Below are 56,696 nucleotides of genomic sequence, written 5' to 3'. Positions count from 1 at the left end.
CCTCGGTGACGGCCAGCACCGCCACCTCTCCCCCGTTGAGCACGTAGTCGCCGAGCGAGACGACGTCGACCCGCAGCCCGAGGTCCTGCGCGGCGTGCTCGTACACACGCTCGTCGATGCCCTCGTACCGGCCGCAGGCGAAGGCCAGCCACGGCTCCTGCGCCAGCTCGCGAGCCATCGCCTGCGTGAACGGCGTCCCTCCCGGACCGGGCACGACGAGCCGGGGCCGGGCGCCGTCGGCCCGGCCGGCACCGGACCGCACCACGGCGTCGAGGGCCTCGGCCCACGGCTGCGGCTTCATGACCATGCCGGCACCACCGCCGTACGGGGTGTCGTCGACGGTGCGGTGCCGGTCGTGGGCGAACTCGCGCAGGTCGTGCACGCGCACGTCGAGCAGGCCGTCACGGCGGGCCTTGCCGATCAGCGACAGGTCGAGCGGGGCGAGGTACTCGGGGAAGATCGAGACGACGTCGATGCGCATGCGGTCGCGCCGATCAGCGGTTGAGCTCGAGCAGGCCCGGCGGCGGGTCGAGGACGACGCGGCCGCCCTCGACGTCGACCTCGGGCACGATCGCCTCGACGAAGGGCACGAGCGCCTCCCCGCCACCGGCGAGCTCGATGACCAGCAGGTCCTGCGCGGTGCCGGTCTCCAGGCCGCTCACGCGCCCGATCGTGGCGCCGTCGGTGCCGACCGCCTCGAGCCCGACGAGGTCCTCCTCGTACCAGGCGTCCTCCTCGTCCTCGGGCTCCTGCTCCTCGACGAGGTCCTGCGCCGCGAGGAACAGGCGGGTGCCGCGCAGCGACTCCGCGCCGGTGCGGTCCGGGATCTCCTCGAAGCCGAGCAGCCAGATGTCGCGGTGGAGGCGGGAGCTGCGCAGCGTGAGCTGGCGCGGCACGCCGCAGCCGGGCGCCGCCTCGGTGAGGAACGTCGTGCCCGGCACGAACCGGCGCCCGGGGTCGTCGGTGTGCACCTGCACGGTGGACTCACCGCGCAGGCCGTGGGGCTTGCCAATGCGGGCGACGAGCAGGGCGTCGGACGGGACGGGCATGTCGGGATCCTCTCAGGGCGCAGGGGCCGGGGACGCGGCGAAGGACGTCGGGGACGCGGCGAGGGCCGCCGGGAGCGAGCTCCCGACGGCCCTCGCCGTGGTGGTGCGGCCGGTCAGCGCACGCGGTCGGTGTCGACGATGTCGACCCGGACGCCGCGGCCACCCGCAAGGGCGCCCACGACGGTGCGCAGCGCGCTGGCGGTGCGGCCGGACCGGCCGATGACGCGACCGAGGTCGTCGGGGTGCACGCGCACCTCGAGGATCTCGCCACGACGCAGCTCCTTGCGCCGGACGACGACGTCGTCCTTGTGGTCGACGATCCCCTTGACGAGGTGCTCGAGCGCCTCCTCCAGCACGGTCAGGCCTTGTCCGCGTCGGCGTCGGTGCTCTCCGCGGCAGCGGCACCGGAGTCGGTGTCGGCAGCCGGGGCAGCCTCCTCGGCCTTGGCCTCGTCAGCCTGCGGCTCGTCGGCCTTCTTGGCAGCGCGCTTCTTCGGGGTGGTGGCGCCGGACGCGTCGTCCGAGGTCTTGCCCGCAGCGGCGATGGCGGCCTCGTACAGCTCCTTCTTGGAGGGCTTGGCCGGCTTGGTCCTGACGTTGCCCTCCTTGGAGAGCTTGAGCAGGGCGGCGACGGCCTCGGTGGGCTGGGCGCCCTGGCCCAGCCAGTAGTCGGCCCGCTCCATGTCGATCTCGATGACCGAGGGCTCCTCGGTCGGGTGGTACTTGCCGATCTCCTCGATCGCACGACCGTCGCGCTTGGTGCGCGAGTCCATGACGACGACACGGTAGAACGGGGCGCGGATCTTGCCCATCCGCTTGAGACGAATCTTGACGGCCACGAGTGTGGACCTCTCACTTTCTTCGTTGTGAGCACGGCGAGACCGGGTGGGGAACACGCGGGGGGCCGAGGCTCGGGGTAGGCGCGCGGTCGGGGTAGAGGGCCCGCACCGCACGGGTACAGCCGCCCATTCTGCCAGAACTCCGGGGGTGCTCCGGACCACGCGGCCCGGAGCGGGCCCGATCGGCCCCCGGCCGGAGCGGGCCGGGCCGGGGCGATCCGGGCGGCCGGCTGCGCGGTCAGCCGGCGGCGAGCTCGGCCACCCGCCGCAACGTCCGTGGCCGCGGGAGGTAGGACCGCAGCGAGAGGTCGATGTCGGCAGACGCGAGACCGCGCGCCTCGTCGCCCGTGCGTGGGTCGAGGGCCCGCTCGGCCTGTCGCACCAGGAAGTTCAGCTCGGTGCACAGGACCAGGGCCAGATCCTCCTCGCCCCTGACCCGCCCGGGGCCGCCGGCGCTGCGGTATGCCGCGACCGTCGTCCGCACCGCGTCCTCGTCCACGCGGTCGCCGTCGACGTGCCACTGCACGAGCACCTTCGCGAGCTCCCGCCCGGGGTCGACCGCGCCAGCCTCCTCCCAGTCGAGCGCGCGCAGCGACCCGTCGGGTGCCACCAGGACGTTGTCGGGGTGCAGGTCGCGGTGGCCCACCAGCCACGGGCCGGCACCGCGCCCGGCGCGGGCGACCAGCGCGGCGAACACCGCCAGGTCCGGCAGGCGGGCGGCGAGCTCCGGCCCCCAGGGCCGGTCCGAGGCGCGCGAGGCGAGGTCGGAGAACACCTCCGGGGCGGACACCGTGGTCCACCAGCTGCCCGGCGGCCTCGCGGCCGGCGGCGCCGCGCGGTGCAGGGCAGCCAGCAGCGCGCCCACGGCGGCCGGTGCCCGCGGCGCCGAGGCGGCCCGCACCCCCTCGACCCAGCGGGTGACCCGGACGGCACCGCCGCCGAGCGCTGCCGGCAGCTGCCCGGCATACGCACCCGTCGTGGTCCGCAGATGGACCGGCACCTCGACGCCCGCCGCGGCGAGGTGGTCGAGCAGGGCGGCCTCCGCACGCACCTCGGCCTCGTCCACCGCCTCGTCCGGCTGCTTGAGGGCGTATGCCGCGTCGCCGACCGAGAGCCGCGACACCAGCCCGCGGGCCCCGCGGGCGACGGCCTCGCGGCGCAGCGGCCCGGCACCGAGTGCGAACGCCTCGCGCACCCACTCCCCCAGCCGGTCCACCGATGGCTCGCTCACCAGGGGCTGGGCTCGTAGTCCTTGACGAAGCAGCCGTAGACGTCCTCGCCGGCCTCACCGCGCACGATCGGGTCGTAGACGCGGGCGGCGCCGTCGACGAGGTCGAGCGGGGCGTGCCAGCCCTCGGCCGCGATCCGCAGCTTCTCGTGGTGCGGCCGCTCGTCGGTGATCCAGCCGGTGTCGACGGCGGTCATGAGGATGCGGTCCTTCTCGAACATCTCCCCCGCGCTCGTGCGCGTGAGCATGTTGAGGGCCGCCTTGGCCATGTTGGTGTGCGGGTGGCCGGCGCCCTTGTAGCGGCGCGAGAACTGCCCCTCCATGGCGGACACGTTGACCACGTAGGCCCGTCGCGCCCCCGCCTGGACCGCGGCACGCATCGCGGGTCGCAGCCGCGAGACGAGGATGAACGGCGCCGTGGCGTTGCACAGCTGCACCTCGAGCAGCTCGAGCGGGTCGACCTCGTCGACCGTGTGCGTCCACGAGTTGGTGCGCTGGGTGTCGGGCAGCAGGCCGCCGGCGTCCACCGCGGTGCCGGCGAGGTGGGCGTCCAGGCTCGCGTGCCCGGCGGTGAGCGCCATCGAGGTCATCTGCGCCGCGGTGCGGGCGGCGAGCTCCTGCGCGGCGTGCTCGGTCGACTCGCCCTCGTGGTGGGCGACCTGGTGGTGGCCGAGGGTCCGGACGAGGTTGGCAGGGTGCGCCTCGCTGACCCGGTCGAACGTGACGATCTCGGGAAGCCGGGTGCCACGAGGCAGTGGCACCTCCTCGTTCTCGACGAGGTTCGAGTACGAGCCGGGGCTGCGGCGCACCGTCTGGGCGGCGTTGTTGACGAGGATGTCCAGCGGCCCGTCGGAGGCCACCTCGTCGGCGAGCGCGACGACCTGGGTCGGGTCCCGCAGGTCGATGCCGACGACCTTGAGCCGGTCGATCCAGTCGGCCGAGTCCTCCTGGGCCGCGAACCGCCGCGCGGCGTCCTTGGGGAAGCGGGTCGTGATGGTGAGGCGGGCGCCGTCGCGCAGCAGCATGAGCGCGATGTACATGCCGATCTTGGCGCGTCCGCCGGTGAGCAGGGCGCGCTTGCCGGTGAGGTCGGCGCGCTGGTTGCGCTTGGCGTGGCTCGTCGCGGCGCAGGGCGGGCAGAGCCAGTGGTAGAACGCGTCGACCGTCGTGTAGTCGGCCTTGCAGATGTAGCAGCCGCGCGGCTTCATCAGCTCGCCGACGGTGGTGCCCACGGGCGGGACGGTGAGCAGGATGCCCTTGGTCTCGTCGTCGATGCGCATGGGCGAACCGGTCGCGGTGCGCGCGAGCAGCGCCTCGTCGTGGTCGACCTGCGGCTGGCGGGCCTCGCGGCGCCGGGCCTTGCGGATCTGCTTGTACATGCGGCCCGTCGCGCGCTTGACCGTCTGGATGTCGGGGTGGTCGGCGTCGAGCGTGGGCAGCTGCGCCAGGACCCGCAGGGCGGTCGCGAGGTCGTCGGGGTCGATCCCGGCCGGGGCCGAGCCGACGGCCGCGTCGCCCCCGGTCGGCGCCGGGACGTCGTGCGTCGAGGTGCTCACCGGCTCACCCACGCCTGCGGGTCCGAGGCCAGCGCCTGCACGTGCTCGGGCAGCCGCCCCGAGAGCACGTCCGCGAGGGAGGTCTCGTCGAGCACCGTGCGCAGGCTGGCGCGCACCGCCACCCACACCGTGGGCAGGTGCTCGGCGACGCCGTCGTATGCCGTCTCGTGCGGCCGCAGCCCGCGCACCTCCGCGAGCGGCCCGTCGACGGCGCGGAACACGTCACCGAGACAGATGTCGCGCGGCTCGCGGGTGAGCGAGTAGCCGCCGCGGGCTCCCCGGGTGCTGCGGACCAGCCCCGCCGCCCGCAGGTCGGCAACGATCGCCTCGAGGAACTTGCGCGGGAGCGTCTGGCGGTAGGCCAGCGTCTCGACGCTCACGGGCCCGGCCGCGGTCGTCGCGGCCTCGGCGAGGATGAGCATCGCGCGCACCGCGTACTCCGTGCGCGCCGAGATGTCCACGGGCGCCATTGTGGCGCACGTGGGACCCTCCGCCCGACACGGCCCGGCGGCCGGTGGCCTCAGATGGCCAGGGCCGGGTCGGTCTCGAGGGAGTCGGGAGCGGCGGTCGCGCGGGCGTACACGGTCTCGCCAGCGCGCAGGAAGAGGTCGTCGGCCTGGGCACGCGTCACCTGTGCGGCGAACCGCTCCCCCGTGTCGGCGCGCAGCTCCACCCGGACCTCGAAGCCGAGCCGCACCACCCGCTCGACCACGGCCGGCACCACGCCCGGTGACCCGGGCACCCGGGAGTCCGCGGCCACGGCGGCGGCGCGGTCGTGGGACAGCTCGATGTCGTGCGGTCGCACGAGCCGGCCGCCGAGCCGGGCCACCGACCCGAGGAAGCCCATGACGAAGTCGTTCGCGGGACGCTCGTAGAGCTCGACGGGGTTGCCGACCTGCTCCAGGGCGCCGTGGTTGAGCACGGCGATGCGGTCGGCGACGTCGAGCGCCTCCTCCTGGTCGTGCGTGACCAGGACGGTCGTCACGTGGACCTCGTCGTGGAGGCGTCGCAGCCACCGGCGCAGGTCGGCCCGCACCTTCGCGTCGAGCGCGCCGAACGGCTCGTCGAGCAGCAGCACCTCGGGGTCGACGGCGAGCGCGCGGGCCAGGGCCATCCTCTGGCGCTGGCCGCCCGACAGCTGGCTGGGGTAGCGGTGCTGGAACCCGTCGAGGCCGACGATCTCCAACAGGTCGTCGACCTTGCGCGCGACCTCGGCCTTGGGCCGCTTGCGGATCGTGAGGCCGAACGCGACGTTGTCGCGCACCGTCATGTGCTTGAAGGCTGCGTAGTGCTGGAAGACGAAACCGATCCCCCTCTTCTGCGGCGGGAGGCCGGTCACGTCGCGCCCGGCGATCGCCACGGTGCCCGAGTCCAGGCCCTCGAGACCGGCGATGGCCCGCAGCAGGGTCGACTTGCCGGACCCGCTGGGACCCAGCAGGGCCGTGAGCGTCCCGGCCGGGATGTCGAGGTCCACGCCGTCCAGGGCGGTGAAGGAGCCGTAGGTCTTGCGGGCGCCGCTGACGGTGATCATCGGGTGCTCCTCTTGCGGTCGAGCAGGGTCATGAGCAGCAGCGTCAGCACGGCCAGCCCCATGAGGAGGGTGGCGGCGGCATACGCGCCGTAGGTGTTGTGGTCGTCGATGTAGCGGGAGTGCACGAGCAGGGTGAGCGTCTGTGACACGCCCGGGAAGCCGGAGCTGACCATGATCACGGCCCCGAACTCCCCCAGGGCGCGGGCGACCGTCAGCACCACGCCGTAGGTCAGACCCCACCGGATCGCCGGGAGGGTGATCCGCCAGAAGGTCGTCCAGGACCCGGCCCCGAGGGTGGCCGCGGCCTGCTCCTGCTCGGTGCCGACCTCGTGCAGGACGGGCTCCACCTCGCGGACGACGAACGGCAGCGTCACGAAGAGCGTGGCCAGCACCATCCCCGGGAGGCCGAAGATGACCTTGAGGCCGAGGTGCTCGACGAACCCGAACCAGCCGCCCACTCCCCACAACAGGATGAGCGCGACCCCGACCACGACGGGCGACACCGCGAAGGGCAGGTCGACGACCGCCTGCAGCAGCCCACGCCCGCGGAACCGGCCGCGCACCAGTGCCAGCGCCGTGCCGACACCGAAGACGACGTTGAGCGGGACCACGATCGCGACGATCAGCAGGGACAGGTTCAGGGCGGAGATCGCAGCCGGGGTGCGCACGGACGCGAGGAACTCCCCGAGCCCCGGTGCGAACGAGCGCCACAGGATCAGGACCACGGGCACGACCACGAGCAGGCCGACGTAGCCGAGGGCGAGCGCGCGCAGCCCGAGCCGGGCGCCCCTGGAGGTCGTCACGACTCGCCCGCCTCCCGGGCCCGGCCGCGACCGGCCAGGGCGCGCAGGACGAACAGCGTGACGAAGGCGATGAGCAGCAGCACCACCGAGACCGCGGCGGCGTTCACCGGCTGGTCGGTCTCGACCTGCTGCTGGATGTACTGCGAGGCCACCTGGGTCTTCTTGGGGATGTTGCCGCCGATGAGGACCACCGAGCCGTATTCGCCGATGGCCCTGGCGAAGGCGAGCCCCGCCCCGCTCACGATCGCCGGCGCGAGGGTGGGCAGGACGACCCGGCGGAAGGTCGTGAGGTTCGAGGCTCCCAGCGACGCCGCGGCCTCCTCGACCTCGCGGTCCGCCTCGATCAGGACGGGCTGCACGGACCGGACGACGAAGGGCAGCGTGACGAAGGCCAGCGCCACGAGCAGCCCGGGCTGGGTGGCGTTGAGGTGGATGCCGACGGGGCTGTTGGGGCCGTACAGCGAGAGCAGGACGATGCTCGCGACGATGGTCGGCAGCGCGAACGGCAGGTCGATGAGGGCGTCGACCACGCGCTTGCCGGGGAAGTCGTCGCGCACGAGCACCCAGGCCACGACCGTGCCCATCGCCGCGTTGACGACGGCGACCACCGCGGACACCCAGACCGTGACCCAGAGGGCGGCACGGGCACCCGGCTCGGATACGGCCGCGGCGAACCCGGCGAGGCCGCCCTGCACCGAGGTCACCGCCAGGGCGGCGAGGGGCAGCAGGACGATGACGCTGAGCCACAGCCCGACGACGCCGACGCCGAGGGGCCGGATGGACCGGGGGCGCCTGGCCGGCTCGGGGCGCGCCGGCCGGGACGACACCTCGGTGTCGTCCCGGCGCGGGGTGAGTGTCGCGGTCATCGCCTACTTCGTCGCCTTGTCGTAGATCACGGCGATGGCTCCGGTGCCCTTGGTGAAGAGGGAGCCGTCGACCGCCTTCCAGCCGCCGAGGTCGTCGATGGTCCAGAGCTTCTGCGGCTGCGGGAAGTCCTTCGTGTACTTCGCGGCCACGGTCGGGTCGACCGGTCGGAAGCCTGCCTGCGCCCAGAGGTCCTGCGCCTGCGGCGTGAAGAGGAAGTCGTCGAACGCCTGCGCGACCTTGAGGTTCCTGCTCCCCTTGAGCACCGCGACGGGGTTCTCGATCTTGAACGTCTGCGGCGGCGTGACGTGCTCGACCGGGTCCCCGCTGCGCTCGGCGAAGATCGCCTCGTTCTCGTAGCTGAGCAGCGCGTCGCCGGTCCCCTGCAGGAAGGTCTCGGTCGCCTCGCGACCCGACTTCGGCTGCACCTTCACGTGGTCGGTGACGAGCGCGTCGAGGTATGCCAGCCCGGCCTTCTCGTCCTTGCCGCCCTGGCTCTTGGCGGCATACGGGGCGAGCAGGTTCCACTTCGCGGACCCCGAGCTGAACGGGTTGGGGGTGACGACCTCGACACCGGGCTTGAGCAGGTCGTCCCAGTCCTCGATGTGCTTGGGGTTGCCCTTGCGCACGACGATCGTGACGACCGACCCGAACGGGATGCCCTTGTCCTTGCCGGCGTTCCAGCTCGGGTCGACGAGCCCGGCCTTGACCAGGCGCGTGATGTCCGGCTCGACCGAGAAGCTCACGACGTCCGCTGCGGCGCCGGCGGCGACCTTGCGGGACTGGTCACCGGACGCGCCGTAGGACTGCTGGAACTGCACTCCCTTGCCGGCGGCGGTCTTCTGGAACGCAGGGATCAGCTTGTCGTAGCCCACCTTGGGGACGGCGTACCCGTACAGGCTGAGCGTGGTGGTCGTCGCGCCGGCAGGCTGCGCGTCGCCGGCAGCACCCACGGCGTCGCTCGCACCGCCGCCCGCACACGCGCACATCACCAGCGCACCTGCGGTCGCGGTGGCGGCCAGGGCGAGGCGGGGACGGGAACGCATTGGGGACTCCTCGGGGGACGGACGCGCGGTGCGCATCTCCTACGTGACAGGAAGGAGTTTTCGATAGCACTAGGTTATCGGTCAAATAACGCGTGATTATGTCTCGCGATGTGGTCCGCCACCCGACCCCTGGAGGCGGCGCTCGACGGTCGGTCAGACGGTGACGCCGCGCAGGACGATGTGCTCGGGCGCGGCCAGCGCGCGGATCTCCTGCCGGGGGTCGGTGGCGTAGACCACGAGGTCGGCGTCGGCGCCTTCCTCCAGCCCGGGCCGCCCGAGCCACTGGCGGGCACCCCACGACGCCGCCCAGAGCGCCTCCTCCGGGCTGAAGCCGGCATGGGTGAGCTCGGCGGCCTCCTCGGCCACGAGCCCGTGGCGCAGCGACCCGCCCGCGTCGGTGCCGACGTAGACGGGGATGCCGGCGTCGCGCGCGGCGCCGATCGTGGCGTACCGCCGGTCGTGCAGGGCCAGCATCCGCCGGTGGTACTCGGGGAACTTCTCCCGTGCCGGCTCGGCGATCTGCGGGAAGGTCGCGATGTTGACCAGGGTCGGAACGATCGCGATCCCCTGCGCGGCGAACTGCGCGATCGTCTCGTCCTCGAGCCCGGTGGCGTGCTCGATGCAGTCGGTCCCCGCGGCGGCGAAGTCGTAGAGGGACGCCTCGCCGAAGCAGTGGGCCGTGACCCGGGCGCCCTCGTCGTGGGCGGCCGCGATGGCGTCGGTGAGGACGTCCACCGGCCAGCACGGGGTGAGGTCGCCTGCGTCACGGTCGATCCAGTCGCCCACGAGCTTGACCCAGCCGTCGCCCGCCTTGGCCTCGAGCCGGACGCGGTCGACCAGCTCGTCGGGCTCGACCTCCCAGGCGTAGTTGCGGATGTACCGCCGGGTGCGGGCGATGTGCCGCCCCGCGCGGATGACCTTGGGCAGGTCCGGGCGGTCGTCGATCCAGCGCGTGTCGGCCGGTGAGCCGGCGTCGCGGATGAGCAGGGTGCCGGCATCCCGGTCCGCGAGGGCCTGCGCCTCGGAGGTCTCGTCGTCCACCGCACCGTGGGCGTCGAGCCCCACGTGACAGTGGGCGTCGACCAGGCCGGGCAGCACCCAGCCGCGGAGGGTCTCGACGTCGGCCCCGGCCGCGGTCGGCCGGTCGAAGGTCAGACGCCCCCCGACCACCCACGCCTCGGGTCGCACCTCCTGCGGCCCGACCAGGATCTCCCCCTGCAGGTGCAGCACCGGTGCGCTCATGCGCCGACCCTAGCGAGCGGCGCCCGCCCCCTCCCCTCGGGCCGCCCGTGCTTCCTGACCGAGCAGCCGGTCGAGCTCGGTGGTGAACGCGTCGACGAGGACGTCGCGGTCGGGGACGTGGTCGGGATCGGTGACCACACCGAGCACCAGTCGGCCGCCGGCCGAGAGGAGGCCGAAGCTCACCGTGACGTTGCCCGGGTTGACTGCCATCGGCACGATCCTCCGGACGGGGGTCCCCGCGATGGCGAGCTGCCGCACCGGGCCCCGGACGTTGGTCTCGAAGGTGTGGACGAGTCGTTGGCGGTTGACGAACCACTGCACGGCCCCGACCGCGGCCAGGAGCCGGAAGGCCGGCCCCAACAGCGCGGACGACGACCCCCGGCGCCCTTCCGCCAGACGCCTCCTGGCGGCGCGGATCGCCGCCAGCCGCACCTGCGCGTCCGCCACCGCGGGAATCCGCACCGGCAGCACACCGACGGCGTTGCCCAGCTCTCGTCCCGCCTCCCGTGCGCTGACGGGGACCGACGCGACCAGCGTGCGCACGGGTTCGTGGCGATGCTCCAGCAGGCGGGTCAGGGCGCCACTGACGGCCACGAGCACCACGTCGTTCACCGTGGCGTCGAGGTGGCGGGCCGCCTCCTGGACCCGCGTGAGGTCGACGTCGACCACGTCGAGCCTGCGCCGTGGTCCGGTCGGCTGCAACAGCGAGCACCGGTCGGCGAGCTGGGTGCGTCGTATGCCGAGCTCGCGTGCGGCCCACAGCAGCCGCCGCAGGCCTGCACACCGGGCGCGGGACGGTTGGCGCCCCGCCTCCCCTGCTGTGGCTCCGCCTCGAGCCGCCGAGGACACCCCGGTCCGGTGAGACGGGTGATCCGCGGCGGGATCGGCCACCGGGTCCGCCAGCACGTCGAGCAGGCTCAGTCCCCCGACCCCGTCGGTCACGACGTGGTGGGCGACGAGCGCCACCCCGACCGGCCGGCCGCGCGAGTCGGCCAGCACCTCCGCGCGCCAGAGAGGTCGGTCCGGGCGCAACCTCGTCGTCACCAGGTCGGCGAAGTGGTCGAGCACCTGCCGGTCCTCGACCGCACGTGCGGTCCTTGGCCGGGTCGTCCCTCCGGACGCCGGTCCGGCCCGACCCAGCTCGACGACGGTCACCTCCGGCTCGTCGTCGGTGCGCACCCAGTGAGGTGGTCCGACGCCCCAACGTGCCCGTTCAAGCCGCCGTCCGAGCTGTGGCACGGTGGCCAGTCGGCCGCGGAGCACGCGTGCGACCTCCTTGGCATCGGCCACGGCGTCGCCACCCGGATCGAGCTCGAGCAGCGCGCCCAGCTGGATCGGCGGGCATGCACGGCGGTCGGCGGCGAGCTGCATGGCGTCGTTCGCGCTGATCCTGGTGACGACCACGTCTCGACCGTAGGCGGGGTCTGGACGGCGGGGCCCGGCCCAAGGTCCCGGTGCCGCGACTCGACGCGCGCCGCGCGAGAGGTGCCCACGCCGGAGACCGACCCTGCAGGCCCCTGGCTCAGTGCAGGGGCGCGACGAACCGGCGCAGGGCCTCCGTGACGACCTCGGGCGCGTCGGTGTGCACCCAGTGGGAGGCGCCCTTGACCGTCAGCTGCCGCACGCGCGGGAACAGCGCGCGCATCGCCTCGGCGTCCTCCGGCTTCACGTACCCGGACTCCGCGCCCGCGATCCACAGGACCGGGCCCTCGTATGCCGGGACGTCCCCGGGCGCGAGCGGCCAGCCGGCGATGCGGGAGAGGGTGCCCGTGTCGGCGTCCGCCGCGACGAGGTCGAGGTTGGCCTGCCAGCGCCAGGAGTCGCCGTGGCGCCGCAGGTTCTGCAGCAGGAACGCCTTGACGCCGGGATCGGGCTCCTGGAACCTCGCCTCGGCGTCGGCCCGGCTGGTCAGCTCGGCCAGCGGCAGCGACTGCATCTCGCGGATGTAGCCCTCGAACCGCTCCAGCGAGCCGTAGGACTTCGGCGCGATGTCGACGACGACGAGCCGCTCGACGAGGTCGGGGTGGTGCAGGGCGAGCGCCATCGCGGTCTTGCCGCCGAGCGAGTGGCCCACGACGACCCACCGCTCCCCCGGTGCGGTCGCACGCAGGGTGTCGGCGACGGCGGCGGCATACGCCTCCAGGGAGAACTCCCGCGACCACGGCGACCGGCCGTGGTCGGGCAGGTCGACGAGGGTGCACCGGGCGGCGGTGCCGTCCGGGCCCGACAGGGCCTTGGCGATCTGCTGCCAGTTGCGCCCCTGCCCGAACAGGCCGTGCAGGAACGCGACCCGCGGGCCGGCGGTGCCGACCGACAGGGTGTGCAGCGGCGCGGCCGCGCCGCTCACCGGCCGAGGAACTTCTCGAAGCCCGCGGGCAGGTTCGCCGGGTCGAGGTCCGGGGCACCGTTGCCGGCGCCCGTGCCGCCGCCGAACGAGGCGCCGGTGGGGGCCGTCTTCGGGGCGTTGGCGCGCTCGGCCGCCGCCCGCTCCTCCGCAGCCCGCTTGGCGGGGTTGCCGGACTTGGACTTCTTGCGCTGCGGCTGCTGCTTGCCCCGCTTGCCGGGACCGCCGCCCATGCCGGGCATCCCGGGGATGCCGCCGCCACGGGCGAGCTGCTTCATCATCTTCTGCGCCTCGGTGAACCGCTCGAGCAGCGCGTTGACCTCGGACACCTCGACACCCGAGCCCTTGGCGATGCGGGCACGGCGCGAGCCGTTGATCTGCTTGGAGTGGGTGCGCTCGAACGGCGTCATCGAGCGGACCATCGCCTCGACCCGGTCGAACTCCTTGGGGTCGAGGTTGTCGAGCTGGGCCTTCATCTGGCCCATGCCCGGCATCATGCCGAGCATCGACTTCAGGCCGCCCATCTTCTTCAGCGCGGCCATCTGGCCCAGGAAGTCGTCGAAGGTGAAGTCCTCCTCGGCGAGGAACTTGCGCTGCATCTCCTCGGCCTGGCTGCGGTCGAACGCCCGCTCCGCCTGCTCGATGAGGGTCAGCACGTCGCCCATGTCGAGGATGCGCGAGGCCATGCGGTCGGGGTGGAAGACCTCGAAGTCCTTCACCTGCTCGCCGGTGGAGGCGAACATGATCGGCCGCCCGGTGACCGAGGCCACCGACAGGGCCGCACCACCGCGGGCGTCGCCGTCGAGCTTGGACAGCACGACACCGGTGAAGTCGACGCCGTCCTGGAACGCCAGGGCGGTCTCGACGGCCGCCTGGCCGATCATCGCGTCGATGACGAACAGGACCTCGTCGGGCGAGATCGCCGCGCGGATGTCGGCGGCCTGCTGCATGAGGTCGGCGTCGACGGCGAGGCGCCCGGCGGTGTCGACGATGACGACGTCGTGCTGGGCGCGCCTGGCCTGCTCGATGCCGGCGCGGGAGACGGCGACCGGGTCGCCGAAGCTGCGGGTGCCCTCGCCGGTCGGGCCGACGGCGTCGTGGCCGCCGACGTTGCCGCGCTCGGGGGCGTAGACCGGGACACCGGCCCGCTGGCCGACGACCTCGAGCTGGGTCACGGCGTTCGGCCGCTGGAGGTCCGCGGCGACGAGCATCGGGGTGTGGCCCTGGTCCTTGAGCCAGTACGCCAGCTTGCCGGCGAGGGTGGTCTTGCCGGCACCCTGCAGGCCCGCGAGCATGATCACCGTGGGCGGGTTCTTCGCGAACCGGATCGTCCGCGTCTGGCCGCCGAGGATCTCGACGAGCTCCTCGTTGACGATCTTGACGACCTGCTGCCCCGGGTTGAGCGCGGCGGAGACCTCGGCACCGAGGGCGCGCTCACGGACCGCGTGGGTGAACTTCTTGACGACCGGAAGCGAGACGTCCGCGTCGAGCAGTGCGAGACGGATGTCGCGGACGGTGCTGTTGACGTCGGACTCGGACAGCCGCCCCTTGCCCCGGAGGTTCTTGAAGGTGGCGGTCAGGCGGTCGGACAGGCTCGTGAACACGCGCCCCAGACTAATCGAGCGGCACCACCCGGCAGACCAACCGGGTCTTTGGGCGATCGCGGCGGCCAGGACCGCCGCAATCGCTCAAAGACCCAGGCGGGCGCGGCGCGGGGTATGCCGGGTGCCGGGTCAGGCGGGGGCGGTGCCGTCGCACGTGTCGATGATCATGGCCACGGTCCGCGCCACGGTGGCGGGCGCGAGGAGGCGACCACCGAACTCGGTGACGTAGAAGGTGTCCAGGGTCTGGCCGGCATACGTGGCGATGTGGGCCGAGCGCACCGACAGGCCCGCCTTGGCGAACCCGATCCCGAGGTCGTGCAGCAGCCCCGGCCGGTCCTGCGCCCGCACCTCGATCACGGTCGCGTCCTCGGACGCGTGCGGGACGACGAGCGCCCTCGCCTGCCCGGGCGACCCGGTGCCCGACTCCCCGCTCGGTCGCGCGGCGAACTGGCGGCGACGCTCGAGCAGCCCCAACGGGGCACGGTCGCCGGTGGCGAGCCGCTCGAGCCCGCGGACGATCCGGTCGGCCTGCGGCGCCTCGCCGCTGGGGCTCTCGACGTGCCACTCGTTGGCGGCGACCCCGTCGACCGTGCGCAGGATCGCGGTCCGGACCACGAGACCGTGCGCCGCGAGCAGCCCGGCCGTGTCGGCGAACAGGCCCAGCCGGTCGCGGTCGAACACGTCGATCCGGTACGACCCGCCCTGGGGCCGGACGACGACCCGGGGCTCCCCCGCGGCGACCGCCTCGAGGTCGGACGCGTCCACGGTCACGGTCTGCGCCGGTGGCGGCACGCTCCCCTCCTCCCAGCCGCTGCGAGCGGCCTCGGCGAGCTGGCGCAGCAGGGTGGCGCGCCAGTCGGTCCAGGCCTGCGGTCCGGCAGCGCTCGCGTCGGCCTCGGTGAGCGCGACGAGCAGGTCGAACACGTCGCGGGAGCCGCCGACCGCCGCGCGGGCCGCGGTCACCGTGCCCGGGTCCTGGTGGTCGCGCCGGGTGGCCAGGTCGATGAGCGTGAGGTGCTCGCGCACCAGCGTCTCGACGACGTCCACGTCGGCCGCCGGGTAGCCCAGGCGCGTCGCGACGGCGCGGGCGATCGGCGCGCCCGTGGCGGAGTGGTCGTGCGCGCCGGGCAGCTTGCCGATGTCGTGCAGCAGGGCCGCGAGCAGCAGCAGGTCGGCCCGACCCACCTGCCGGACGAGCCCGCCGGCGAGGACCACCGTCTCGATGAGGTGGCGGTCGACGGTGTGCCGGTGCACCGCGTTGCGCTGCGGGCGCGAGCGGACGGCCGCCCACTCGGGGATCCAGCGGTCGACGATGCCGGCCTGGTCGAGCCCCTCCCACACCGCGATGAGCCCGGGGCCGGTGGCCAGCAGGTCGGCGAACAGGTCGCGGGCGATCTCCGGCCACGGCTCGGGCAGGGTCGGCGCCTGGCCGGCGAGGTTGCCGAGGGTCGTCGGGGCGATCGGCAGGTTGTTGCGGGCGGCGACGACGGCAGCGCGCAGCGGCAGCAGCGGGTCGGTCGACAGCGCGCTGCGCGGCCCGAGCACGACCTCGCCGTCGTGCTCGAACATGCCGAACCCGAGCGGGTTGAGCTGCGGCCGGCGCGGCCCGACGCGCAGGGTGCGCGCGCGCTGGGACTGCCCGGCCCGCCGCACGGTGCCGTCGAGGGCGTATGCCACGGTGCGGCCCGCGTTCGCGACGGCCGTGAGCAGGTCGTCGGCGTCGGCGTGGCCGAGGAGGGCGGCGACGGCGTCGTGCTCCTCGCGGCCGAGCCGGTCGCGACCGCGACCGGTGACGACGTGCACGGCGTCGCGCACGTCGAGCAGCACGCGGTGCGCCTCGTCCACCCCCTCGTGCGGGCGGTCGGTCAGCCAGGCGGCGACCAGGGCTCCGAGGATCGTCATGTCGCGCAGGCCGCCGTGGGCCTCCTTGAGGTCCGGCTCGATGCTCTGGGCGAGGTCGCCGTGGCGGGCGTGCCGCGCCTTCAGCGTGTCGAGCAGCTGGGGCAGCCGGCGCCGCGCGTTGGCGCGCCAGTCGTGCGCGACGGTGGAGCGGGCGGCCGCCACGACCTCGGGGTCCCCGGCGACGCAGGTCAGGTCGAGCAGGCCCACGGCCGCGGTGAGGTCGCCCGAGGCGACGGTGCGGCACTGGTTCACCGTGCGGACCGAGTGGTCGAGCTTCACGCCGGCGTCCCAGACGGGGTACCAGACGCGGTCGGCGAGGCCGCGCAGGTCCTCCCCGCTCAGGGATCGCCCGTAGTGCAGGAGCACGAGGTCGAGGTCGCTGAGGGGGCCGGCGTCCCCGCGGGCCAGGCTGCCCACGGCCGCGAGTGCGATGCCCTCGGTGGAGCGCCCGTCGAGGGCCTGGCCCCAGACCGTCCCGAGCCACTCGCGGGTCATCGTGGCGATGGCCTCGCGCCGGGCGGTGCCCGCGCCCGGCGCGTCGAACCCCCGCGCGCCGGCCAGGTCGAGGCGGCGGGCCGCCAGGTCGATCTGCTCCACGCTCATGCTCCTACGGTGCCGTGCCGACGTTTCCGGGTGCCTGCACTGGTGTTACGTCCGTGTTAGGTCGTCCGCTCCTCTCCACACGACACGGGGAGGCGCCCGGGGCTCCTGGGCTCCGGGCACCTCCCCTGCTCGTGGCGGTCCTACAGGGCGTCGGGGCCCCGCTCGCCGGTGCGGACACGGATGACGTCGTCGACCGGGACGGTCCAGATCTTCCCGTCGCCGATCCGGCCGGTCTGCGCGGCCTTGAGGACCACGTCGGCGACCGAGGCCGCGTCCATGTCGTCGACCAGGACCTCGACCCGCACCTTCGGCACGAAGTCGACGGTGTACTCGGCGCCGCGGTAGACCTCGCTGTGGCCGCGCTGCCGGCCGTAGCCGGAGGCCTCGCTGACGGTCATGCCCGAGATGCCGTAGGCCTCCAGGGCCTCCTTCACCTCGTCGAGCTGGTGCGGCTTGATGATGGCGGTGACGAGCTTCATGCGGACGCTCCCTCGTGGGTCTTGGACGCGGTGGACGGCGAGGTGGAGACGGCGCCGCCGGACCCGAACCTGCCACCAGAGTGCCCGGTGATGTCGTAGGCGGACTCGGCGTGCTCGCTGAGGTCGACACCAGAGACCTCGTCGGCCTCGTCGACCCGGAAGCCCATCGTCTTGTGGATGGCCAGGCCGATCAGGTACGTGACGACGAAGGAGAACACGAGCACCGTTGCCGCGCCGAGGAACTGCGCCCACAGCTGGGACAGGCCGCCGCCGTAGAACAGGCCCTCGTTGACGTCGAGGCCGGCTGCGCCGGTCGGGCTGCCCTTGGTGGCCAGGAGGCCGATGAGCAGGGTGCCGATGAGGCCGCCCACGAGGTGGACGCCGACGACGTCGAGGCTGTCGTCGAAGCCCATCTTGAACTTGAGGCCGACGGCGAGGGCGCAGCCGACGCCGGCGACGAGGCCGACGACCAGGGCGCCGATGGGCGACACCGTCGCACAGGCCGGGGTGATGGCGACCAGGCCGGCGACGACGCCGGAGGCGGCACCGAGCGAGGTGGCGTGGCCGTCGCGGAACTTCTCCGTGAGGAGCCAGCCGAGCATGGCGGTGCAGGTGGCGGCGAGGGTGTTGACCCAGACGCCCGCAGCCTGCGTGCCGGCGCCCAGGGCCGAGCCCGCGTTGAAGCCGAACCAGCCGAACCACAGGATGCCCGCGCCGATCATGACCAGCGTCAGGTTGTGCGGGCGCATCGGGTCCTTGGCGAAGCCGATGCGCTTGCCGAGCACGATCGCGAGCGCCAGGCCCGCCGCACCGGCGTTGATGTGGATCGCGGTGCCACCGGCGAAGTCGTACGCGCCGGCTCCGCCGAAGAGCAGGCCGTCGGCCTTGTTGGCGATCCAGCCACCCTTCTCCGCGGCATACCCGCTGAAGGCGAACACCCAGTGGGCGGCCGGGAAGTAGACCAGCGTCGCCCACACGACCGTGAAGACGGTCCAGGCGGTGAACTTGGCCCGGTCGGCGATCGCGCCGGAGACCAGTGCGACCGCGATGATCGCGAAGACGACCTGGAAGGCCACGAACGCCGGGGCCGGGATGCCGCCCGCCGCGGCGACGCCCTTGGCCGCGTCGGCGGGGACGAAGCCGTAGATCTGGTCGAGGACGCCCTTGAGGCCGAAGTGGGTGAAGGGGTTGCCGATGAGGCCCCCACCCGCGTCCGGGCCGAACGTCTCGCTGTAGCCCCACAGGACCCAGACCGTGCCGACCGTCCCCATGGTGATGAAGCTCATCATCATCATGTTGAGGACGCTCTTGGTCCGGACCATGCCTCCGTAGAAGAGGGCGAGGCCGGGGGTCATGAACAGCACGAGGGCCGCCGCGGCGAGGACCCACGCGGTGTTCCCGCTGTCGGTGAACGGCGTGTCGGCCGCCACGAAGGTAATTGCGCTCATGGCAGGAAACTGTGGCGGGCGCCGGTTTCGAGTCGTGCCGGGCTTTGTTACGGGCGTGTTAGCGAAGGGTCACCGGCGTAAGAATCAGGTTTCGCGGGCCGGTATGCCGCGGGTCAAGGTTTGGTCAGAGCGCCGACACCGGGCCCTGCGAGCGCTGCGGCCGGCTCAGGGCGCGCACCACCGCGGTGGCGCCGTGCCGGTCGGCCGCGACGGCCGCGAGCAGGCCGACGACCGGCACCACGGCGGCCTCGGGGAACTGCGGCGTCTGGACGCCGACGCTCGCCGCGAGGTCGTCGGCGTGGACGAGCACCTCCATCATCCGGGTCGTGAGGAAGTCGTCGGTGGTGAGCGACCAGCCCTGCCACGGGATGAAGATCGTGTCGGGGTCGCGCGGCGTGGCCAGCAGGTCGGCCAGCCCGTCGGTGTGCCCGGCCACGGTGGCCAGGACCGCGTCGGGGCCCGCCTTCGCCGCCTCGTCGTCGCGGACGTTCTGGTCGGGGTCGACCTGCCCGGCACGGGACGCCGCCACCCAGGGCGCGCGGCGGTAGTGCTCCAGCATGGGGATGACCTCGCCGCTCGGCTCGGCCGACAGCCCTCGGGCCACGGTGACCCCCTGGTTGAGGAGGTGGTGTGCCAGCCCTCCCACGCTCATCCCGGCACAGGCGCTCTCGCGCGCCCAGGCGTCGCGGACGGCCGCCGACCCGGCGAGCTCGCGGGCGGTGGCCACGGACTCCAGGAACGCGGTGCGGTGCTCGCTCAGGCTCATGGCCCGACCCTACCGACGCGCGCCGACACCCCGACCCGCCTCGTCGACCGTGGCCCGTCGACCCGGGACGTCGGCCGTCCTCAGGCCCTGGGGTCGGGTGCGAGCGCCAGGTAGCGCTCCCCCATCGAGGCGAGCTCGTCGTCCTCGACCAGGCGGGCCACGTCCACCAGGGCCTGCGCCGGCTCCCTCAGCCCCTCGAACCGGCCCGACTCGACGAGGATGTCGCACAGCAGGATCCGCAGGTCCGGCGGCACCGGCCGGCCGGTGCGCTCGGCGGCGCCGATGGCCTCCTGCAGCAGGACCGTCGCCGTGTCCGGGTCGCCGCCGCGCCACAGCACGAGCGCCTCGAGCTCGGCCAGGGAGATGCGCAGCTCCACGGTCGGGTGCGCGTCGACCAGGGCTCGGGCCCGGACGAGGGTGTCGTCGGTGCGCGGGTCGTCGACGGCCACCATCGCGCGGACGGCCAGGGTCGCCGCCTCGGCCGCCCAGCCCGCGTCGCCGTCCTGCTCGTAGAAGTGCGAGGCCCGCAGCAGCAGGGTCGGCGCCATGTCCTCGGGGGCGACGTGCGCCAGCCCCATCAGCCCGCCGGCGGCGTGCCCCGGCTCGTCCATCGCGAGGAGCTGCTCGACGTACCCCAGGCCGCGCTGCAGGGCCTGCTCGTCGCCGACCCCGAGCTCCACAGGCACGAAGGCCATCCTGCTGCGGATCTCCTCGAGCGTGTCGCCGGCCGCTGCGGCCGCCTCGATCGACTCGGCCAGCACCTGCGCGGCGGCCGGGTGGCCGGCGCCCAGCAGGACCTGTCCCAGCCGGCGGTCCAGCACCGCCCACTGCGACAGCTCCTCGGGCCCGTCGGGCCGCAGCACGCCGCGCGCCTGCGACCACCCGAACACCAGGTGGTCCATGCGGATCACGTCGTGCGCCTGCGCAGCCTCCAGCAGCGCGCGGTGGTATGCCGTGACGCCGTCGGGCAGCGGTGCCTGCGCCTCCGCGAGCACCGCCGGGGGCAGCTCCTCGGCGCCTGCCGCGTGCCGCGGCGAGCCGGCAGCGTCCGCGTGGTCCGACTCGTCGCGCCCGAACGCGTCCCTGTCCGGCGCGGTCACGAGCGGTCCCCCACGGGTCGTGCGGGCAGCCGCCCGCGCCAGAGGTCGCCGACGCGGGCCCGCAGCGACGCGGCGTACCGCTCCAGCGGCAGGAAGGCCAGCATCATCACGAGGTGCGGCCAGAACGCGATGGTGATCGCGGCATACGTCATGGCGTGGAAGACGAACCACGCGGCCACCACCCGCCGGCGCCACCGCTCGGACAGCAGGAAGATGACCGGCGAGGTGAGCTCCGCCGTGAACAGCACCCACTGGAACCAGTGCAGCGTCCACGGCACCTCGAGCAGCCACTGGGCCATGGGCGTCCCGCGGCGCACGACGGCCCGGACCATCGTCGCGGAGTTGACCCACTCCCAGCCGCCGAACCGGACCTTGGCCCAGGCGGAGAGGAAGTAGGTCGCGACGGCGGCCAGCTGCACCGCCCGGAGCGCGAAGCCCGCGGCCTCGGAGCGGCGGCGGTCCGACAGGTGCGCCAGGCCGACCGTCGGCAGCAGCGCCAGGGCGACGACGAAGTCGGCCCGGTCGTGGTCGACCTTGCCGTAGGAGAAGGCGACGTACTGGTACCACGTCCACGCGACCGCGACGGTCCAGCCGAGGAGGCGCGGGGCCCTGCCGGTCATCGCGGCGAGGGCGGCGGCGACGCAGCCCCACTTGAGCACCTGGACGAGCACGACCGTGGCCGCGGGCAGGTGCAGCGCCGTGCCGAGCAGGAGCGGCTCGTACCAGACCGGGTCGGCCCAGCCGTGGTACCAGCCGGAGGTGTGCAGGAGGAGCACGTCGACGACGACGAAGGCGAAGACGAGCAGGCGGAGCACGGCGACCCGCGCCACCGGCACCGGCTCGAACAGCCAGCCCTGCAGCCGTCGTGCGGCGCTGACCGGACGCACGGGGTCCTGCCGGCTCATCGTGCGCTCCACTGCGCCAGCACCTCGGTGCGCACCTCGCCGGTCGGCTTGCGGTCGACGACGACGATGAGGCGGCGGACGACCCGCAGGGCCGTCCAGGCCGGGGCGTCAGGCCGCAGCCGCGCGTGGCTGGCGGCGAGCGTCCCCAGGCGCGCGGGGTCACCCTCGATCTGCGGGATGCGGCCCTCGATCTCCGCGCGGTTCAGCCCGGTGTTCTCGGGGGTGAGCGGGGCAGGCTGCCACCGACCGGGCTCGGCTGCGGTCTGCACCTCGATGCCGGTCGACCAGACCGACCCCGACGGGGCCTGCGACGTCGAGAACATGCGCCACGGCGAGAACGGCCACCAGTCGTCGTCCCCGACCAGCGAGCCGGCGCAGAACCCACCCGCGAGCAGCAGGACGACCACGGTCCGCCAGGCCTTCGCGGCACCGCCGAGACGCTGCACGGGCTCCTGCTCCCGCACCTCGACGCGCTCGTCCACCCCGGTCGCCACGCGGTCAGGGTAGGCCATGATGGAGGGATGGTCCCGGACCGGAACGTCGTGCGGTCACCGGGCTCGCGGGTGGGCTGAGCCGGTACGCCGTGGACTGGTTCGCCGCCGAGGGCTACCGGGTCTCGCGCCTGCTGTTCCAGCGCGGGCTGGGCGGGCTCTACCTCGTCGCCTTCCTCGCCGCCGCGCTGCAGTTCCGGGCGCTGCTCGGCAGCCGCGGCCTGCTGCCGGTCCCTGCCTTCGTCGCGCGGGTGCCGTTCCGCCGCTCACCCAGCCTGTTCCACTGGCGCTACTCCGACGGGCTGTTCGCCGGTGTCGCCTGGACGGGCGTGGGTCTCGCCGCCCTGACCGTCGTCGGCATCACCGAGCGGCTGCCCCTGCCGCTGTCGATGGCGGTGTGGCTGGTCCTGTGGGCGCTGTACCTGTCGATCGTCAACGTGGGACAGCGCTGGTACGGCTTCGGGTGGGAGTCGCTGCTGCTCGAGGTCGGGTTCCTCGCGGTCTTCCTGGGCAACGCCGACACCGCGCCGCCCCTGCCCGTGCTCGTGGCGCTGCGGTGGGTGCTGTTCCGGCTGGAGTTCGGGGCGGGCCTGATCAAGTGGCGCGGTGACGCCTGCTGGCGCGACCTGACCTGCCTGTACTACCACCACGAGACCCAGCCCATGCCCGGGCCGCTGTCGTGGTGGTTCCACCACCTGCCGCGGCCCCTGCACCGGGTCGAGGTCGCGGCGAACCACGTCACCCAGCTCGTCCTGCCGTTCGGGCTGTTCCTGCCGCAGCCGGTCGCCGGCTGGTGCGCGGTCGTCATGGTCGTCACGCAGCTGTGGCTGGTGCTCAGCGGCAACTTCGCCTGGCTCAACTGGAGCGCCATCGTCCTGGGCCTCGTGGTCGTCCCGGACTCGTTCTGGCGGCACGTCCTGCCGCTGCGGCCCGACCCCGGCGCGACCGGGACGCCGCTGTGGTGGGTGGTCGCCTGCCTGGCCCTGGTCGTGCTCGTGGTCGTCCTCAGCCGGCGGCCCGCGCTCAACCTCGTGTCGAAGGAGCAGGCCATGAACGCCTCCTTCGACGTGCTCCACCTCGTCAACACCTACGGCGCGTTCGGCAGCGTCACGCGGACACGGTACGAGGTCGTGGTCGAGGGCTCCGCGGCGCAGACCGGCTCGCCGTGGCTGGAGTACGAGTTCAAGGGCAAGCCGGGAGCCGTGCGGCGGCTGCCGCGCCAGTGGGCGCCGTACCACCTGCGCCTCGACTGGCTCCTGTGGTTCGCCGCCATCTCGCCCCGGTATGCCGAGCCGTGGTTCCCGAGGCTGCTGCAACGCCTGCTCGAGGGCGACCGCGCGACGCTGCGGCTGCTGCGGCACAACCCCTTCCCGGACGAGCCGCCCGCCGTGGTCCGGGCGACGCTGTACCGGTACCGGTTCACCACCTGGTCCGAGCGCCGCGGCACCGGCGCCTGGTGGCACCGCGAGGTCGTCGGCCGGTTCGCACCGCCCCAGGTCCTGCGGGACCGCGGGCCGGCCTGACGCCCGTCCGGCGAGGGCTCAGCCGGAGAGCGCCCGTCGGGTGGTCACTGCCGCCGGCGCCGCCGGCGCAGCGTCGCGGCCGCCGCGAGCCCTGCGACCGCGGCGACGGTACCGAGTGCAGCCACGGCGCCGAGCGCGCGCCCGTCGCCGCGCGTGCCCGCGTCGTCCCGGTCCGACGTCCCTGCCCCACCGGCGCTCGGCCCGGTCGATGTCGCGGTGGGGGCCGTCGTGCCGGTGCCGGACGGCGCCGGGGTGGCTGGAGCCGGGGTGGCCGGAGCCGGGGTGGCCGGAGCCGGCACGGCGACGCGCTGCACCAGGGAGCCCCTCCCCTCCGACCCGGCCAGCAGCCCGGGACCGTCGGGGTCGAGCGCGAGGGTCTCCCCCTGCGGCTGCAGGGGCAGCAGGGCCGACGCCCGGACCGCGAAGGTCCTACGGTCGAGCAGCACCAGCTGCGTGTAGGTCCGCACGGCGAGGGCGGACCCGTCCGCCAGCCAGACCGCGTCGGTCGCGACGGCGGGACCGTCGCCGACGCGGACCAGCCGGTTCTCCCGGGCGCGGCTCGGCCGTGCGGGCAGCGCGTACACGCCGCCGGACCCCGCCTTGGTCACCACGACGACGCGACCCGTGCGCGGGTCGACGGCCAGCGACTCCGCGTCGTGCGGCCCGTCCGGGTAGACCAGGTCCCAGGACGACCAGCCGCCGGTGGTGTCCCCGAGGGCCGGCTCGTCGAACCAGTAGACCGTCACGTGGTCGCGGCTGCGGCCGTTGTCCCCGATGTCGCCGACCAGGACACGCCCCTGCGGGGTCACGGCGAGCGCCTCGACATCGCGCACGGGGGCGCCGAAGGTGTGCACGCCGACGGTGCGCCCGGTGCCGGTGTCGACGGCGAAGATCCGGGCACTGTCCCCGGAGTCGTTCGCCGTCCAGACCACGTGGGGGTGCCGGACGCTGCGCGCGAGCCCCGAGGACTCGGTCACGCGAGGGTCCTCGATGTGGAAGTCGCGCGGCACCGCAGGCCCGGCGGCATACGCGGCTCGCGTGGAGAGCGCCGCGGGCCCACCGGCACGCGCGGCTCCTGCGGCGAGCAGGGCGCACCCGAGCGTGGCCGCCGCAGCGGCGGCCACGCGCCGGGACACGGTCAGCCGACGATGGCGTCGACGAAGGCCTCGGGGTCGAACGGCGCCAGGTCGTCCGGGCCCTCGCCCAGGCCGACGAGCTTCACCGGCACGCCGAGCTTGCGCTGCACCGACACGACGATGCCGCCCTTGGCCGTGCCGTCGAGCTTGGTGAGGACGATGCCGGTCACGTCGACGACCTGGGCGAACACCTCGGCCTGCCGCAGCCCGTTCTGGCCGGTGGTGGCGTCGAGGACGAGCAGCACCTCGTCGATGGGGCTCTGCTTCTCGATGACGCGCTTGACCTTGCCCAGCTCGTCCATGAGCCCCACCTTGTTGTGCAGCCGTCCGGCCGTGTCGACGAGCACGACGTCGGCCTCCATCTCGGCGCCCGCCCTGACGGCGTCGAAGGCGACCGCCGCGGGGTCGGCGCCCTCACGGTCCGAGCGCACGGTCGGCACGCCCACGCGGCTGCCCCACGTCTCGAGCTGGTCCGCGGCGGCGGCACGGAAGGTGTCGGCCGCACCGAGGACGACGTCCTTGTCCTCGGCGACGAGCACGCGGGCGAGCTTGCCCACCGTGGTGGTCTTGCCGGTGCCGTTGACGCCGACGACCAGCACCACCGCGGGACGCTCACCCACCCGGGAGCTGGCGACGCTGCGGTCCATGGTCGGGTCGACCAGGCGCAGCAGGTCCTCGCGCAGCCAGGCGCGCACGGTGGCCTCGTCGGTCGTGCCCTCGACCTTGACCCGCGAGCGCAGGCTGTCGACGAGCTCGGTGGTGGCCTCCACGCCGAGGTCGGAGGCGATGAGGGTGTCCTCGACCTCCTCCCAGGCCTCCTCGTCCAGGCGGCCGCGGGACAGCAGGGCGAGCAGGCCCTGCCCGAGCGCGCTGTTGGAACGGGCCAGGCGGGCGCGCAGGCGCGTCAGGCGGCCGGCGACCTCGGCCGGGCGCTCGACCGTGGGGGTCGGCGGCGGCTCGACGAGCGTGTCCTCGGGCACCGGGAGCGTGTCGATGGAGCCGGCGTCCTGCACCGACCGCTTCGGCGCGTCCCGCGGCGGCTCGGCGTCGTCCCCGACGCCCGGCAGCACGTCGCCCGAGGGCTGCCTGCCGCGTGGCGCCTCCTTGGTGCGTCCGCCCCTCCCGCGGGTGAGGCCGACGAGGCCCCCGACGAGGACGACGAGCAGTACGACCGCGACGGCGATCCATTCCCAGAGCTGATCGATCACGCGCGCCATCCTCTCATCGACGGGCGGACCCGTCCGACGGCCGCCCACGCGCACCGCCCCCGGTCGCTGCTGCGGCCGGGGGCGGTGCGGTCAGTGCTGGTCGGGACTGCTCACGGGAGCGGGATGCTCCACATGCCCCGGCCGTGGGTGGCGGCGTACAGGTCGCCGTCGGGAGCCACCTCGAGGTCCATGACCACGGTGGTGGGCAGCCCGCTGCCGAGCACCTGCCACGACGTCGCACCGGGAGCCCGGTAGAACGTCGTCAGGTCGGTGCCGAGCACCAGCCCGCCGTTGGACAGCCGCTTGACCGAGCTGGCCGGCACGTCGGGCAGGTTGCCGCTGATGTCGGTCCAGTGCTGGCCGCCATCGGTCGTCTCGTAGACGTGGCCGACACCGGCGCCCGGGCCCTCGGTGAACCGGCGCGAGAAGCCGTTGATCGCGGCATACGCGTGGTTGCCGTTGGCCGGGTCGACGGCCAGGCCCTGGACGAACCGGTTCGGGAACGAGGAGTCCAGCGTCAGCTGGTGCCACGTGCCCCCGGCGTTGGTGGCGATGCCCCGGGTGAACCCGGCGTTGTTGCACGGGCCGCACCAGGAGACGTATGCCGCGCCGTTGACCATGGCGACCGCCGTGGCCGAGTGGCCCGCACCGAGGTCGAACTGCTTCTTCATGACGCTGGAGTCACGGGCCTTCCACACGTTCGAGGCCGTCCAGACGTACTCGCCGCCGAAGATGGCGTTGTCCGGGTTGGCCCCGTCCAGGCTCATCGGCGCGATGAAGCGCGGGTTCGGGTCGCCCGGGTCGAGCGACCACGACGTCGCCGTGGCGGTGCTCGTGGCACCCGGGTTCTGCGCGCAGTTGTTGGTCACGTAGACCGAGAGGTAGACGTACTCCTGCAGCTGGTTGCAGCCGTTGCGCGGGTCGGCTGCACCGTCGCCACCGTCACCACCGAAGTTGGAGCCCATCTCCGTGTCGCCGTTGGTGCCGTCGGGGGCCACCTTGCGCAGGTTGGAGACGCCGTTGTCCTGCAGGCCGCCGGAGACGACCATGCCCGTGCCCGACGGGTCCTTGCCCACGGACGAGGAGTAGTACTGCAGGGAGCCCAGCGTGCCGTCGGCCGACATCGAGACCAGGTCGGTCGCGTTGCCGTTGGCGTTGACCTTGCCGTTCACCGGCCGGCGGTAGATGCCACCGTCGTTGCCGAAGAACACGACCGGCGTGCCACCGGCAGTGCCCACCGCCACGGAGTGCTGGTCGGAGTGGCCGGCCAGCGGGCAGGTGTTCTGGCTCGGGTCGATGCTCCAGCACGGGAAGTAGAAGTTCCAGTACGGGGACACCGCGTTCCAGTGCGATCCGGCGTCCTTGGTCTCGAAGACCTCCTCGAGCCCGGCCCAGACGTGGTCGGCGTTCGCCGGGTCGACCTGGAGGAACTGGTTGTACCAGGCCTGCACGCCGACGCCGTAGCCCTTGCGGTCCAGCGCCGAGCCGCTGTTGTGCAGCTGCTGCTCGTTGGCGATCTGGTTCCACGGGCCGCTCGGCGAGCCGGTCTTGGAGACGTAGATGCCGGCGAGCGAGGACGAGCTGTTGATCTTGCTCGGCTGCTGCACCATCGCGTAGAGGCGGTCGCCGGTCTTGCTGAAGGCGAACGTCGTGTAGCCCACGTCGCTGGTGTTCGTGATGCCACCGAGGGTCACCGAGAGCTTGTGCCAGCTCGACGGGCCCTGGGTGAAGTCGTTGGTCTCGTAGAACCCGTTGTAGGTGTCACCCGAGCGCCAGCCGATGGCCGCGATCACGTGCTTGGGGTTCTTCGGGTCCACCGCGATGTCGTTGACGATGTTCTTGTACGCCGCGTTGGTCGCGCCGGACGAGGTGTTGTCCGACCAGTTGGAGCCGGCCGGCACGAGGACCTTGCCCGCGTCGTCGGTGATCTGCGGCATGTACGACATGTTGGGGGCGAAGCCGAAGCTCCAGTCACCGGAGGGCGTGCCCGCCGCGTGGTACCAGATGCCGCGGTTGGTCGCGGCGAAGACGGTCGAGCCGCCCCAGCGCACGCGCCCGATCGTCGTGGACTCGAGCTCCTTGCCGCCCACCCGGTCGGACGGGCTGAAGGTGCCGGTCGCCGGGTTGGCCAGGCGGTAGACCCCGGAGCCGACGTAGGACGTGCCGCCGGTGTTCGCCTCGCCCGTGGCGAACCACAGGGCGCCGTCGCTGCCGGAGAGCTGCAGGTCGCCACCGCTCAGCGAGGGCAGCGAGTCCGCGATCGGCGTCCACTTGCCGCCACCCTGGCTCGAGCGCCACACGCCGCCGTCCGCACCGGCGGCATACACGTGGTTGGCCGAGTCGGCGGCCAGGCCGGTGATGCGACCCGCGCCGTAGCCGGCGCCACCGGAGGAGTTGGAGTACCAGTCGCGGTACCGCGTGTCGTCCTCGTTGTACGGGACCTTGGTGACCTCGTGCCAGGTGCCGCTGGTGCGGGGCATCGACGACAGCTGCGCGAAGGCGTTGCCGTAGGCCCCGGGGGCGACGATGCCCGGAGCGGTCCGCGCCTGGGCGAACTGCTCCTCGATGGTCACGGCCTCCTTGGACTCGTTCTGCGCCTCGGCGGGGTTGCCCCCGGCGATCATGAGCGCCTTCTCCATGACGGCGCCGTTGTAGTGGCGGTCGCGCCACTGGTACTTCAGCCAGGCCTCGTTGAGCTCGTGTCGGCCGGCGTAGCCGGCGGTTCCGGCTGCGACGACGGCGGCGGCTGCCGCTGCGGCGAGGACCCTGCGCGTTCGGGGTGACAGAGACGTCATCCAAACTCCTCCGGGTGGTGATGGGTGGCCCCGGTTCGGGCCTGCCCAAGCATCAGGGCTCATCAACCGAACGGCCCATGACAAATGTCATGGGTCCTGGACGAGTTCGCCCCCTCACCAGCGGCGTTTGTCCAGATGGGTGGCAGTTGGGTGCCACCGGCTGCGCGCGGGACGCGTCATGCGGCACCATCCGGCCACTCGGGCCGGGGGCCCGGCGTCACGGGCCGGGACGGGGCGTCAGCCGGCGCGGTGGCGTCCGGTGTCCTCGGGCGTGCTGCCGCTGCCGATCGACCCGACCGAGTCGGTGACCTTGTCCTTGGCCGTGCTGAGCGCGTCGCCGGTCTTCTCCAGGGCGCTCTCGGTCTTCTCGCGGGCCTTGTCCTTGGCCGCCGAGATCAGCTCCTCACCCTGAGGCGTGAGCAGGTCGCGGCCCTCGCGCCGCGCCGGGATGGCCACCACGGCAACCACGGCAACCGCGAGCGCGACGCAGACGAGCATGCCGATGATGAGGGCGACCATGCCTCAAGACTGCCCCTCCGCACGGCATACCTCAAATCAACCCGTCCCGGACGGCGTGGCGCGTCCCGTCAGGCGCTCTGGGCAGCCACGTCCCGGATGCGCTGCGACACCACGGTGGTCACGCCGTCCCCACGCATCGACACGCCGTAGAGCGCGTCGGCGACCTCCATGGTGCGCTTCTGGTGGGTGATGACGATGAGCTGGCTGGAGTCGCGCAGCTCCTCGAACAGGGTGATGAGCCGGCCGAGATTGGCGTCGTCGAGCGCGGCCTCGACCTCGTCCATGATGTAGAAGGGGCTGGGCCGGGCCTTGAAGATCGAGACGAGCAGGGCCACCGCGACGAGCGAGCGCTCGCCACCGGAGAGCAGCGACAGCCGCTTGATCTTCTTGCCCGGCGGCCGTGCCTCGACCTCGATGCCGGTCGTGAGCATGTTGGACGGGTCGGTCAGCGTGAGCCGGCCCTCGCCGCCGGGGAAGAGCCGCCCGAACACCTGCTCGAACTGGGCGGCGGTGTCGTGGAACGCCTCGGTGAAGACGCGCTCCACCCGCTCGTCGACCTCGCGGACGATGTCGAGCAGGTCCCGCTTGGACTTCTTGAGGTCCTCGAGCTGCTCGGTGAGGAACTTGTGCCGCTCCTCCAGCGCCGCGAACTCCTCCAGCGCCAGCGGGTTGACCCGCCCGAGGGCGTTCAGCGCGCGCTCCGCCTTGCGCAGCCGCTTCTCCTGCACGTCCCGCACGAAGGGCGCGGGCTCCGGCAGGTCGTCGGGGTCGTCGTCCGGCCCGGGCACGTGCGGCACCATCTGGTGCGGGCCGAAGTCCTCCATGAGCACCTCGGGGTCGATCCCGAGCTCCTCGACGGCCTTGGCTTGCATGGCCTCGATCCGCAGCCGCTGCTGGGTGCGGGCCACCTCGTCGCGGTGGACGGTGTCGGTGAGGTCGCGCAGATCGTCCTGCAGCGCGGCGACGGCGCGCCGCACCTCGGTGAGCGTCGCGTCGCGCTCGGTGCGCTCCTGCTCGGCGCGGGTCCGCCGCTCGGCCGCGGTCTCCAGGGCCGTCGTCACGAGGGTGACGGCGTATGCCGCGCCACCCCGGACCGCCTCGGCCACCGTTGCCTCGCGCTTGCGCCGCTCCTGGCGGGCCGCCAGCCGCTGGCGGGCGGCGAGCTCGTTGCGGGCAGCGCCCTCGAGGGAGTCGGCGCGGCCCTTGAGGGCGCGGGCCCGCTCCTCCTTGGTGCGCAGCGTCAGTCGCAGCTCGGTCTCGCCGGTGCGCGCGCGGCTCGCCTCGAGCTCGAGGCGGTCGCGCTCGTCGGTGCTCGGGTCGTCCGCCTCGGTGGGCTCGGCGCCGGCCTCCTCGAGGCGCTCGGTGAGGGCGGCGAGCTCGGCGCGGTCGGCCTCGAGGGTCGCCTCCACGTCGGCGATGGCGCGTTCGGTGCGCTCGGACTCGGCGCGGGCGGAACGGACGGTCGCGCCAAGGTGGCCGAGCCGCTCGGCGACCGCGGCCATCTTGGCGTCGGACTCGTGCAGTGCCTCCAGCGCGGTCTCGACCTCCTCGGTCGCGGCGCGGTGGCGCTCCTGCGCGGCGGTGAGCGCGAACCGCGCCTGCTCGCCGCGACGCGTCGCCTCAGCCACGCGGTCCCGGGTCTCGTCGACGGCCGACTGGATCTCGATCAGGCTCGGGGCGCTCGAGGAACCGCCGCGGACGAAGCCGGGCGCGAAGACGTCACCCTCGGCCGTGACGGCGGTGACGCCCTGGCCGCGGGAGACGAGGGCGGTCGCCTGGGTGGCGTCGGCCACCAGGGCGACCCGGTCGAGCAGCTGCTCGACCGCGGGACGCACGGTGGCGGGGGCGTCGACGACCTCGCGGGCCCACACGGCGCCGTCCTCGAGGGCGGGCCAGCCCGACGGGTCGGAGGCGGCGGCGGTCTGCCCGACGAGGAACGCCGCGCGTCCGGCGTCGTCCTGCCGCAGGGTCTGCAGCGCGGCGGCGGCGTTGTCGACCGACTCGACGGCGAGCGCGTCGCCGGCCCAGCCGAGTGCCGCGGCGACGGCGGCCTCGTGCCCACCGCGCACCTGCAGCAGTGACGCGACGGAGCCGACGATGCCGTGCCGGGAGTCGGCGGCGGCGAGCAGCGTGGCCGCGCCGTCCTTGCGGGAGAGGCTGAGCTCGAGGGCCTCGAGCCGCGCACTGGCGGTCGTGCGGTCGCGCTCCGCGGTGCGCTCCGCCTCGCGCAGCCGCTCGACCTCGGCCTCGACCTGCTCGAGGGCCGCCGCGGCGGTCTCGTACGTGGAGTCCAGGCCCTCCTCGCCCTCCTCCTCGACGGCGATCGAGGCCTCGAGGGTGGAGAACTCCTTCTCGGCGGCCCGGGCGCGCTCCTGCGACTGCTCGACGACGCCACGGAGCCGGCCGATCTCGGCTTCCCCCGCCTCGATGCGGCTCTTGCGCGCGCCGACCTGGCCGGCGAGCTTGGCCAGCCCCTCGCGGCGGTCCGCGGCCGCCCGGGCGAGGCGCTGCAGGCGCTGCTGCTCCGCGGCATACGCGCGCTCGAGCTCCTCGCGGGCGGCGACGGCGGCCTGGAGTGCCTCCTTGGCCTCGCGGACCTCGGCGAGCAGCGACTCCTCCTGGCGCCGGGCCTCGGCTGCCTGGGCGCGCAGCTCCTCGGGGTCGCGGCCGGTCGTCTGCTCGTCGGCGGTGTCCTGGCTGAGCAGGCGGACGCGCTCGGCGGCGAGGGACTCGGTCGAGGTGAGCTTGTCGCGCAGCTGCTGCAGGGCGAACCAGCGCTCCTGCGCGCGGGACAGCTCGGGGGCGGCGTCGGCGGCCTGCTGCTCGAGGGTGGCGAGGCGGCTGCGCTGCTCGGCCAGCCCCTCCTCGACCTCGGTGCGCCTGGCGATGAGCGCCGTCTCGTCGGCGACCTCCTGCTCGAGCGTCGAGGTCAGCTGGACGAGGTCGTCGGCGAGCAGCCGCAGGCGGGCGTCGCGGGCGTCGGCCTGGATGACCGCGGCCCGGCGGGCGGCCTCGGCCTGGCGGCCCAGCGGCCCGAGCTGGCGGCGGATCTCACCGGTGAGGTCGCTGACGCGGGTGAGGTTCGCCTCCATCGCCTCGAGCTTGCGCAGCGCCTTCTCCTTGCGCTTGCGGTGCTTGAGGACCCCGGCGGCCTCCTCGATGAAGCCGCGCCGCTCCTCGGGCGTCGCGCGCAGGACGGTGTCGAGCTGGCCCTGGCCGACGATGACGTGCATCTCGCGGCCGATGCCGCTGTCGGACAGCAGCTCCTGGACGTCGAGCAGCCGGCAGGACGTGCCGTTGATGGCGTACTCCGAGCCACCGTTGCGGAACATCGTCCGGCTGATGGTGACCTCGGTGTAGTCGATCGGCAGCGCGCCGTCGGTGTTGTCGATGGTCAGGGCCACCTCGGCGCGGCCGAGCGGCGCGCGGCCGGCGGTCCCGGCGAAGATGACGTCCTCCATCTTGCCACCGCGCAGGCTCTTGGCACCCTGCTCCCCCATCACCCAGGCGAGGGCGTCCACGACGTTGGATTTGCCGGAGCCGTTCGGGCCGACGATGCAGGTGATGCCCGGCTCGAGCCGCATCGAGGTCGCCGAGGCGAAGGACTTGAAGCCCTTGAGGGTGAGGCTCTTGACGTACACGAGCGGCGTGGCTCCCGGGTGAGGCTGCGGGTGGTCGGACGGGGTCGGATCGGGGGCCACCCTACCCGCGGGCGCGGCGGGCACCGTGGACCTTCCGCCGCCCTGCGTTGCCTGTGCCTGCTGTGACGCAAGTGACGCCTTGTCGATGCAGGACTCAGACCGAGGTCCCAGACCTCGGGCCTCCAGACCCGGCGAACACCCGAAGTCCCAGACTTCGGGTCTCCAGAGCCTGGGAACGCCCGAAGTCCCAGACCTCGGGTCTCCAGAGCCTGGGAACGCCCGAGGTCCCAGACTTCGGCACCGGCTGGGGGCTGGGTCAGTCGGAGGCGGCGATGGCCTCGTGGTGGTGGATGACCTCGGCGATGACGAAGTTGAGGAACTTCTCGGCGAAGGTCGGGTCGAGCCCGGCCTCGTCGGCAAGGGCGCGCAGCCGCGCGATCTGGCGCTCCTCGCGCGAGGGGTCGGCGGGCGGCATACCGGTGCGCGCCTTGTACTCACCCACCTGCTGGGTGCACTTGAAGCGCTCGGCGAGCAGGTGCACGAGGGCCGCGTCGATGTTGTCGATGCTGGCGCGCAGCCGCGCCAGCTCCGCAGGTGTCTCCGGGACGGTCGGGACGGGTGAGGTCACCCGGCAATCGTAGGCACGGCCGCGCCCACGACGTCCGGCTGTCTCACGTCCTCGCGGACCCGGTCGTTCTCGCGCAGGCGGTCGTTGTCGCGCTGCAACGCCTCGACGAGGTGCTCGAGGTCGCGGACCCTGCGACGCAGCTCGATGGTCTCGAGCACCAGCCGTGGCTCGTTTGCCACGCGGTAGCCCACGAGGGCCTTGGCCATGGTCGACTCCTTCTCCGCAGGCGGCGGGGGTTCGCGAGCTGCGGCCCGGCCCGGCCGGCCCACCCCGACGGGGCGACCGGGGCCATCTCTCAGGGTGGCAGGCGGGGCCGGTGCGGGTCAATGGCGCCCGGTGTGCCCTTTTTGCCCGTGCGTCACTCCTCCACCACGCGCGGGTTCGCGGGGGTCACTTCCCCACGGCGTCACTTCCCGGCTTCACTTCTCGACGAAGCCCTCGATGCCGTCGCGCGCGGCACCCCAGGTGCACACGCAGGTGTGGACGTCGCCGGGCCGCAGCGCCTGCGAGGGCTTCTCCTCCAGCAGGGTCACCAGCTCGCGGATCTTGGCCGGAGGGCCCTGCGCGACGATCTCCACCCGTCCGTCGCCCGCGTTGCGGGCGTGCCCCGCGAGTCCCAGCTCGAGGGCACGGGCCCGGGTCCACCACCGGAAGCCGACGCCCTGGACCCGCCCGTGCACCCAGATGACCGCCCGCGCCGGCTCGTTGTCGTCCATGCCTCCAGTTGTACCTCCGCCGGAACCGGCTGTCAGGTGGAAGCGCCGCGGCCCCGGCCCGGGGTCGCCGAAGCCCCCCGCGCGGTCCGCGTGGCCGTGGTGGGAGCGCCTCGACCCGACCTCGCGGCGGCGGTCCCGCGCGGTCGGGGCTGGCAGCGCGGGCAGGAGAAGGAGGACCGGTTCATGAAGGCCTCGCGCCGGATCGGGGTGCCGCAGCGGTCGCACGGACGCCCCTCCTGGCCGTACGCGTGCAGCGACCGGTCGAAGTAGCCGGAGGCGCCGTTGACGTTGACGTAGAGCGCGTCGAAGCTCGTGCCGCCCTGCACCAGCGCCGCCGCCATCACCTCGCGGGCGTGGTCGAGGATGCCCGACAGGACCGGCTTGCTGAGCGCGGAGCAGAGCCGCTCGCCGTGCACCTTGGCGCGCCACAGTGCCTCGTCGGCGTAGATGTTGCCGATGCCTGCGACGAGCGTCTGGTCGAGCAGGGCGCGCTTGACCGCGACGTCCTTGGCCTTCATCCGGCGCACGACGGCTGCCTGGTCGTAGGCGGGCTCGAACGGGTCCGGGGCGATGTGCGCGATCGTCTCGGGGACCAGGTCGTCGGTCAGCTCGGCCAGCGCCATGCCGCCGAAGGTCCGCTGGTCGACGAACCGCAGCTCGGGACCGCCGTCGGTGAACCGGAACCGCGCGTGCAGGTGCTTCTCGTCGGGGGCGCCCTCGTCCTCGACGAGCAGCTGACCGCTCATCCCGAGGTGGGCCAGCAGCGCCTGCCGCTCCCCCTCCGGCGTCCGCAGGACGAGCCAGAGGTACTTGCCGCGGCGGCGTGCGGACTCCACGGTGTTGCCCGCGATCCGCTCCCCGAGGTCGACCGGGCCGGCGAGGTGCCGGCGTGCGACGCGGGTGCCGTGGAACGCGGCGGTCCCGATCGTGCGCCCGGCGACGTGGTCGGCCAGGCCACGACGGACCACCTCGACCTCGGGCAGCTCGGGCACGGCGGGAGTATGCCGGGTGCTCGCCTACGTGGGCGAGCCCACCGCGGCGTCGTCGTCGGTCGTGGTGTCGCCCCCGCCGGTGTCGCGCCCGTGGGTGGCTCCACCGGTGTCGCCGGTGTCGCCGGCGTCGCCCGTGGCCAGGTGGCCGGCCCGGGCGGACAGCGCGCGCCAGGCCAGCTCGGCAGCCTTCTGCTCGGCCTCCTTCTTGGACCGGCCGGTGCCCTCGCCCAGCACCTCGTCACCGACGACGGCGCGGGCGTGGAAGGTCTTCTCGTGGTCCGGGCCCTCCTCCTCGACGCGGTACTCGGGGACCCCGAGCGTCGAGGCGGCCGCAAGCTCCTGCAGCGAGGTCTTCCAGTCCAGGCCGGCACCGAGCGTGGCGGACTGCGCCATGAGCGGGTCGAGCAGGTGGTGCACGAGAGTGGCCGCGGCGTCCATCCCCGACGACAGGTAGACGGTGCCGATGACGGCCTCCATCGTGTCGGCGAGGATCGAGGCCTTGTCGCGACCACCGGTCGCCTCCTCGCCACGGCCCAGCAGGACGTGGTCGCCGAGGCCGAGCGTGCGCGCGACGTCGGCGAGCGCCCGCATGTTCACGACAGCCGCGCGCAGCTTGGCCAGCTGCCCCTCCGGCAGGTCGGGGTGCGTGGCGTAGAGCGTGTCCGTGACGACGAGGCCCAGCACCGAGTCACCGAGGAACTCGAGGCGCTCGTTGTTGGGCAGGCCGCCGTTCTCGTACGCGTACGAGCGGTGGGTGAGGGCACGCAGAAGCAGCGACTCGTCGACGGGACCGCCACACACCTCGGCGAGGTGGGTGGCGAAGTCGTCGACGGGCCGCTGCATCGCGTCGTCCGCGGACCGTCCGGCCGCGGACCTGGTGGAGCTCACGCGTGCGACAGGACGCTCAGCCCTGGTGCTCGGTGCGCTCGGCAGTCGTGTAGTGACGACCCTTGTAGTAGCCGCAGGACGGGCACGCCTGGTGCGGCTGGGCCGGCGACTTGCACTGGGGGCACGTGGTGAGCGTGGTCGCCGTCGCCTTCCAGTTCGCACGACGCGAACGGGTGTTGGAGCGCGACATCTTCCGCTTCGGGACAGCCACGTCAGTTCCTCTTCTCTTCGGTGTCGGCGGACAGCGCCTGGAGCGCGGACCACCTCGGGTCGATCACTTCGTGGTGGTGGTCCGGGTCGTCCGCCAGGCGTGCTCCGCACTCGGAGCACAGACCCGGACAGTCCTCCCGGCACACCGGCTGGAACGGCAGCGAGGGCACCACTGCGTCCCGGAGCACCGGCTCGAGGTCGAACAGGTCTCCCTCGAGCGTGTACTCCTCGGTCTCGTCGTCGCCGGCCCCCACCTCACGGTGGTGGGCCGCACGGTCGGCGTAGGCGAACAGCTCCTGGAACCGCACGTCCACCGGGACGGCGACGGGGTCCAGGCACCGCACGCAGGCGCCGGTCGCGGTGGCGGTCGCCGAGCCGGTGACCAGCACACCCTCCACGACGGACTCGAGCCGCAGGTCCAGCTCGACCGGGTCGCCCTGGGGCACCCCGATGACGTCCGTGCCGAGGTCGGCAGGTGCCTCGGCCGTACGCTGGACGAGCTCCATCGAACCGGGTCGCCGACCCAGGCTCTTGGTGTCGAAGACCAAGGGCTTGCGCGGGTCGAGGTGGTTCATGGCTCCAGCAGACGTCGAGGGGCTCGGCTCACGCTCCGGACGAGACGCAGACCGACGCACGAGGTTACCGGAGCCCGGCCTGCTCGCCCAAATGCGCCTCGAGCGCGCGGCCGAGCACGCCCGCCAGCGTGCGCACGTAGGTCGCCGTGAGGTGGTCCCCCGCCCGGTGGATCGTCACGTGGCCGATGGCCACAGGACAGCGCTGCCCCGGGCAGATCCAGTCCGTGAGGTCCACCAGCTCGACCCCTGCCGCCGCCGCTGCCGCGCGCTGGACGGGCAGCCCGCTGCCCTCGACCGCCGGCGCCCGGTCGAACGAGCAGAGGCTCAGCCGGTGCGGGTGGCGGGCGGTGCAGACGTCGAGGTCGTCCGGGGACAGCGGGCTGTCCCCGAGGACGGCCAGCGGGACGCCGAGGCCGCGCACCTCGGACCACCGGGCGGCGAGCCCGTCGACGAGCGCGTCGCGGCTCGGGTGCTGCCCGTCCCAGGCCGTCGTGGCGTAGCTCGAGGTGAGCAGCAGGTCTGGCGGGTCGGCCCGCAGCCGCTGCATGACCCGGGCGTTCCAGGCGTCGCACTGCTCGTACGGCTCCCCCGCCTGCTGGGCGTGCCCGCGGGCGAACGCGCACGAGGACTTGCCGTACGTCACGACGTGCCAGCCGTGGCGCGAGGCGAGCGCCTCCACCGCCGGCAGCCACTGCATCGCCTTGGAGTCCCCGACGAGGGCGACCGTGCGGCTGCCCGTCGGGTCGCCGAAGTCGCACCGGACGGGCTCGCGGGCCAACCGGTCGACCTGGCAGTGGTCGACGTCGGCCGCCGGGCGGTCCCTGCCCGCCAGCTGCGGGTCGGGGGTCAGCCACTCCCAGTCGTCGACGGCGAACCGGCTCGGGTCGCTGGTCGGCTCGGGGCCGAGGGTCGCCGCACCGAGCGCGTCGGGTGCCGGTGCGGGACCGGCCACCGGGGCGGTCCGGAACGGCGACTGCACCCGCAGGAGGGGCACGGCCGCCAGCGCCCCGGCCAGCGAGAGCGCCAGGCCCAGGGCCAGGACCGGGCGCGTGCGGGTGGCCAGCACCCGGCTGTGGTGGACCGGCGCCTCGAGGAAGCGGTGGCCCGCCCACGCCGGCAGGAGCGAGGCCGCCACGACGGCGACGCGCACCCACGGGTCGAGCCCGTCGGCCGCCCAGTCCGCGAGGACCACGACGGGCCAGTGCCACAGGTAGATCGAGTACGACAGGCCGCCCACCCAGACCATCGGCGCGACGCCGAGGACGCGGACCGGCCCGGCGTGCGCACCGGCCCACCCGGCATACAGGACCGCGGCGGCGCCCAGCGTCGGCACCAGCGTCCACGGGCCCGGGGTGACCGCGTGCGGTGGGAGCCAGAACGCGCTGCCCAGGACGGCGACGAGCCCCACCCAGCCCAGGGCGGCCGTCGCGAGCGGACCAGTGGGAGCGCCGGCGCCCGGGGCAGGGTCCGCCGCGGGGTCCGGGGCCCGGTCGGCGCGCGCGTGCACCCAGACGGCGAGGGCGGCGCCGACCCCGAGCTCCCAGGCACGGGTGGTGGTCACGAAGTAGGCCCGCGCAGGGTCCACCGCGCCCAGCCACACGGCATACGCGAACGACGGCACCGCGATCAGGGCCAGCAGGCCACCCACGGCCACCGGCGACGGCACTCGCGGCGTGCGCCGCAGTCGGCGCACCACCCACGCGAGGGCGATGAGCGCGAGCGGCCAGACGACGTAGAACTGCTCCTCGACCGCCAGCGACCAGAAGTGCTGCACCGGCGAGGGCGTGCTGTCGGCGGCGAGGTAGTCCACGGCCCGGTGCGCCAGGACCCAGTTGACGACGTACAGGGCGGCGCCGGCGACGTCGGTGCCGATGTCACGACGCCGGAGCCCGGGGACGACCAGGTAGGCCACCACGGCGGTGACGACGAGCACGAGGACCGCGGCGGGCAGCAGGCGGCGGATGCGACGGCCGACGAAGCGGGGCCACGAGATGGTCCCGGTCGAGCCGAGCTCGCGCACCAGGATCCCGGTGATCAGGAAGCCGGAGATGACGAAGAAGACGTCCACGCCGAGGAAGCCGTTCGGGACCGGGAGGCCCGCGTGGTAGGCGAGGACGAGCAGGACGGCAACGGCCCGCAGCCCCTCGATGTCGGGCCGAAAGCCCTGCGCCCGTCTCGCGCTCAGGTCACTGCCTCCGCAGGCGGTCGACGAGGGCGTCGCGGACGCGGTCGGGCACGAGCCCGGTGACGTCACCGCCGTAGCGGACGACCTCCTTGACCAGCGAGCTCGAGACGTGGCCGAACGCGGGGTCGCCGGGCAGGAACACCGTCTCGACCCCGGTGAGGTGCTTGTTCATCAGCGCCATCGGGAGCTCGTAGGCGAAGTCCGTGTCGCCGCGCAGCCCCTTGACGATGGTGGCGGCGTCCACGTCGCGGCACACGTCGACCAGCAGCCGGTCGGCGAACACCTCGACGCGCACACCGGGCAGGTCCGCGCACGCGTCCGCGAGCAGCTCACGCCGCTCGTCCGGGCTGAAGACGCCCTGCTTGGCAGGGTTGTGCAGCACGGCGACGACGACCTCGTCCCACAGCGCGGCGGCGCGACGTATGACGTCGAGGTGGCCGGCGGTGACGGGGTCGTACGAGCCGGGGCAGACGCACCGGCGCGGGCTGGGGCTGGTCACACCGGAACGCTAGCAGCGGCAGTCAGTCGTCCTCGTCGTCGGCGGGCAGCAGCCCCTCCTCGTGGGCGCGTTCGACGATGCGGCGGACGTTGGCCTCGCTGCCGCAGTCCTCGTCGAGCAGCTCGTTGCGGCGCTGCGCCCACGCGACGCCGAGGTCCCGGCGCACCTTCTCCGACACGTCGGTGCGGGCAGGGTTGAGGATCGTCTGCTCCTCCTCGCCGATGTGGTGGTTGAGGGCGGTCGCGAGGTCCTCGACCGCGTCGTCGAACTTCTGCGTGTCCGTGCCCTTGCACTCCAGCAGCGCGAGCAGCGCCTCGTTGCCCTCGGCGTGCTCCTCCTCGCCGTGCTCGGCCTCGTGGTCGTCGATCGCGTCCTTGCGGCGCAGGGTCGTGTAGACCTTCTCCTCCTCGGCTTCCCCGTGGGCGATGAGCACGGCGGACAGGGCGGCGCGGGCGGCCTCGCGGTCGGCGGTGGCGTCGCGCAGGTCGCGCAGCAGGCTCTCGAACAGCCGGTGGTCGTCGAGGATCAGCTCCACCACGTCACCCTCGATCGGGCGCGGGATCTCATATCGCGTCATGGGCCCAGCCTCTCCCACCTGCCGGTTCGCCGCCCGCCGGGGAGGAGCGCCCGCGCCCGTCCCACCCATCGGACGCCCGGTTTGTCCCGTCGGCCGGGCTGCGACACGGTGGAGAGGTCCTGACCTCCATCGCAAGGAGAGCTCATGCTCACCCTGACCGAGAACGCCAGCACGATCGTCAAGACCCTCGTCGAGCAGAACCTCCCCACCGACGACGCCGGCCTGCGCTTCAGCCACGAGGGTGCCAACTCCGGCGCGCTGACCGTGACCACCGCCGAGGCCGCAGAGCCCGGTGACGCCGTCGTGGAGCGCGACGGCGCCAAGGTCTTCCTCGACGAGACCGCCGCGGTCGCCCTCGGGGACCAGGTGCTCGACGCCACCGTCGACGAGGCCGGGAGCGTGCAGTTCAGCATCGCCCCCGCGGACGGGGCGGGCGCACCGACGGCCTGAGCCGCCACCCCGCGCGACGAAGGGGTCCGACCGCTGCTGCGGTCGGACCCCTTCGTCATGCCGGCGTCAGGACGTGGTCAGGCCACGCCCTCGGGGTGCCGTGGACCGGCGAACCAGACCTTGGTCTCGCCGTAGCGCCGCTCCCCCTCGGGCTCCCAGTCCGCCGGCCAGCGCGGCTCGGGCGAGCGGGACGAGCGCTCGACGACGACGAGCGCGTCGGGCGCGAGCCACCCGTGCTCGGCGAGGAGGGCGAGGTCCCCGGCCAGCGCCTCCTCGGACAGGTCGTACGGCGGGTCGCTGAAGACCAGGGTGCAGGGCGTGGTGGGTGGCGCGGCCAGCGTGCGGGCGACCGTGGCGTGGCGCACCGACGTGCCGGGTATGCCGAGTGCCGCCACGTTGCGCCGCGCGACCGCCGCCGCCGCGCGGTCGGACTCGACGAGCAGCACCGAGGCCGCCCCGCGGCTGGCTGCCTCGAGGCCGAGGGCACCGGACCCGGCATACAGGTCGAGCACGTGCGCGCCGCGCAGGACGTCGAGGTGCTCGAGGCGGGAGAACAGCGCCTCGCGCACCCGGTCGCTCGTGGGTCGGGTGCCCTGACCCGGCGGGGTGGCGATCCGCTGGCCGCCGGCCCGGCCGCTGATGATGCGCGTCACGGCGGCACCGTAGCGCGCCGCGTGACTGCTACCGGCGCAGCGCCTCGAGGAGCAGGTCGGCGACGGCGTCCGGGCGCTCGAGCGAGGGCATGTGACCGGCCCAGGGCAGCTCGACGTGCTCCGCGCCGGGCACCTGCGTGGCCAGCACGGCCGCCACCTCGCGGAAGTGGGCCAGGTCGAGCGCGCCGGAGACCACGAGGGTCGGCACGGCCAGGCGCGACGGGTCGACCTCGACCCGCTCCGGCTGCGGGCCGGGGGCGAGCGCGTCGGCGGCGAGCTGGACCTCGAACGCCCGGCGCTGCATCTGCGCGATGCGTTCGGCGGTCGCCTCGTCGCCGTCCGGGCCGAGGAACGTGCGGACGTTGAGCTGCACCGCCCCCTCGACGTCGCCGGCCTCGAGGAGGCGGTCCTCCTCGGCACCGAACGCCTGCAGCTCCTCGTCCGGGTCGACTCCCCGGTGGGCGGGGCAGAGCAGGACGAAGGAGGACACGCGGCCGGGGTGCTTCGTGGCGAGCTCCATCGCGACGCGACCGCCGTAGGACGAGCCCACGACCGCCGCCTCGGCGACGCCGAGCGAGTCGAGCAGTGCGACGAGGTCGTCGGCGTCGGCATACGCCTCAGCCGGCATCGGGCTGTCGCCGAAGCCGCGCAGGTCGGGGCGCACGACCCGGTGGGTCCGGGCGAGCGCGGGGACCTGGGGCTCCCACATCCGGCGGTCGCAGACGCCGGAGTGCAGCAGGAGGACGGCCGGGCCGTCACCGTCGATGTCGTGGGCGAGGATCACGGCGGGGAGCCTAGGCCCGCGGCTGCCCCGCCCACGAACCGATTTCCGCCCGCCCCGACGCCGGTCTGTGCACAGACGCGCGTGTCAGTGGGCAGGGAACGGATCCGTGCGCAGTGGGACGGAGGTCTGTGCGCAGACGAGCGTGTGAGGGGCGCCGGCCCGGTCGGGTCAGCCGCGCTCGAGGAAGGCGGCCTGCTGCTCGTCCACCTGCTCGGCGACGGCGGCCGCCAGATCAGGGTGACTCGCGAGCTCGGGGTCGGCCGCGACGAGCGCCGTGGCGTCCTCGCGGGCCTGGTCGACGAGCGCCTCGTCACGCAGGATCGAGAGCCACTCCAGCGAGTTGCGGCCGCCGGACTGCCGCGCGCCGAGCACGTCGCCCTCGCGCCGCTGCTCGAGGTCGAGCCGGGCGAGCTCGAACCCGTCGGTCGTCCCGGCCACCGCCTGCAGGCGGGTCAGGGCCGACTCGGCGTCGGTGCCCGTGAACAGCAGGCAGAGGCCGGCGTGCTGCCCACGGCCGACGCGCCCGCGCAGCTGGTGCAGCTGGGAGACCCCGAAGCGGTCGGCGTCCATGACCACCATGACGGTGGCGTTGGGGACGTCGACGCCGACCTCGATCACCGTGGTGGATACGAGCAGGTCCACCTCGCCGCGGTTGAACCGCGCCATCACGGCGTCCTTGACCTCGGGCGGCATCCGCCCGTGCAGGACCTCGATGGTGAGCCCTGCGAGCGCCGGCGTCTCGCGCAGGGTGGCCTCCACGGCATACACGCTCGCGAGCTCGCGCGGCGCCTCGACGGGGTTGCCCTCCTCGTCCACCTCGGGCGGCAGGAACGGCTCGTCCTCGACGCCCTTGTCGTCGCCGCCGATCCGCGGGCAGACGACGTACGCCTGGCGGCCGGCCCGCACCTCCTCCGCGATGCGCTCCCAGGTGCGCTCGACCCAGCGGGCGTTGTCGCCGGGCACGACGTGCGTCGCGATCGGCGAACGGCCGCGCGGCAGCTCGCTCAGGGTGGACGTCTCGAGGTCGCCGAACACCGTCATGGCGACGGTGCGCGGGATGGGTGTCGCCGTCATCACGAGGACGTGTGGAGGCTGGTTTCCCTTCTCCCGCAGAGCATCCCGCTGCTCGACACCGAACCGGTGCTGCTCGTCGACGACGACGAGGGCGAGGTCGAAGAAGGACACGTTCTGCTGGATCAGCGCGTGCGTCCCGACGACGATGCCCGCGTCGCCGGAGGCTGCGTCGAGCAGCGCCTGCTTGCGCGCAGCGGTCGACTGGGAGCCGGTCAGCAGCGTGACGCGGGTGCCGATGTCGCTGCCGCCCAGCATCCCGCCCTCGGCGAGGTCCCCGAGCATCGCCGTGATCGACCGGTGGTGCTGGGCCGCGAGGACCTCGGTGGGCGCGAGCAGCGCGGCCTGCCCGCCGGCGTCGACGGCGGCGAGCATGGCCCGCAGCGCGATGACCGTCTTGCCCGAGCCGACCTCGCCCTGGAGCAGCCGGTGCATCGGGGTGTCGCGCGCCATCTCCTCGGCGAGCACCTCCCCCACCTCGCGCTGCCCGGCGGTGAGCTCGAACGGCAGTCGCGCGTCGAAGGCCGCCAGCAGGCCGCCCTCGCGCGGTCGGCGAGCGAGGGTCTTCTCCTGTGACTGCCGGTGCCGCCGCTGGGCGAGCACGGTCTGCAGGACCAGGGCCTCCTCGTACCTCAGCCGCTTGCGCGCCCGCTCGACCTCCGGCCACCCGCTGGGCTGGTGGATGCCGCGCAGCGCCTCCAGCCGCGACGGCAGCCCGCGCGCGGCGGCGAGGTCGGGCGGGACGACGTCGACGACCGAGTCGAGCTGGTCGAAGACGAGGTTGAGGCTGTCGATGACGGTCCAGTTCTGGACCTTCGGCACCTGCAGGTAGATCGGCAGCAGCCGTCTGCGTGCGTCGAGGCCGTCGGAGTCGGGCGGCAGGATCTGGTAGTCGGGGTGGGTCAGCTGCCACGTCCGGCCGTAGCGGCCCACCTTGCCCGCGAAGATGGCGCGCGCGCCCGGGACGAGGCGGCCCTCGTGCCCGTACGGCTTGAAGAAGGTCACCTCCATGTCGTTGGTGCCGTCGGTGATCGTGGCGGTGAGGATGCGGCCCCGCCTGTTGCGCATCGGGCGCGTGACGGCGTCGCGGACGTCGGCCACCACGACGACGTACTCGCCCTCGTGCAGGCTCGTCAGGTCGGCGTCGAAGCTGGTGTAGCGCCGCGGCCAGAACCGCAGCAGGTCGCCCACGGTGTGCAGGTCCCGGCCGGCGGCCAGCTTGGGCGCCGCGCTCGACACGACCGAGCGCAGGTTCGTGCTCTCGTCGACCACGCCTACTCGACTCCCAGCAGCAGCGGGTAGTGGGGCTGTCCGCCGTCGATGACCTGGACCTCGAGGTCGCGCTGCGCCTGCCGGACCCGGTGTCCCACGGCCTCGCCCAGCCCCTCGGGGGCGCCCTCCCCCGTCACCACCGTGACGATCTCGCCACCGCTGGACAGCAGCCGCGTCAGCACCTCGACCCCCACCGTCTCGAGGTCGTCGCCCACGACGACGACGTCGCCCGCCACCGCCCCGAGGACGTCACCGGGCGCGCACGGGCCGGCACTGGTGAGCGCCTCCTTGCTGGCGACGGCGACGGCACCGTGCCGGGTCGCCGCGGCCGCGTGGCCCATCTCCGAGGCGTTGCGGGCGGCGCTGGCCGAGGCCTCCCACACCGCCATCGCGGCCAGCCCCTGCACCGCCGTGCGCGAGCGGACGACGTGGACCTCCACCTCGTCGGCCTCGGCTGCCCGCGCGGCCGCGTGCGCCGCCATCTCGGTGTCGCGGTCGTTGGGCAGCAGCAGCACCGAGGGTGCGCCGGTGGCGCGGACCGCATCGAGCAGCTGGCCGGCCGAGGCGCGCCGGCCCGGGCCGCTGGGGACGACCACGGCACCGGCCGCCTCGAACACCGTCGCGAGCCCCGGGCCCGCCGCGCACGCGACGACGGCGACACCGGTGGCATGGCGCTCCCGCCGGGCCGCCTGGTCCGCGAAGTGCGTGACCCGCACCCGGAACGGCCGCCCGGCGTCGAGCCCCGCCTCGAGCGCCGCCCCGACGTCGTCGACGTGGACGTGGACGTTCCACAGCTCGGGCCCGCCGACGACGAGCAGCGAGTCGCCGAGCGCGTCGAGCGTGGTGCGCAGGGTGTCCGCGCGCTCCTCGTCGCTGTCGCGCAGCAGGAACATCACCTCGTATGCCGGGCCGCCCTCGACGAGGTCGCCGTCACCGGTGGACGAGCCGCCGTGGGAGCCCACCGGCTCGACGGCCCCGCCGTGGCTGCGGGTCCAGTCCTCCCGGCGGCGCAGGGTCTGGTCCTCGGTGAAGGGCTCGACCCGCTCGCCGACCTGGGTGGCGTCCTGGTGCACGACGCGGGCGAGGGCCTCGAGCATGAGCACGTACCCCGCGGCACCGGCGTCCACGACCCCCGCACGCGCGAGGGCCGGGAGCTGCTCGGTCGTCCTGCGGAGGGCGACGGTGGCAGCGTCCAGGGCGGCCTCGGCGACCGCAGCGAGGCCCTCGGCCACCGGCTCCGCGCCGGCCGCGGCCGCCGCGTGGGCCACGGTCAGGATCGTCCCCTCGGCGGGATGCATGACGCTGGCGCGAGCCCGGTCGCTGGCACGGGCGAGCCCGTCGGCCATGACGGACGCGTCGGCCGTCTCGACCCCGCGCTCGGCGATCGCCTCGGCGAACCCGCGCACGAGCTGGCTGAGGATGACGCCGGAGTTGCCACGCGCAGTGAGCAGCATGGCGTGGGCGAGGTCGCCGCACTCCTGCTCGAGCGAGGCCTCGCCGAGGATGCCGTCCCGCTCGTGCTCGGTGCGGACTGCGTCGAGCGCCGCGTCGAGGGTGAGGTAGAGGTTGGTGCCCGTGTCGCCGTCGGGGACCGGGAAGACGTTGAGGGCGTCGATCTCGGCACGGCGGGCGGCGAAGGCGGCCCGCGTGAGCACAGCCCACCGCCGGGCGTCGGCGGCGGTGAGGGCATCGAGCACGGTGGCAGGCTAACGTCAGGGGCCGTCGCCGAGGCGGCCATCGGCGCCGTTTTGGTCGATGCGCCACCCCTCGGCTACGCTTGACCGGTTCCCGTGAACCTCTCCGTCGCTGGCTCCTGCCCGCGGTGGATCACGGGCGCCCCGAGTTTGTACGCATCGAACCAGGAGAACACCCGTGGCTGCCAACTGCGACGTCTGCGGCAAGGGACCGGGCTTCGGTCACAACATCTCGCACTCGCACCGCCGCACCAAGCGTCGTTGGAACCCCAACATCCAGCGCGTGAAGGCTCTGGTGGGCGACGCGGGCGTGACCCCGAAGCGTCTCAATGTCTGCACCTCGTGCCTGAAGGCCGGCAAGGTCAAGCGCTGACCCAGCCTCCCGGCACACGTACTCGAAGCCGATCTCCCCTCGGGGAGGTCGGCTTCGGTCGTTCCCGGGGGCTGCTGCAGCTTCGGCGGTGAGGCAGTGACGCAGGGGTCACTCCTGCGCCCCCGACCGCGGACATCACCGCGCCGGGCGAGGCGCTCAGCCGGCGAAGTGGTCCCACCCGCGGGGCTGCTGCGGCTCGCCGTCGAGGGTGACGCCCTCACCCACCTCGACCCGGCCGAGCGCCCGCCACCCGGCCGGCAGCTGCCCGCCGAACGTCGCGAGCAGGCTGTGCTCCTCCCCGCCGGCGAGCACGCACTCCAGCGCCCCGTCGCCGACGACCTGACGCAGCACGTCCACGTCGGGGGCCAGCAGCTCCGAGTCGAGCGCCACCCGCACCCCGCTGGCCGCCGCCAGCCGGGAGCCGTCGCGCAGCAGCCCGTCGGACACGTCGAGCATGGCCGTCGCACCGCTCGCCGCGGCCTGCGGTCCGGCCGCCAGGGGCGTCGTGGGCCGCAGGTGGTGCGCGATGCACTCGGCGGCGACGGCACCCCCCGAGCCGTCCGCACCGGCACTCGTACCCACACCGACGCCCACACCCACACCCACGCCCACACCCGCTCCCGCTCCCGAGCGGAGCAGCTCCAGGCCGGCCGCCGAGCGCCCCAGCGTGCCGCAGACGGCGACCACGTCGCCCGGCCGGGCGCCCGAGCGCAGGACGGCGGCACCGGGGAGCTCCCCCAGGGCGGTCACCGCCACCGCGAGGACCCCTGGCGGCGCGGACGACAGGTCCCCGCCGGCCACGGCGACACCCGCCTCCGCAGCCCGCGCCCCCAGCTCCCGGGCGAAGTCGAGCACCCAGTCCACCGACACGGCCGGGTCCGCCATGAGCGCGACGAGCACCGCTGTCGGCCGGCCGCCCATCGCGGCGACGTCGGCGAGGTTCTGCGTCAGCGCCTTGGCGGCGACGTCGGCCCCGCTGCTCCACTCGTCCACCCAGTCGCGCCCCCGCACCATCGTGTCGGTCGTCGCGACCGTGCGGCTGCCCGTGGCCAGGACCGCCGCGTCGTCCCCCGGGCCCACCGGCATACCCGGCCCGCCGGAGAAGAACGGGAAGATCTCGGCCAGCAGGGCGCCCTCGGACACCTGCGCGAGCGTGCGCGCCTGGTCGGGCACGGCGTGACCTCCTTGTGACGGGGTCCTGGGGAGACGGGTGGGACACGGGCACGGTAGCGTCTGGGTCACCGTGGCGCCCCGCCGCGGCAGGTTCTCTCGGGACGCTCGTCCCGGCCAACCAGGAAGCAGAGGTGTCACGTGGTGGTCCAGGCCTACATCCTGATCCAGACCGAGGTCGGCAAGGCGGCGACAGTGGCCGAGGCCATCGCAGGCATCGCCGGGGTGGTCCTGGCCGAGGACGTCACCGGTCCCTACGACGTGATCGCCCGCGTCGAGGCCAACACCGTCGACGAGCTGGGCAAGCTCGTCATCGCCAAGATCCAGGACGTCGCAGGCATCACCCGCACGCTGACCTGCACCGTCGTCCACGTCTGACGTGCGCCGCGCCGCGCGTCGGCGCGCGCTCCTGGCAGCCGCCGGCCTCCTGATCCTCGGGACGGCCGGCGCTGTCGTGTATGCCGTGTGGCCACGCGGCGTCGACGTCGCCGTGCCGGACTACGCCGGCACCGGCTGCGACGCGGCGTCCCGGGCGTGGCCGCAGCGCGTCGCCGGCCGGGACGGCGTCGACACCTCGCCGGCGTCCGCCCGCACCCGCGCCTGGGGCGACCCCGCCGTCGTCGCGCGGTGCGGCCTGCCTGCGCTCGGCCCGACGACCGACGAGTGCCTCGACGTCGACGGCGTCGGCTGGGTGGTCGAGCAGCTGTCCGACGGCGCCCGGTTCACGACGTTCGGCACCGACCCCGCGATCGAGGTCCTCGTCCCCAAGGCGTACGCCCCCGAGCCGCTCCTCCTGCCCGCGTTCGGCCCGGCCGCGAAGGCCCTCCCCCAGAACGGCCGCCACTGCTCCTGAGGGCTACCGCAGGCCGACGGGGCGCTCGAGCGCGAGCTGGATCAGCTCGTCGATCAGGTCGCGGTAGGACAGGCCGGTCGCCTCCCACATCTGCGGGTACATCGAGTGCGGCGTGAAGCCGGGCATCGTGTTGATCTCGTTGATGACGACGTCACCGGCGTCGGTGTAGAAGCAGTCGACCCGCGCCAGCCCCTCGCACCCGAGCGCCTCGAACGCGGCGGCCGCGAGCCGCTGCACCTCCTTGGACACGGTGTCGGGGACGTCCGCCGGGCACGACAGCACCGCCCCCTCGTCGAGGTACTTCGCCTCGAAGTCGTAGAACTCGTGCCCGCCCTCGACGGTCACCTCGATCTCGCCGACGTGCGACACCCGCGGGCCGTCGGTGCCCCGCCCCTGGAGCACCGCACACTCGATCTCGCGGCCGACGATCCCCTGCTCGACGACGACCTTGCGGTCGTGCTGGCGGGCGATCTCGATGGCGCCCTCGAGCGCCTCCGGGTCGGACACCTTGGAGATGCCCATGCTGGACCCGGCCCGCGCCGGCTTCACGAAGACGGGGTACTTCAGCGCCGCGACGGCCTCCATGGCCGCCGCCTTGTCGCGGCGCCACTGCACGTCGGTGACCACGACATACGGACCGACCGGGAGCCCGGCCCCCGCGAAGAGCACCTTCATGTAGTGCTTGTCCATGCCTGCGGCGGAGGCGAGGACGCCCGACCCGACGTAGCGGATGTCGGCCATCTCGAGCATGCCCTGGATCGTGCCGTCCTCACCGAACGGCCCGTGCAGCAACGGGAAGACCACGTCGACCTCACCGAGGTCGCGCGGGATCTCCTGCGCCTCGAACGTCGTCAGCGTGCGGTTGGTCGTGGCCAGCGGCACGACGACGCCGGCGCCGCTGTCCGCGGCCACCTCGGGGGTGGCCGTGGCGGTGAGCTCGAGCCGCGAGGGGTCGCCGTCTGAGAGCACCCAGTGGCCCTCGCGGGAGATCCCGATCGGGATGACGTCGTAGGTGTCGCGGTCGATCGCGCGCATGACGCCCGCGGCCGTCGCGCACGAGACCGCGTGCTCCGAGGAGCGGCCGCCGAAGACGATGGCGACGCGCGGCTTGCGGGGCGTGGGCTGGTCGGTGCTCATCGCCGACGAGCGTATCCCGCCCGGTGGCCCGCGCCCTCACCCGCCGCGCCCCACGCCTACGCTGGCCGCGTGACCTCCCACGACCTGCCCGACGTGCCCGGGACCGCGGCGCACGACGCCGCTCACGACGACCTGTCCCCCGCCTCGCGCGTGGTGGCGCTCGGGCGCCCGGCTCGCGTCCCGGGCGCCGGCGTCAGCCCTCCCCTGGAGCTGTCCTCGACGTATGCGGCGGGCGGACCGCAGGGGTACGCCCGGGGCGGCAACCCGACGTGGTCGGCGTTCGAGGAGGCCCTGGGCAGCCTCGAGGGCGGCGACGCGCTGGTGTTCGCCTCCGGCATGGCGGCCGTGAGCGCCGCCCTGTCCCTGGCGCCCCACGGCAGCCCCGTCGTCGCCTCCAAGACCGCCTACAACGGCACCGTCGCGTCGCTGCTCGACGCCGAGCGCGACGGCAGCCACGAGGTGCGCTGGGTCGACCTCACCGACACCGCCGCCGTCGTCGCGGCGCTCGACGGCGCCGCCCTGGTCTGGCTGGAGTCGCCGAGCAACCCGCTCCTGGAGGTGGCCGACCTGCCCGCCATCGCCGCGGCGGCCCGCGAGCGCGGCGTCCTGTCCGTGTGCGACAACACCTTCGCCAGCCCCCTGGGCCAGCAGCCGCTGTCGTTCGGCGTCGACGTCGTCGTGCACTCGGTGACCAAGTACCTCAGCGGGCACAGCGACCTCATCCTCGGCGCCACCGTCACCGCCGCCACCGAGGCGGGCCGGGCGCTGCACGACCGGCTCGAGCACCACCGCCTGCTCGGCGGGGCCATCGCCGGCCCGATGGAGACCTGGTTGGCCCTGCGCGGGCTGCGCACCCTCCACGTGCGGCTCGAGCGCGCCACCACGAATGCCGCGGCGCTGGCCGAGCGGCTCCACGGCCACCCGTCCGTGGAGCGCGTCCGCTACCCCGGCTTCGGGGCGATGGTGTCCCTCGAGGTCGTCGGCGGGCCCGAGGCCGCCGAGCGCGTCGCGGCGGCCGTCCGGCTGTGGAGCCACTCCACCAGCCTCGGCGGCGTCGAGTCGCAGGTCGAGCGCCGTCGCCGGCACGTCCTGGAGCCCGAGACCACCCCCGAGAACCTGCTGCGCCTGTCGGTCGGCATCGAGGACGTCGACGACCTCTGGCGCGACCTCGACCAGGCCCTGCGCCACGCCTGACCCGGCGGGCGACCCGTCAGTCGGTCTCGTTCTTGAGCTCGCGCTGCATGAGCGCGCCGACGACGTCCTTGGGCGAGCGCCCGTCGTGGACGACGGCCGCCACCTGCTCGATGATCGGCACCCGGACGTCGTGCTCGTGCGCGAGCTGCAGGATCGACTCGCAGGACTTCACGCCCTCGGCCGTCTGCCTGGTGACCGCGACGACCTCGGCGACCGACATGCCCTTGCCGAGGTTGACCCCGAACGTGTGGTTGCGCGACAGCGGCGACATGCACGTGGCGATGAGGTCGCCCACCCCCGCGAGGCCCGCGAACGTCATGACGTCCGCCCCGAGCGCGAGCCCCAGCCGGGTCGTCTCGGCCAGGCCGCGGGTGATGATCGACGCCTTGGAGTTGTCGCCCATGCCGAGCCCCTCGGCCATGCCGACCGCGAGGGCGATGACGTTCTTGACGGCGCCGCTGATCTCGGTGCCGACGACGTCGGTGTTCGTGTACGGGCGGAAGTAGGGCGGGTTCGAGGCACGAGCCACCATGTCCGCGACCGACTCGTCGACGCACGCGACGACGCTGGCCGCCGGCTGCTTCTTGGCGATCTCGGGGGCGAGGTTGGGCCCCGACACGACGACGATGCGGTCCTGCGGGACGCCACCGGCCTCGTGGATCACCTCGCTCATCCGCTTCGTGGTGCCGAGCTCGACGCCCTTCATCAGCGACACGACCGCCTTGGCGTCGCCGAGGACGTGCCCCCAGGTCGCGAGGTTGGTCCGCAGCGTCTGGGAGGGGACGGCCAGCACGACGATGTCGGCACCGCTGACGGCCTCCTCCGGGTCGGTGGTGGCGGTCACCGTGGGCGGGAGGGCGAGGTCCGGGAGGTAGTCGCGGTTGCAGCCGGCGTTGACCTGGTCGACGGCCTCCTGCCGGCGGCCCCACATGCGGACGGGGGTTCCCCCGTCGGCGAGCACGGCGGCATACGCGGTCCCCCAGCTGCCCGTGCCGAAAACCGCTGCGGTGCTCACCGACCACCCCGCTGGGAACGGCGGAAGTTGCCGGTCTCGGGGAGGCCGTGGGTGCGGGAGTCGAACCGCTCGGTGGGCGCCTGCTCGCCGCGGATCTGCTCGAGCTGGACGGTGAGTGCGGCCATGATCCGCGAGGTCGCCTCCCGGAGCAGCGTCGAGGTCACCGGCTGGTCGTACAGGTCGGACAGGTCGACGGGCGGACCGGCCGTGACGTGCATCGTCTTGCGGGGCAGGAGGCGCAGCTTCCTGCTGTAGGGCGCGAGCAGCTCCTGCGGCCCCCACTGGGCGACCGGGATGACCGGGCAGCGCGTGGCCAGGGCGATGCGCGCGGCACCGGTCTTGCCGACCATCGGCCACAGGTCGGGGTCGCGGGTCAGCGTGCCCTCGGGGTACACGCCCACGGCCTTGCCCTCCTGCACCGCCGCCACGGCCGCGCGGAACGCGTCCGCCGCCTTGCCGGTGTTGCGGTAGACCGGGATCTGCTGCGCGGCACGCAGGATCGCCCCCACGACGGGCACCCGGAACACGCCCTCCTTGCCGAGGAAGAACGCCGGTCGCCCGTTGTCGAGCATGAAGTGGGCGAACACCAGCGGGTCGGTGTAGGAGAGGTGGTTCGGCGTCGCGACGAAGCCGCCCTCCCGCGGGAGGTTCTCGGCACCGTGCCAGTCGCGCCGGGTCAGGACCATGAGCAGCGGCCGCAGGATCGCGACGACGGCTCGGTAGGCGAACGGCAGCGGGTCACGGCTGCGGGGGGCCACGTGCTCTCCATCTCCGGTGGGGGTTGTGCATGGGCATCCTCGCGGGTCGAGGGGTCGGTGTCGAGCGGCCTCGCCAGCACTGGGACGATCGCCCTGATGACCGCATCCCCGCCGTGGCAGCTCGTCGTCCCGGTCAAGGGCGGCCCTGCCGCCAAGACCCGCTTGCACCCGCCGACCGGTGTCGACCGGGCCGAGCTGGCGCTCGCCCTCGCCACCGACTGCCTCGCCGCGTGCGTGGCCGGTATGCCGCGTGGCCGCGTCCACGTCGTCACCGCGGACGCCCGGGTGGCGCAGCTCGCGACGACGCTGGGCGCGCGCGTGGCCGCCGACCCCGGTGGCGGCCTCGACGCGGCGGTGCTGGCCGGCCGCGGTGCCGCCCTGGCCGCCGACCCGGGTGCTGCGGTCGCGGTGCTGCTCGGCGACCTGCCGTCCCTGCGCGCCGAGGACCTGCGCGCCGCGCTGGAGGCGGCGTCGGCACACGAGCGCGCGGTGGTCCCCGACGCCGACGGCACCGGCACGGTACTGCTCACCGCCGGACCGGGCGCGGACCTGGTGCCGGCCTTCGGGCAGGGTTCGGCGGCGCGGCACGAGGTGGCCGGGCACACGCGCCTCGAGCTGGACCTGCCGCGGCTGCGCCGGGACGTCGACGACGACGGGGCGCTGCGTGCCGCGCTGGCGCTCGGTGTCGGCGCGGCCACCGGCGCCGTGCTGTCGGGGCGTGGCTACGCTGCAGCCATGCAGGCCAGCGTGCACACCTTCGACGAGGAGGACGGGTCGGGGTCGGCCCTGCTCGACGACGGACGCGAGGTCACCTTCAGCGGTGAGGTGTTCGCGGCCAGCGCGCTGCGGCACCTGCGTCCCGGGCAGCGGGTCAGCATCGACCTCGCCGGCGCCGGCGGCCCGGTCAGCCGGCTGTGGATCGTCGGCATCGGCGACGACCAGACCATCGGCTGAGCCGCCCGGCCACCACCGCACCCCACCCCGCCCTTCCTTCCGACTTCTTGCCCGGTCCGCACCGTCTCGGGGTCGGATCCGGCCCCGGACGGCGGCTGCGGGGCAAGAAGTCGGGGTGGGGCGGGGGCGGTCAGGCGACCTTGGGGCCGCCGACCTCGTAGTGGGCGCCGAGGGCGTCCAGCTTGTCCGAGAACCGCTCGTAGCCGCGGTAGATGAGGTCGATGCCGTGCACCGTCGACTGCCCCTCGGCCGCGAGCGCCGCGATGAGGTAGCTGAAGCCTCCGCGCAGGTCGGGGACGGTGATCTCCGCACCCCGCAGCGGCGTCGGGCCCGAGATGACGGCGCTGTGGCGGAAGTTGGCCCGCCCGAACCGGCACGGTGACCCGCCCAGGCACTCGCGGTAGAGCTGGATGACCGCACCCATCTCGGCCAGCGCCTCGGTGAAGCCGAGCCGGTTCTCGTAGACGGTCTCGTGCACGATCGACAGGCCGGTGGTCTGGGTGAGCGCGACGACGAGCGGCTGCTGCCAGTCGGTCATGAAGCCCGGGTGGACGTCGGTCTCGAGGACGAGTGACTGCAGGGTGTCCCCCGCGTGCCAGAAGCGGATGCCCTCGTCGTCGATGTCGAAGGCACCCCCGATCTTCCGGAACACGTTGAGGAACGGCATCATCGCCTGCTGCTGCGCACCCCGGACGTAGATGTCGCCCTTGGTGGCGAGCGCGGCGCAGGCCCACGACCCCGCCTCGATGCGATCCGGGATGGCCAGGTGGTCGTAGCCGCCGAGCCGGTCGACGCCCTCGATCCGGATGACCCGGTCGGTCTCGACGCTGATGATCGCGCCCATCTTCTGCAGCACGGCGATGAGGTCGAGGATCTCCGGCTCGACGGCCGCGTTGCGCAGCTCGGTGACGCCGTTGGCCCGCACGGCCGTGAGCAGCACCTGCTCGGTCGCCCCGACGCTGGGGTACGGCAGCTGGATGCGGGTGCCGTTCAGCCCGTTGGGCGCGGTGAGCCGCAGCCCCTCGGGCCGCTTCTGGACGTCCGCGCCGAACTGGCGCAGCACGTCGAGGTGGTAGTTGATCGGTCGGTCGCCGATGCGGCAGCCACCGAGGTCGGGGATGAAGGCCTCACCGAGGCGGTGCAGCAGCGGCCCGCAGAGCAGCACCGGCACGCGGGAGGTGCCGGCGTGGGCGTCGATGTCGGCGACGTGCGCCTGCTCGACGTTGGTGGGGTCGAGCAGCAGCTCGCCGTCACGGTCGGTCGAGTCGATCTTGACGCCGTGGAGCTCCAGCAGCCCGGAGACGATCTTGACGTCCGAGATCTCGGGGACGCCCCGCAGGCGGCACCGGTCTTCCGCCAGCAGTGCGGCGACCATCGCCTTCGAGACCAGGTTCTTGGCACCGCGCACCTCGATGTCACCCACGAGGGGGGCACCGCCGTCGACCCGAAGGAAGTTCACCATGGCGCAAGCATCCCAAACGACGACGGCGGCCGGCACCCCGAGGGGTGCCGGCCGCCGTTCCGTGCGGGAGGAGGTCAGGCCTTCTTGGCCGTCCGCTTCGCCGTGGTCTTCTTCGCCGCGGACTTCGTGGCGGTGGCCTTCTTCGCCGGGGTCGCCTTCGTGGCCGAGGCGGCCTTGGTCGCGGTCGTCTTCCTGGCGGTGGTGGTCTTGGCCGCCGTGGTCTTCTTCGCCGGGGTCGCCTTCTTGGCCGAGGCGGCCTTGGTGGCGGTCGTCTTCCTGGCGGTGGTGGTCTTGGCCGCCGTGGTCTTCTTCGCCGGGGTCGCCTTCTTGGCCGACGCCGCCTTGGTGGCCGTCGTCTTCCTGGCGGTGGTGGTCTTGGCGGTGGTGGTCTTGGCCGCCGTCGTCTTCCTCGCCGTGGTGGACTTCGCGGCTGCGGACTTCGCGGTGGTGGCCTTCGTGGTGGTGGCCGCCTTCTTGGCCGGCGTCGCCTTCCGCGCACCTGCAGCAGCGGCCTTCGTCGCGGTCCCGGCAGCGGCACGGGCACCGGCAGCGGCCGCCTTCGGCAGCGAGCGCGGGTTCTTGACGACGTCCTTGAACGCCGAGCCGGCGCGGAACTTGGGGACGACCGTCTTCTTGATCTTGACGGTGGCGCCGGTGCGCGGGTTGCGACCGGTACGCGCCGCGCGCGCCGCCTGCTCGAACGTGCCGAAGCCGGTGATCGCGACGCTGCCGCCCTTGGCGACCTCACGGATGATCACGTCGACGACAGCGGTCAGCGCCTCGCTGGCGGCCTTCCGGCTGCCCAGGCGCGACTCGAGCTCCTTGATCAGTTCTGCCTTGTTCACGTCTTCCCCTCCACAGGGTTGTGACGCCGGACCCCCTTGGCCCGACAGGTTGGGCGGTCGAGCCGCTGCCCGACGTGGGTCTGACGTTAGGGCCGTTGAGGGTCCGAGTCCACCATGTCAAGGGCCTGATCCATTGTGTCGCAACGGATTTCCGGGCCCCCGGAGGTCGATCCAGGCGCTGCGGACGCCCTGTCACCCGGCACGCACGGCGGCGAGGGTGTGGGCGTGTACTGAACCAACACCGTTGCGCCGCAACAACTTCGGCAGTTCGGGCACCTGCCTGCGGGCCCGTGGAAGGGCTCGGCGGGCCACGGAACGGGTGCGCCGGAGCAGGCGGAGACGCGCAGCGCGGATTGGCTGCCGCAACACGCCGTGTCGCGGCGCGCCGGAGCGCTCAGGCGGAGGTGGTGACCGGCTTGTATGCCGGGCGGCGGGCCTCGAAGTCCGTGATGGTCTGCTCGTGGCGCAGCGTGAGGCTGATGTCGTCGAGGCCCTCGAGCAGCCGCCAGCGGGTGTAGTCGTCGACCTCGAAGGAGGCCACGATGTCGCCCGCGGTGACGGTGCGCGACACCAGGTCGACCGTGACGGACGCGCCCGGCTCGTTCTCGAGGTACTTCCAGATGAGCTCGATGTCGTCCTGCGCGAGCTGGGCCGTCAGCAGGCCCTGCTTGCCGCTGTTGCCACGGAAGATGTCGGCAAAGCGCGAGGACAGCACGACCCGAAAGCCGTAGTTCATCAGCGCCCAGACGGCGTGCTCCCGCGAGGACCCCGTCCCGAAGTCCGGCCCGGCCACGAGGACCGAGCCCGCGGCATACGATTCGTGGTTGAGGATGAAGGTCTCGTCCTTGCGCCACGCGGCGAACAGGCCGTCCTCGAACCCGGTGCGCGTCACGCGCTTGAGGTAGACGGCGGGGATGATCTGGTCGGTGTCGACGTTGCTGCGGCGCAGCGGGACACCGATGCCGGTGTGGGTCGTGAAGGCCTGCATCAGAGGGTCCCCTCGTTCGCGCCGACGAGCTGGTCGAGGTCGGCCGGGCTGGACAGGGTGCCGCGCAGCGCGGTGGCGGCGGCGACGAGCGGGCTGACCAGGTGGGTGCGACCACCCTTGCCCTGCCGGCCC

56 protein-coding genes (2 of these 56 running past the window's edge) are annotated in these 56,696 nt (G+C 73.6%); 7 read left to right on the top strand and 49 right to left on the bottom strand.

Annotated features, from left to right (window positions below; genetic code table 11):
• The 22 genes from trmD to J2X64_RS13475 all read right to left on the bottom strand — a co-directional run.
• Positions 1-481, bottom strand: the beginning of a protein-coding gene (gene trmD, locus J2X64_RS13580; protein WP_310155386.1) for a tRNA (guanosine(37)-N1)-methyltransferase TrmD. It extends 725 nt beyond the left edge of the window; only the first 481 of its 1,206 coding nucleotides appear in the window; it begins with the start codon at positions 479-481; its stop codon lies beyond the left edge, outside the window.
• A gap of 13 nt (positions 482-494) precedes the next feature.
• Positions 495-1,049 carry a ribosome maturation factor RimM gene (gene rimM, locus J2X64_RS13575; protein WP_310155383.1) on the bottom strand — a complete coding sequence of 185 codons (555 nt, stop codon included), beginning with the start codon at positions 1,047-1,049 and terminating at the stop codon, positions 495-497.
• A gap of 113 nt (positions 1,050-1,162) precedes the next feature.
• Positions 1,163-1,405 carry an RNA-binding protein gene (locus J2X64_RS13570; protein WP_310155379.1) on the bottom strand — a complete coding sequence of 81 codons (243 nt, stop codon included), beginning with the start codon at positions 1,403-1,405 and terminating at the stop codon, positions 1,163-1,165.
• Positions 1,406-1,407: 2 nt separating this feature from the next.
• A complete protein-coding gene (gene rpsP, locus J2X64_RS13565; protein WP_310155376.1) occupies positions 1,408-1,887 on the bottom strand; it encodes a 30S ribosomal protein S16 in 480 nt (159 codons plus the stop codon).
• A 238-nt stretch (positions 1,888-2,125) separates the two neighbouring features.
• The gene (locus tag J2X64_RS13560) at positions 2,126-3,118 is read right to left on the bottom strand and encodes a phosphotransferase (protein ID WP_310155373.1); all 993 of its coding nucleotides are present in this window, start codon (positions 3,116-3,118) and stop codon (positions 2,126-2,128) included.
• The gene (locus J2X64_RS13555) at positions 3,115-4,671 is read right to left on the bottom strand and encodes an SDR family NAD(P)-dependent oxidoreductase (RefSeq protein WP_397444051.1); all 1,557 of its coding nucleotides are present in this window, start codon (positions 4,669-4,671) and stop codon (positions 3,115-3,117) included. The genes J2X64_RS13560 and J2X64_RS13555 overlap by 4 nt, the downstream gene beginning before the upstream one ends.
• Positions 4,668-5,141, bottom strand: a complete 474-nt coding sequence (locus tag J2X64_RS13550) for an Rrf2 family transcriptional regulator (protein ID WP_310155370.1) — start codon at positions 5,139-5,141, stop codon at positions 4,668-4,670. The genes J2X64_RS13555 and J2X64_RS13550 overlap by 4 nt, the downstream gene beginning before the upstream one ends.
• Before the next feature lie 50 nt (positions 5,142-5,191).
• Positions 5,192-6,202 (bottom strand): TOBE-like domain-containing protein, encoded by a 1,011-nt coding sequence (locus J2X64_RS13545; protein ID WP_310155368.1) that lies wholly within the window; start codon positions 6,200-6,202, stop codon positions 5,192-5,194.
• Positions 6,199-7,005, bottom strand: a complete 807-nt coding sequence (gene cysW / locus J2X64_RS13540; protein WP_310155364.1) for a sulfate ABC transporter permease subunit CysW — start codon at positions 7,003-7,005, stop codon at positions 6,199-6,201. Before cysW ends, J2X64_RS13545 begins: the two co-directional genes overlap by 4 nt.
• On the bottom strand, positions 7,002-7,871 hold the full coding sequence (gene cysT / locus J2X64_RS13535) for a sulfate ABC transporter permease subunit CysT (RefSeq protein WP_310155360.1): 870 nt from the start codon (positions 7,869-7,871) through the stop codon (positions 7,002-7,004). The genes cysW and cysT overlap by 4 nt, the downstream gene beginning before the upstream one ends.
• A gap of 3 nt (positions 7,872-7,874) precedes the next feature.
• Entirely contained in the window at positions 7,875-8,915 is a 1,041-nt protein-coding gene (locus J2X64_RS13530) for a sulfate ABC transporter substrate-binding protein (protein ID WP_310155358.1), read from the bottom strand.
• 153 nt (positions 8,916-9,068) lie between these two features.
• Positions 9,069-10,157, bottom strand: a complete 1,089-nt coding sequence (locus J2X64_RS13525; RefSeq protein WP_310155355.1) for an amidohydrolase family protein — start codon at positions 10,155-10,157, stop codon at positions 9,069-9,071.
• 9 nt (positions 10,158-10,166) lie between these two features.
• Positions 10,167-11,561 (bottom strand): wax ester/triacylglycerol synthase domain-containing protein, encoded by a 1,395-nt coding sequence (locus J2X64_RS13520; protein ID WP_310155353.1) that lies wholly within the window; start codon positions 11,559-11,561, stop codon positions 10,167-10,169.
• 118 nt (positions 11,562-11,679) lie between these two features.
• A complete protein-coding gene (locus J2X64_RS13515; protein ID WP_310155349.1) occupies positions 11,680-12,504 on the bottom strand; it encodes an alpha/beta fold hydrolase in 825 nt (274 codons plus the stop codon).
• Complete coding sequence (gene ffh, locus J2X64_RS13510; protein ID WP_310155347.1) at positions 12,501-14,105, bottom strand: signal recognition particle protein; 1,605 nt, start codon at positions 14,103-14,105, stop codon at positions 12,501-12,503. Before ffh ends, J2X64_RS13515 begins: the two co-directional genes overlap by 4 nt.
• Before the next feature lie 129 nt (positions 14,106-14,234).
• On the bottom strand, positions 14,235-16,610 hold the full coding sequence (locus tag J2X64_RS13505; protein WP_310155345.1) for a [protein-PII] uridylyltransferase: 2,376 nt from the start codon (positions 16,608-16,610) through the stop codon (positions 14,235-14,237).
• Positions 16,611-16,750: 140 nt separating this feature from the next.
• Positions 16,751-17,089 (bottom strand): P-II family nitrogen regulator, encoded by a 339-nt coding sequence (locus J2X64_RS13500; protein WP_310155342.1) that lies wholly within the window; start codon positions 17,087-17,089, stop codon positions 16,751-16,753.
• Complete coding sequence (locus J2X64_RS13495; protein WP_310155340.1) at positions 17,086-18,537, bottom strand: ammonium transporter; 1,452 nt, start codon at positions 18,535-18,537, stop codon at positions 17,086-17,088. The genes J2X64_RS13500 and J2X64_RS13495 overlap by 4 nt, the downstream gene beginning before the upstream one ends.
• A 124-nt stretch (positions 18,538-18,661) precedes the next feature.
• The gene (locus J2X64_RS13490) at positions 18,662-19,303 is read right to left on the bottom strand and encodes a maleylpyruvate isomerase N-terminal domain-containing protein (RefSeq protein WP_310155338.1); all 642 of its coding nucleotides are present in this window, start codon (positions 19,301-19,303) and stop codon (positions 18,662-18,664) included.
• 80 nt (positions 19,304-19,383) lie between these two features.
• Positions 19,384-20,403 carry a hypothetical protein gene (locus J2X64_RS13485; protein ID WP_310155333.1) on the bottom strand — a complete coding sequence of 340 codons (1,020 nt, stop codon included), beginning with the start codon at positions 20,401-20,403 and terminating at the stop codon, positions 19,384-19,386.
• On the bottom strand, positions 20,400-21,308 hold the full coding sequence (locus J2X64_RS13480) for a hypothetical protein (protein ID WP_310155331.1): 909 nt from the start codon (positions 21,306-21,308) through the stop codon (positions 20,400-20,402). The genes J2X64_RS13485 and J2X64_RS13480 overlap by 4 nt, the downstream gene beginning before the upstream one ends.
• A complete protein-coding gene (locus J2X64_RS13475; RefSeq protein ID WP_310155327.1) occupies positions 21,305-21,802 on the bottom strand; it encodes a hypothetical protein in 498 nt (165 codons plus the stop codon). The genes J2X64_RS13480 and J2X64_RS13475 overlap by 4 nt, the downstream gene beginning before the upstream one ends.
• Before the next feature lie 89 nt (positions 21,803-21,891).
• On the opposite strand from J2X64_RS13475, the gene J2X64_RS13470 reads away from it, so the two are divergent.
• Positions 21,892-23,322, top strand: a complete 1,431-nt coding sequence (locus tag J2X64_RS13470; protein WP_310155324.1) for a lipase maturation factor family protein — start codon at positions 21,892-21,894, stop codon at positions 23,320-23,322.
• Between the two features lie 44 nt (positions 23,323-23,366).
• On the opposite strand, the gene J2X64_RS13465 is transcribed toward J2X64_RS13470, so the two are convergent.
• The 15 genes from J2X64_RS13465 to J2X64_RS13395 form a co-directional block, all read right to left on the bottom strand.
• Entirely contained in the window at positions 23,367-24,458 is a 1,092-nt protein-coding gene (locus J2X64_RS13465; RefSeq protein ID WP_310155322.1) for a hypothetical protein, read from the bottom strand.
• A gap of 2 nt (positions 24,459-24,460) precedes the next feature.
• Positions 24,461-25,675, bottom strand: coding sequence for a signal recognition particle-docking protein FtsY (gene ftsY, locus J2X64_RS13460; RefSeq protein WP_310155319.1), 1,215 nt, complete (start codon positions 25,673-25,675; stop codon positions 24,461-24,463).
• A gap of 101 nt (positions 25,676-25,776) precedes the next feature.
• Entirely contained in the window at positions 25,777-28,461 is a 2,685-nt protein-coding gene (locus J2X64_RS13455) for a hypothetical protein (protein WP_310155315.1), read from the bottom strand.
• A 237-nt stretch (positions 28,462-28,698) separates the two neighbouring features.
• On the bottom strand, positions 28,699-28,980 hold the full coding sequence (locus J2X64_RS13450) for a hypothetical protein (RefSeq protein WP_310155312.1): 282 nt from the start codon (positions 28,978-28,980) through the stop codon (positions 28,699-28,701).
• 68 nt (positions 28,981-29,048) lie between these two features.
• A complete protein-coding gene (gene smc / locus J2X64_RS13445; protein WP_310155310.1) occupies positions 29,049-32,621 on the bottom strand; it encodes a chromosome segregation protein SMC in 3,573 nt (1,190 codons plus the stop codon).
• Positions 32,622-32,937: 316 nt separating this feature from the next.
• On the bottom strand, positions 32,938-33,249 hold the full coding sequence (locus tag J2X64_RS13440) for a chorismate mutase (protein WP_310155309.1): 312 nt from the start codon (positions 33,247-33,249) through the stop codon (positions 32,938-32,940).
• Positions 33,246-33,455: a hypothetical protein gene (locus J2X64_RS13435; protein ID WP_310155306.1), complete on the bottom strand. Its 210-nt coding sequence runs from the start codon at positions 33,453-33,455 to the stop codon at positions 33,246-33,248. The genes J2X64_RS13440 and J2X64_RS13435 overlap by 4 nt, the downstream gene beginning before the upstream one ends.
• 213 nt (positions 33,456-33,668) lie before the next feature.
• A complete protein-coding gene (locus J2X64_RS13430) occupies positions 33,669-33,965 on the bottom strand; it encodes an acylphosphatase (RefSeq protein ID WP_310155303.1) in 297 nt (98 codons plus the stop codon).
• A 32-nt stretch (positions 33,966-33,997) separates the two neighbouring features.
• On the bottom strand, positions 33,998-34,957 hold the full coding sequence (mutM, locus tag J2X64_RS13425) for a bifunctional DNA-formamidopyrimidine glycosylase/DNA-(apurinic or apyrimidinic site) lyase (RefSeq protein ID WP_310155299.1): 960 nt from the start codon (positions 34,955-34,957) through the stop codon (positions 33,998-34,000).
• Positions 34,958-34,981: 24 nt separating this feature from the next.
• The gene (rnc, locus tag J2X64_RS13420) at positions 34,982-35,800 is read right to left on the bottom strand and encodes a ribonuclease III (protein WP_310155879.1); all 819 of its coding nucleotides are present in this window, start codon (positions 35,798-35,800) and stop codon (positions 34,982-34,984) included.
• 61 nt (positions 35,801-35,861) lie between these two features.
• Positions 35,862-36,056: a 50S ribosomal protein L32 gene (gene rpmF, locus J2X64_RS13415; protein ID WP_310155297.1), complete on the bottom strand. Its 195-nt coding sequence runs from the start codon at positions 36,054-36,056 to the stop codon at positions 35,862-35,864.
• A gap of 1 nt (position 36,057) precedes the next feature.
• Positions 36,058-36,630, bottom strand: coding sequence for a YceD family protein (locus J2X64_RS13410; protein WP_310155294.1), 573 nt, complete (start codon positions 36,628-36,630; stop codon positions 36,058-36,060).
• Positions 36,631-36,694: 64 nt separating this feature from the next.
• Entirely contained in the window at positions 36,695-38,884 is a 2,190-nt protein-coding gene (locus tag J2X64_RS13405; RefSeq protein ID WP_310155291.1) for an acyltransferase family protein, read from the bottom strand.
• On the bottom strand, positions 38,817-39,314 hold the full coding sequence (gene coaD, locus J2X64_RS13400) for a pantetheine-phosphate adenylyltransferase (RefSeq protein ID WP_310155288.1): 498 nt from the start codon (positions 39,312-39,314) through the stop codon (positions 38,817-38,819). Before coaD ends, J2X64_RS13405 begins: the two co-directional genes overlap by 68 nt.
• Before the next feature lie 22 nt (positions 39,315-39,336).
• Positions 39,337-39,891 carry a hemerythrin domain-containing protein gene (locus J2X64_RS13395; RefSeq protein ID WP_310155285.1) on the bottom strand — a complete coding sequence of 185 codons (555 nt, stop codon included), beginning with the start codon at positions 39,889-39,891 and terminating at the stop codon, positions 39,337-39,339.
• Positions 39,892-40,035: 144 nt separating this feature from the next.
• On the opposite strand from J2X64_RS13395, the gene J2X64_RS13390 reads away from it, so the two are divergent.
• A complete protein-coding gene (locus J2X64_RS13390; protein WP_310155282.1) occupies positions 40,036-40,341 on the top strand; it encodes a hypothetical protein in 306 nt (101 codons plus the stop codon).
• 77 nt (positions 40,342-40,418) lie between these two features.
• Here J2X64_RS13390 and rsmD read toward each other — a convergent pair whose 3' ends face one another.
• From rsmD to J2X64_RS13370, 4 genes are all read right to left on the bottom strand, one after another.
• Positions 40,419-40,994 (bottom strand): 16S rRNA (guanine(966)-N(2))-methyltransferase RsmD, encoded by a 576-nt coding sequence (gene rsmD, locus J2X64_RS13385; RefSeq protein WP_310155279.1) that lies wholly within the window; start codon positions 40,992-40,994, stop codon positions 40,419-40,421.
• A gap of 28 nt (positions 40,995-41,022) precedes the next feature.
• A complete protein-coding gene (locus J2X64_RS13380) occupies positions 41,023-41,778 on the bottom strand; it encodes an alpha/beta fold hydrolase (protein WP_310155275.1) in 756 nt (251 codons plus the stop codon).
• Positions 41,779-41,946: 168 nt separating this feature from the next.
• Entirely contained in the window at positions 41,947-44,121 is a 2,175-nt protein-coding gene (locus J2X64_RS13375; RefSeq protein ID WP_310155272.1) for an ATP-dependent DNA helicase RecG, read from the bottom strand.
• Positions 44,122-44,123: 2 nt separating this feature from the next.
• The gene (locus J2X64_RS13370; RefSeq protein WP_310155271.1) at positions 44,124-45,818 is read right to left on the bottom strand and encodes a DAK2 domain-containing protein; all 1,695 of its coding nucleotides are present in this window, start codon (positions 45,816-45,818) and stop codon (positions 44,124-44,126) included.
• 175 nt (positions 45,819-45,993) lie between these two features.
• Between J2X64_RS13370 and rpmB the strand changes: the two genes are divergently transcribed.
• Positions 45,994-46,188 carry a 50S ribosomal protein L28 gene (gene rpmB, locus J2X64_RS13365; protein WP_056922510.1) on the top strand — a complete coding sequence of 65 codons (195 nt, stop codon included), beginning with the start codon at positions 45,994-45,996 and terminating at the stop codon, positions 46,186-46,188.
• Positions 46,189-46,344: 156 nt separating this feature from the next.
• Here rpmB and thiL read toward each other — a convergent pair whose 3' ends face one another.
• The gene (gene thiL, locus J2X64_RS13360) at positions 46,345-47,361 is read right to left on the bottom strand and encodes a thiamine-phosphate kinase (RefSeq protein WP_310155255.1); all 1,017 of its coding nucleotides are present in this window, start codon (positions 47,359-47,361) and stop codon (positions 46,345-46,347) included.
• A 141-nt stretch (positions 47,362-47,502) separates the two neighbouring features.
• Between thiL and J2X64_RS13355 the strand changes: the two genes are divergently transcribed.
• Together J2X64_RS13355 and J2X64_RS13350 are read left to right on the top strand one after the other, a co-directional pair.
• On the top strand, positions 47,503-47,736 hold the full coding sequence (locus J2X64_RS13355) for an Lrp/AsnC ligand binding domain-containing protein (protein WP_310155252.1): 234 nt from the start codon (positions 47,503-47,505) through the stop codon (positions 47,734-47,736).
• A gap of 1 nt (position 47,737) precedes the next feature.
• Positions 47,738-48,211 (top strand): DUF3515 family protein, encoded by a 474-nt coding sequence (locus tag J2X64_RS13350; protein WP_310155249.1) that lies wholly within the window; start codon positions 47,738-47,740, stop codon positions 48,209-48,211.
• Positions 48,212-48,214: 3 nt separating this feature from the next.
• On the opposite strand, the gene J2X64_RS13345 is transcribed toward J2X64_RS13350, so the two are convergent.
• Entirely contained in the window at positions 48,215-49,348 is a 1,134-nt protein-coding gene (locus J2X64_RS13345) for a D-alanine--D-alanine ligase family protein (protein ID WP_310155247.1), read from the bottom strand.
• Positions 49,349-49,417: 69 nt separating this feature from the next.
• On the opposite strand from J2X64_RS13345, the gene J2X64_RS13340 reads away from it, so the two are divergent.
• The gene (locus J2X64_RS13340) at positions 49,418-50,542 is read left to right on the top strand and encodes a trans-sulfuration enzyme family protein (protein WP_397444050.1); all 1,125 of its coding nucleotides are present in this window, start codon (positions 49,418-49,420) and stop codon (positions 50,540-50,542) included.
• 16 nt (positions 50,543-50,558) lie between these two features.
• Here J2X64_RS13340 and J2X64_RS13335 read toward each other — a convergent pair whose 3' ends face one another.
• Together J2X64_RS13335 and J2X64_RS13330 are read right to left on the bottom strand one after the other, a co-directional pair.
• Positions 50,559-51,557 carry an NAD(P)H-dependent glycerol-3-phosphate dehydrogenase gene (locus tag J2X64_RS13335; protein WP_310155244.1) on the bottom strand — a complete coding sequence of 333 codons (999 nt, stop codon included), beginning with the start codon at positions 51,555-51,557 and terminating at the stop codon, positions 50,559-50,561.
• Positions 51,554-52,315, bottom strand: coding sequence for a lysophospholipid acyltransferase family protein (locus J2X64_RS13330; protein WP_310155242.1), 762 nt, complete (start codon positions 52,313-52,315; stop codon positions 51,554-51,556). Before J2X64_RS13330 ends, J2X64_RS13335 begins: the two co-directional genes overlap by 4 nt.
• A 96-nt stretch (positions 52,316-52,411) precedes the next feature.
• On the opposite strand from J2X64_RS13330, the gene cofC reads away from it, so the two are divergent.
• Positions 52,412-53,269 carry a 2-phospho-L-lactate guanylyltransferase gene (gene cofC / locus J2X64_RS13325; protein ID WP_310155238.1) on the top strand — a complete coding sequence of 286 codons (858 nt, stop codon included), beginning with the start codon at positions 52,412-52,414 and terminating at the stop codon, positions 53,267-53,269.
• A gap of 130 nt (positions 53,270-53,399) precedes the next feature.
• Here the strand turns inward: cofC and murA are convergent, their stop codons facing one another.
• From murA to leuC, 4 genes are all read right to left on the bottom strand, one after another.
• Positions 53,400-54,731: a UDP-N-acetylglucosamine 1-carboxyvinyltransferase gene (gene murA, locus J2X64_RS13320; RefSeq protein ID WP_310155235.1), complete on the bottom strand. Its 1,332-nt coding sequence runs from the start codon at positions 54,729-54,731 to the stop codon at positions 53,400-53,402.
• A gap of 74 nt (positions 54,732-54,805) precedes the next feature.
• Entirely contained in the window at positions 54,806-55,576 is a 771-nt protein-coding gene (locus tag J2X64_RS13315; protein ID WP_310155232.1) for an HU family DNA-binding protein, read from the bottom strand.
• 394 nt (positions 55,577-55,970) lie between these two features.
• Entirely contained in the window at positions 55,971-56,564 is a 594-nt protein-coding gene (leuD, locus tag J2X64_RS13310; RefSeq protein WP_310155230.1) for a 3-isopropylmalate dehydratase small subunit, read from the bottom strand.
• Positions 56,564-56,696: the final stretch of a 3-isopropylmalate dehydratase large subunit gene (leuC, locus tag J2X64_RS13305; protein ID WP_310155227.1), read on the bottom strand. The gene runs 1,292 nt beyond the window's last position; 133 of the gene's 1,425 nt are visible here — the last part of the coding sequence; its start codon lies off the right edge, out of view; the stop codon is at positions 56,564-56,566. Before leuC ends, leuD begins: the two co-directional genes overlap by 1 nt.

It is taken from the genome of Phycicoccus sp. 3266, from assembly GCF_031456495.1.
Taxonomy (GTDB): Bacteria; Actinomycetota; Actinomycetes; order Actinomycetales; family Dermatophilaceae; genus Pedococcus.
This window is presented reverse-complemented; position numbering and strand designations above follow the sequence as displayed.

Bases quoted from the DNA above. Each gene is read 5' to 3' on its own strand.
- J2X64_RS13450 (WP_310155312.1), bottom strand. From the start codon at position 28,980: ATGGTCGCCCTCATCATCGGCATGCTCGTCTGCGTCGCGCTCGCGGTT.
- J2X64_RS13390 (WP_310155282.1), top strand. From the start codon at position 40,036: ATGCTCACCCTGACCGAGAACGCCAGCACGATCGTCAAGACCCTCGTC.
- J2X64_RS13550 (WP_310155370.1), bottom strand. From the start codon at position 5,141: ATGGCGCCCGTGGACATCTCGGCGCGCACGGAGTACGCGGTGCGCGCG.
- cysT (WP_310155360.1), bottom strand. From the start codon at position 7,871: ATGACCGCGACACTCACCCCGCGCCGGGACGACACCGAGGTGTCGTCC.
- J2X64_RS13530 (WP_310155358.1), bottom strand. From the start codon at position 8,915: ATGCGTTCCCGTCCCCGCCTCGCCCTGGCCGCCACCGCGACCGCAGGT.
- ftsY (WP_310155319.1), bottom strand. From the start codon at position 25,675: ATGGCGCGCGTGATCGATCAGCTCTGGGAATGGATCGCCGTCGCGGTC.
- J2X64_RS13495 (WP_310155340.1), bottom strand. From the start codon at position 18,537: ATGAGCGCAATTACCTTCGTGGCGGCCGACACGCCGTTCACCGACAGC.
- J2X64_RS13410 (WP_310155294.1), bottom strand. From the start codon at position 36,630: ATGAACCACCTCGACCCGCGCAAGCCCTTGGTCTTCGACACCAAGAGC.
- J2X64_RS13480 (WP_310155331.1), bottom strand. From the start codon at position 21,308: ATGAGCCGGCAGGACCCCGTGCGTCCGGTCAGCGCCGCACGACGGCTG.
- leuD (WP_310155230.1), bottom strand. From the start codon at position 56,564: ATGCAGGCCTTCACGACCCACACCGGCATCGGTGTCCCGCTGCGCCGC.
- rnc (WP_310155879.1), bottom strand. From the start codon at position 35,800: ATGCAGCGGCCCGTCGACGACTTCGCCACCCACCTCGCCGAGGTGTGT.
- rimM (WP_310155383.1), bottom strand. From the start codon at position 1,049: ATGCCCGTCCCGTCCGACGCCCTGCTCGTCGCCCGCATTGGCAAGCCC.
- J2X64_RS13345 (WP_310155247.1), bottom strand. From the start codon at position 49,348: ATGAGCACCGACCAGCCCACGCCCCGCAAGCCGCGCGTCGCCATCGTC.
- J2X64_RS13430 (WP_310155303.1), bottom strand. From the start codon at position 33,965: ATGGACGACAACGAGCCGGCGCGGGCGGTCATCTGGGTGCACGGGCGG.
- cofC (WP_310155238.1), top strand. From the start codon at position 52,412: ATGACCGCATCCCCGCCGTGGCAGCTCGTCGTCCCGGTCAAGGGCGGC.
- J2X64_RS13435 (WP_310155306.1), bottom strand. From the start codon at position 33,455: ATGGCCAAGGCCCTCGTGGGCTACCGCGTGGCAAACGAGCCACGGCTG.
- J2X64_RS13500 (WP_310155342.1), bottom strand. From the start codon at position 17,089: ATGAAGCTCGTCACCGCCATCATCAAGCCGCACCAGCTCGACGAGGTG.
- J2X64_RS13525 (WP_310155355.1), bottom strand. From the start codon at position 10,157: ATGAGCGCACCGGTGCTGCACCTGCAGGGGGAGATCCTGGTCGGGCCG.
- murA (WP_310155235.1), bottom strand. From the start codon at position 54,731: ATGGTGAACTTCCTTCGGGTCGACGGCGGTGCCCCCCTCGTGGGTGAC.
- J2X64_RS13455 (WP_310155315.1), bottom strand. From the start codon at position 28,461: ATGACGTCTCTGTCACCCCGAACGCGCAGGGTCCTCGCCGCAGCGGCA.
- J2X64_RS13490 (WP_310155338.1), bottom strand. From the start codon at position 19,303: ATGAGCCTGAGCGAGCACCGCACCGCGTTCCTGGAGTCCGTGGCCACC.
- J2X64_RS13545 (WP_310155368.1), bottom strand. From the start codon at position 6,202: ATGATCACCGTCAGCGGCGCCCGCAAGACCTACGGCTCCTTCACCGCC.
- J2X64_RS13505 (WP_310155345.1), bottom strand. From the start codon at position 16,610: ATGAGCGTGGAGCAGATCGACCTGGCGGCCCGCCGCCTCGACCTGGCC.
- J2X64_RS13395 (WP_310155285.1), bottom strand. From the start codon at position 39,891: ATGACGCGATATGAGATCCCGCGCCCGATCGAGGGTGACGTGGTGGAG.